35 protein-coding genes (1 of these 35 running past the window's edge) are annotated in these 57671 nt (G+C 47.2%); 8 read left to right on the top strand and 27 right to left on the bottom strand.

From position 1 onward, the window contains the following. A partial coding sequence (locus DWX33_RS02950; protein ID WP_233570108.1) for an Rpn family recombination-promoting nuclease/putative transposase occupies positions 1-610 on the top strand: 610 nt, incomplete at its 5' end. A gap of 93 nt (positions 611-703) precedes the next feature. Here the strand turns inward: DWX33_RS02950 and DWX33_RS02955 are convergent. Both DWX33_RS02955 and gpmI read right to left on the bottom strand, forming a co-directional pair. Further along, complete coding sequence (locus DWX33_RS02955) at positions 704-1285, bottom strand: DUF3109 family protein (RefSeq protein WP_122379809.1); 582 nt, start codon at positions 1283-1285, stop codon at positions 704-706. 16 nt (positions 1286-1301) lie between these two features. Further along, on the bottom strand, positions 1302-2825 hold the full coding sequence (gene gpmI / locus DWX33_RS02960) for a 2,3-bisphosphoglycerate-independent phosphoglycerate mutase (RefSeq protein ID WP_122379810.1): 1524 nt from the start codon (positions 2823-2825) through the stop codon (positions 1302-1304). 106 nt (positions 2826-2931) lie between these two features. On the opposite strand from gpmI, the gene DWX33_RS02965 reads away from it, so the two are divergent. Then, on the top strand, positions 2932-3630 hold the full coding sequence (locus DWX33_RS02965; protein WP_122379811.1) for a M48 family metallopeptidase: 699 nt from the start codon (positions 2932-2934) through the stop codon (positions 3628-3630). Positions 3631-3668: 38 nt separating this feature from the next. On the opposite strand, the gene DWX33_RS02970 is transcribed toward DWX33_RS02965, so the two are convergent. The 10 genes from DWX33_RS02970 to DWX33_RS03015 form a co-directional block, all read right to left on the bottom strand. Next, entirely contained in the window at positions 3669-6383 is a 2715-nt protein-coding gene (locus DWX33_RS02970; RefSeq protein WP_122379812.1) for a TonB-dependent receptor, read from the bottom strand. 100 nt (positions 6384-6483) lie between these two features. After that, entirely contained in the window at positions 6484-13902 is a 7419-nt protein-coding gene (sprA, locus tag DWX33_RS02975) for a cell surface protein SprA (RefSeq protein ID WP_122379813.1), read from the bottom strand. 50 nt (positions 13903-13952) lie between these two features. Beyond that, complete coding sequence (gene ruvA / locus DWX33_RS02980) at positions 13953-14543, bottom strand: Holliday junction branch migration protein RuvA (protein WP_005866654.1); 591 nt, start codon at positions 14541-14543, stop codon at positions 13953-13955. Between the two features lie 64 nt (positions 14544-14607). After that, positions 14608-15495 (bottom strand): SMP-30/gluconolactonase/LRE family protein, encoded by an 888-nt coding sequence (locus DWX33_RS02985; RefSeq protein WP_122379814.1) that lies wholly within the window; start codon positions 15493-15495, stop codon positions 14608-14610. 11 nt (positions 15496-15506) lie between these two features. Continuing rightward, positions 15507-16961: a TrkH family potassium uptake protein gene (locus DWX33_RS02990; RefSeq protein WP_122379815.1), complete on the bottom strand. Its 1455-nt coding sequence runs from the start codon at positions 16959-16961 to the stop codon at positions 15507-15509. A 9-nt stretch (positions 16962-16970) separates the two neighbouring features. Further along, positions 16971-18308 carry a Trk system potassium transporter TrkA gene (gene trkA, locus DWX33_RS02995; RefSeq protein WP_005861043.1) on the bottom strand — a complete coding sequence of 446 codons (1338 nt, stop codon included), beginning with the start codon at positions 18306-18308 and terminating at the stop codon, positions 16971-16973. 20 nt (positions 18309-18328) lie between these two features. Beyond that, on the bottom strand, positions 18329-20227 hold the full coding sequence (gene dxs / locus DWX33_RS03000; RefSeq protein WP_008773943.1) for a 1-deoxy-D-xylulose-5-phosphate synthase: 1899 nt from the start codon (positions 20225-20227) through the stop codon (positions 18329-18331). A 618-nt stretch (positions 20228-20845) separates the two neighbouring features. Then, positions 20846-21214 (bottom strand): DUF3244 domain-containing protein, encoded by a 369-nt coding sequence (locus DWX33_RS03005; RefSeq protein WP_122379816.1) that lies wholly within the window; start codon positions 21212-21214, stop codon positions 20846-20848. A 91-nt stretch (positions 21215-21305) separates the two neighbouring features. Then, on the bottom strand, positions 21306-23036 hold the full coding sequence (locus DWX33_RS03010; RefSeq protein WP_122379837.1) for a tetratricopeptide repeat protein: 1731 nt from the start codon (positions 23034-23036) through the stop codon (positions 21306-21308). Positions 23037-23262: 226 nt separating this feature from the next. Then, positions 23263-24048, bottom strand: coding sequence for an inositol monophosphatase family protein (locus DWX33_RS03015; RefSeq protein ID WP_122379838.1), 786 nt, complete (start codon positions 24046-24048; stop codon positions 23263-23265). Between the two features lie 177 nt (positions 24049-24225). Here DWX33_RS03015 and DWX33_RS03020 point away from each other — a divergent pair, with 177 nt between their 5' ends. From DWX33_RS03020 to DWX33_RS03035, 4 genes are all read left to right on the top strand, one after another. Further along, the gene (locus DWX33_RS03020; protein WP_122379817.1) at positions 24226-24900 is read left to right on the top strand and encodes a TonB-dependent receptor; all 675 of its coding nucleotides are present in this window, start codon (positions 24226-24228) and stop codon (positions 24898-24900) included. 29 nt (positions 24901-24929) lie between these two features. After that, positions 24930-29540: a translocation/assembly module TamB domain-containing protein gene (locus DWX33_RS03025; RefSeq protein ID WP_122379818.1), complete on the top strand. Its 4611-nt coding sequence runs from the start codon at positions 24930-24932 to the stop codon at positions 29538-29540. Next, positions 29537-31990: a BamA/TamA family outer membrane protein gene (locus DWX33_RS03030; protein WP_005866633.1), complete on the top strand. Its 2454-nt coding sequence runs from the start codon at positions 29537-29539 to the stop codon at positions 31988-31990. The genes DWX33_RS03025 and DWX33_RS03030 overlap by 4 nt, the downstream gene beginning before the upstream one ends. A 129-nt stretch (positions 31991-32119) precedes the next feature. Next, on the top strand, positions 32120-33391 hold the full coding sequence (locus DWX33_RS03035) for a hypothetical protein (protein ID WP_005866630.1): 1272 nt from the start codon (positions 32120-32122) through the stop codon (positions 33389-33391). Positions 33392-33496: 105 nt separating this feature from the next. Here DWX33_RS03035 and rocF read toward each other — a convergent pair whose 3' ends face one another. From rocF to DWX33_RS03060, 5 genes are all read right to left on the bottom strand, one after another. After that, on the bottom strand, positions 33497-34393 hold the full coding sequence (gene rocF, locus DWX33_RS03040; protein ID WP_036615376.1) for an arginase: 897 nt from the start codon (positions 34391-34393) through the stop codon (positions 33497-33499). A 3-nt stretch (positions 34394-34396) separates the two neighbouring features. Continuing rightward, a complete protein-coding gene (gene rocD / locus DWX33_RS03045) occupies positions 34397-35605 on the bottom strand; it encodes an ornithine--oxo-acid transaminase (RefSeq protein ID WP_122379819.1) in 1209 nt (402 codons plus the stop codon). 189 nt (positions 35606-35794) lie between these two features. Beyond that, positions 35795-37915 carry a cadherin-like beta sandwich domain-containing protein gene (locus DWX33_RS03050; protein ID WP_122379820.1) on the bottom strand — a complete coding sequence of 707 codons (2121 nt, stop codon included), beginning with the start codon at positions 37913-37915 and terminating at the stop codon, positions 35795-35797. A gap of 1 nt (position 37916) precedes the next feature. Then, a complete protein-coding gene (locus DWX33_RS03055) occupies positions 37917-42083 on the bottom strand; it encodes a hypothetical protein (protein ID WP_122379821.1) in 4167 nt (1388 codons plus the stop codon). Between the two features lie 37 nt (positions 42084-42120). Beyond that, complete coding sequence (locus DWX33_RS03060) at positions 42121-42933, bottom strand: DUF6261 family protein (protein ID WP_122379822.1); 813 nt, start codon at positions 42931-42933, stop codon at positions 42121-42123. Positions 42934-43086: 153 nt separating this feature from the next. Between DWX33_RS03060 and DWX33_RS22335 the strand changes: the two genes are divergently transcribed. Next, the gene (locus DWX33_RS22335) at positions 43087-43248 is read left to right on the top strand and encodes a hypothetical protein (protein ID WP_158595279.1); all 162 of its coding nucleotides are present in this window, start codon (positions 43087-43089) and stop codon (positions 43246-43248) included. On the opposite strand, the gene DWX33_RS03065 is transcribed toward DWX33_RS22335, so the two are convergent. Together DWX33_RS03065 and DWX33_RS03070 are read right to left on the bottom strand one after the other, a co-directional pair. Further along, complete coding sequence (locus DWX33_RS03065; RefSeq protein ID WP_122379823.1) at positions 43245-45395, bottom strand: MAC/perforin domain-containing protein; 2151 nt, start codon at positions 45393-45395, stop codon at positions 43245-43247. The genes DWX33_RS22335 and DWX33_RS03065 overlap by 4 nt on opposite strands. A gap of 67 nt (positions 45396-45462) precedes the next feature. Continuing rightward, a complete protein-coding gene (locus tag DWX33_RS03070) occupies positions 45463-45936 on the bottom strand; it encodes a helix-turn-helix transcriptional regulator (RefSeq protein WP_005866615.1) in 474 nt (157 codons plus the stop codon). Between the two features lie 461 nt (positions 45937-46397). Here DWX33_RS03070 and DWX33_RS03075 point away from each other — a divergent pair, with 461 nt between their 5' ends. Further along, entirely contained in the window at positions 46398-47912 is a 1515-nt protein-coding gene (locus DWX33_RS03075; protein WP_233570109.1) for a hypothetical protein, read from the top strand. Positions 47913-48018: 106 nt separating this feature from the next. Here the strand turns inward: DWX33_RS03075 and DWX33_RS03080 are convergent, their stop codons facing one another. The 8 genes from DWX33_RS03080 to DWX33_RS03115 form a co-directional block, all read right to left on the bottom strand. Beyond that, positions 48019-49182 (bottom strand): 1-acyl-sn-glycerol-3-phosphate acyltransferase, encoded by a 1164-nt coding sequence (locus DWX33_RS03080; RefSeq protein WP_009018407.1) that lies wholly within the window; start codon positions 49180-49182, stop codon positions 48019-48021. 6 nt (positions 49183-49188) lie between these two features. After that, complete coding sequence (locus tag DWX33_RS03085) at positions 49189-50181, bottom strand: D-alanine--D-alanine ligase (RefSeq protein ID WP_005866609.1); 993 nt, start codon at positions 50179-50181, stop codon at positions 49189-49191. 2 nt (positions 50182-50183) lie between these two features. Beyond that, positions 50184-51263, bottom strand: coding sequence for an RluA family pseudouridine synthase (locus DWX33_RS03090; protein ID WP_005861030.1), 1080 nt, complete (start codon positions 51261-51263; stop codon positions 50184-50186). Between the two features lie 4 nt (positions 51264-51267). After that, positions 51268-51894 (bottom strand): PASTA domain-containing protein, encoded by a 627-nt coding sequence (locus DWX33_RS03095; protein ID WP_005861027.1) that lies wholly within the window; start codon positions 51892-51894, stop codon positions 51268-51270. Between the two features lie 150 nt (positions 51895-52044). After that, positions 52045-52197 carry a 50S ribosomal protein L34 gene (gene rpmH, locus DWX33_RS03100; RefSeq protein ID WP_005633099.1) on the bottom strand — a complete coding sequence of 51 codons (153 nt, stop codon included), beginning with the start codon at positions 52195-52197 and terminating at the stop codon, positions 52045-52047. A 336-nt stretch (positions 52198-52533) separates the two neighbouring features. Next, positions 52534-54600: a hypothetical protein gene (locus DWX33_RS03105; RefSeq protein ID WP_158595280.1), complete on the bottom strand. Its 2067-nt coding sequence runs from the start codon at positions 54598-54600 to the stop codon at positions 52534-52536. A 28-nt stretch (positions 54601-54628) separates the two neighbouring features. Next, positions 54629-56527, bottom strand: coding sequence for a fimbrial protein (locus DWX33_RS03110; RefSeq protein WP_122379826.1), 1899 nt, complete (start codon positions 56525-56527; stop codon positions 54629-54631). A gap of 20 nt (positions 56528-56547) precedes the next feature. Further along, positions 56548-57671 carry the 3' portion of a hypothetical protein gene (locus DWX33_RS03115; RefSeq protein ID WP_147342806.1) on the bottom strand. Its footprint extends 97 nt past the window's final position, so the window shows 1124 of its 1221 coding nt (coding positions 98-1221); its start codon lies beyond the right edge, outside the window; it ends in the stop codon at positions 56548-56550.

Consider the following 57671-nt stretch of genomic DNA (forward strand, 5'->3'; position numbering starts at 1 on the left):
ATACTACCTCTCGCACTCGGTGGTGGAACAGGGTATAAAGGGAACATGGGACTATGAGCTGGCGGCCGTTTACGGAGTATTCTTCTTGAACTTCACGCTCGACGAAGAGAACGGGTCAGACCAAAACGGGAAGGAGGGAAAATTCCGAAGGGACATCATATTGGCGGACCGGGAGAACGGACAGGTATTCAACCCCAAGTTCCGCCAAATCTATATTGAGCTTCCTCGATTCAATAAAGAGGAGGAAGAATGCGAGACAGATTTTGAACGTTGGATTTATGTACTAAAGCATATGGACACATTAGACAGAATGCCATTCAAGGCACGCAAGGCCATATTCGAGCGGTTGGAACGCATCGGATCCATGGCGAACCTCACCCCCAAACAACGAGCGCAGTACGAGGCGGAGTGGAAGATGTATAATGATTATTATAACACCTTGGACTTCGCCGTCGAGAAAGGCATGAAAAAAGGGATGGAAGAAGGCATGGAAAAAGGACTGCAAAAAGGAAAAGAATCTACGGCACGTAATATGAAAGCCGAGGGAATAACCCCTCTTATCATCCAAAAATGCACCGGCCTTTCCCTTGAGGAAATAGAGCGACTATAAAACAAAATTCCTTCAGCCTCCATCCGTTTTTAACGTATAGTTATCAATGGGAGAGACTGAAGGGATTTTTTATATTTATAAACGATCTAAAAGCTACTCCTCACGCTGCTTCTTCCATTCCTCCGCACACTCTTCCAAGGCCTTATACCAAGCCTGGCCGAACTTACGGATCAAGGGTTCCTTGAGGAACTTATAAACCGGCAATCGCTCTTTCTTTCCTAAGATCTCCGCTGCCTTACAAACGCTCCAGCGATGATAGTTCACGGCCTTGAAATCCCGATACTGAGTGACACGTATCGGGTAAAGATGGCAAGAAACAGGCTTATAGAAATCCGTCTTACCTTCCCGGTATGCTTTCTCAATAGCGCATTTACAAGTACCATCGGCGTCGTAACAGGTAAAGACACAATCTTTGCCGTTCACGATAGAGGTAACCGTATCGCCTTCCTCATCGATATAAGCTACGCCTTGCTTATTAATGACCTCTTGAGCTTTCGGGGATAAATCATCCCAGATAATGGGCAATACTTTCTGGAGCTTCGCCAACTCCGAATCCTCTAATGGAGCGCCGGAATCTCCTTCCACGCAGCACTCCCCCTTACATTTGGAAAGATCACATAAAAAATAACGCTCGATAACGTCAAGACTTACTAAAGTGTCATCTATCTGGATCATAAGATGCGCCTAGCTCTTATTTAATCAATGACTTGCCAGTCATCTCCTTCGGCTGTTTCAAGCCCAAGATGTGAAGGATTGAAGGAGCCACATCAGCCAAGATACCATCCTCTACTTTAGCGTCCTTGTTGGCTGTCACATAAACGAATGGAACAGGGTTCAAGGAGTGAGCCGTATTCGGAGTGCCATCCTCGTTCAAGGCGTGATCTGCGTTACCATGGTCAGCGATGATGATTACCTCATAGTCGTTGGCTTTAGCGGCCTCAACCGTATCGTGCAAGCAAGCGTCGATCGTTACGACCGCTTTCTCGATCGCTTTGTAGACACCCGTATGGCCTACCATATCACCGTTGGCGTAGTTCACTACGATGAAATCGAATTTCTTCGTATTGATAGCGTCCACCAATTTATCTTTCACCTCGAAAGCGCTCATTTCCGGTTTTAAGTCGTAAGTAGCCACTTTAGGAGAAGGGACCAAGATACGCTCCTCGCTATCGAACGGAGTCTCGCGGCCACCGTTGAAGAAGAAAGTCACGTGAGCGTATTTCTCTGTCTCGGCGATATGCAACTGAGTCTTACCTACGTTTGCCAAGAATTCACCCAGCGTATTATTTACGTTCTCTTTGTCGAACAAGATATGAACACCCTTGAAGCTAGCGTCATACGGAGTCATACAGAAATATTGCAAGCCCGGGATCGTATGCATACCGGCCTCCGGCATATCTTGCTGAGTCAATACAACCGTAAGCTCTTTCGCACGGTCGTTACGATAGTTGAAGAAGATCACGACATCGCCTTCCTCGATAACAGCAATCGGCTTTCCGTTCTCAACGTGAACGATCGGCTTGATGAACTCGTCCGTTACACCCTCGGCGTACGACTCTTCCATCGCTTTTACCATGCACTCGGCTTGCTTACCCTTACCTTCGACCAATAAATCGTAAGCCTCTTTCACACGTTCCCAACGTTTGTCGCGGTCCATAGCGTAATAACGTCCGATGATAGAAGCGATCTTACCGCCGGTAGTCTTCAGATGATTCTCCAACGTCTCGATAAAACCTTTACCACTCTTCGGGTCCGTATCACGGCCATCCATGAAGCAATGTACATAAGCCTTGCTGATTCCGTATTCCTTGGCGATATCCGTCAGTTTCATTAAATGCTCCAAAGAGCTATGTACACCACCATCGGAAACCAAGCCCATGAAGTGGATCTGCTTATTATTCTCTTTCGCATAGCCATAAGCACGTTTGATCTCCGGGTTCTCCATGATCGTATTCTCGCGGCAAGCGATGTTGATCTTCACCAAATCTTGGTAAACGATACGGCCAGCACCGATGTTCAAGTGGCCCACCTCAGAGTTACCCATTTGTCCGTCAGGCAAACCAACGTTCTCGCCAGAAGCCTGTAACTGTGAGGCTGGATAAGTTTTCAATAACTCGTCCCAATATGGAGTCGGCGTGTTAAAGATCACGTCGTCTTTACCTTTGTCACCAATTCCCCAACCATCACAGATAATTAAAAGTGCTTTTTTGCTCATGATTGCTAATTTATTATATTGATTATGTTTTTAACCTTTACGATCGCGAAGATAATCAATTCCATCGTATTATTGTTTCTCTCAATGTATTACTTTTGTGGCAGGAATGGAAAAGAATATACAAGACAAGGATTTGGGAGTCATAACGCTCCGTACCACTCCCCGGGCCACTCGATACACGCTCAAGATATCAAAAGGAAAGATAACCGCCACGATGCCACCCGGGGGAGACGAGAAACGTATGATCGCTTTTATCATGGAGAACAAGGCCCGGCTGGTAAAAGCGCTCCAGAAGCATCCGGCCCGGCCCCTGCTCGACGAAAGATCGGAGTTACAGGCTACGACATTCCGCTTGCATATCTTCCGCACCGAGCGAAGTAATTTCTACATGAGATTGGAGGATGGGGTACTGTATATCGCTTGTCCGAATGAGACTCGTTTCGAGGAGGAAGAGGTGCAATCCTTACTGAAATCCATGCTGGAGAAGGCGCTCCGCCACGAGGCGAAACGGTTGTTGCCGGAACGTATCACGCTATTGGCAAGGCAACATGGATTTATGTTGACCGGGGTGAAAATCAATAATAGCAAAACGCATTGGGGAAGTTGTACAGTAAAGAAGAGCATTAACCTCTCGCAATCATTAATGCTTCTTCCTTGGCATTTGGTGGATTATGTATTATTGCATGAGCTTTGCCATACGATAGAGATGAACCATAGCGAAAGGTTCTGGAAACTGATGGATAAGGTGACGGACAATCAAGCGATTCGTTTACGAAATGAGTTGAAAAGTTATCATATGTTGTAGAGACGGAGCACGCTCCGTCTCTACAACCGGGTGAATTGTCAGAAATTGGCTCCTACTTGCAGAATGAAAGTCCGAGGTGCGCCGACATCCATCGGACGGGCGCTATAGCGCTTGTTTAAGAGGTTGTTCACCAGTCCTTGTACATGGATATTCTTCGTCACTTTCATCCCGACACGCATATCCATGACGAAATATCCTTTATTGTTCTCTGCCCAATAATCATGTAAGTTTCCGAATAGCATCGAACGCATATAATCCATCAGGTTAGGCTCCGCTTTCGTACGCTCATCGACCATAAAATAATCGACCGCCAATGTCTTGCTTTTCCATGACATATTCGTTCCGATATTAAACCGTTTCCATTCCAGATCGAATACCCCCTTTACGGAATGTTTCTGGCGATATTTTAAATACTTGCTGTCATTGGATTTCGAACGCATCGCCATTAAGTCATCATTCGCTTCCTCCTCCGCGTTCCGTGAATCCACGTCCATATCGATCGGATTCGTATAAACATACCCCAAAGTATATGCCAGACGAGTATCACGGTTAAACTCATACACACCCGAGGTAGACAAATCTACCCCATAAATCTCCGCCCGGCCTACGTTCGTGAACTGAGCGCCGATTCCTAAGCCGTCGCCGCTAGAGAACGCATTAAACAACTTGGAAAGCCCATCGATATAATCGAAGGTCTTATTATTAAACAGGCCGAAACGGAACTCGATCATATCCTTGTAACGGGTATAAAAGCCGGCCACATCGACAAAGCCCTTCAAATTGCCGAACTTATAACCTTGCTTGAAACCAAGTTCGGCATTATAACCTTGCTCCGCTTTCAATTCAGCGTTCGGGAAAGCTCCCACACCTCCGATATCCTTCAGGATAAACTTCTCCGTAACGGATGGATAACGGTATCCCTGTCCGAAAGATGCCCGGATAAAACTATACTCACCCAACTCATAATTCAAGCCTCCACGGAAAACAGGTTTTACCGGAACCTTCGCCCCGAAAATCTTCGTCTCCGCTTCCCTGTAGAAATCATCGACCCGGTAATACTCCAGACGAACACCGACCGAGACGTTCAAACGATCGATAAATTTATGATCATATTGCAGGAAGGTAGCCACATTATCGCTACTATGTTGCCCGGTCACTTTCGAATCCGCATGAATACGCTCATAAGTACCTCCAACCGTGAGTTGTGAATGATCGAACTTCTTGCTGAATTGGTAATCCAGATTATAGGAATAAGTATGATCCGTAGCCTCCGGCGCCTTTTTCTCCACCGGCTTCATGGCATCTACCAACCAAGCCCCTACGTTATTCTTATCGGGTAGCGGAGTACGTCCCATCACCCAAGAAATCAAGTCCATATAATCCGCCGAGGTAGCTGTCGGGAAAAAATGATTTCCTAGCTTGCCCAATTCACCCATCAATCCGCTCACCTTCCCGTTCATCACCTCCGGCAAATACGGTAAGAAGGTCGGCAATAACTCGGTTTGCCAGTTTTGCGCCATATTGATAATCTCCGGAACAGATGAGATATCAAAACCCATATTATTCGTTATGTCAAAAAGAGACTTATCCGTGGTATGCGTGATGATACGGCTTCCCCGATGGAAGAAACGCCCCTTGAAACGATGAGTCGTCCCTTTTTCCGAATTCGTATAATTCAAGAAGGGATCTATATAAAATGTATTCTCACGGCGTCCCATATTCGCCAGCGGAGATTGAATATAGGGTTCCTCCGGAGAACGCCAGATAAAGAAACCTGTATAATCGTTATACAAGTAATTCACGTTCACACCATAGTTCAACCCTTGTACCCGGGGATCGTGATACGTAAGATTCCCACCGACCCGGACACGGCGGTTGTAATTATCCTGCCGATACCCGTCGTCCAAGAATGTATTAGCCCCCACTGTCAAATCAAAATTCTTGATCCTACGGGAATGAGAGAGATCCAAGCCTCCATATAAAGGCGTCCCGTCTTGGCGTGGCTTCCCATACAATCCTCCTTGTACGTTCACCTGTGTTACCGGATCTAATCCGGGGCGTTTCGTTTTCACATGGATCAGACCATTCAACGCAGAAGAGCCATATAATACGGAAGAGGCCCCTTTCAGTACCTCTACTTGATCGACGTTCTCCATCGGGATCATATTCCAGTTTATTTCGCCGGAACCCGGAGTTAGCACCGACATTCCGTCCACCAGAATCAAGCAACGGCTACCCACGCCATAGGTCCATCCCGTACCACCGCGTACGGAAGGTTGCCGGTCCGTTACGTCCACACCGGAGATATTCTTCAGTACATCCGTTAAATCTTTCGGAGACTGACGAGTGATATCTTTCGCTTTCAATAATTCCATAGAGACGGTGATATCGCTTAGCTTTTGCTCATAACGCCCGACGCTCACGACGACCTCGTCCATCATGTTTGAGTTTGTTCGTAAGGATACGTCACGTGTCAAGAACTCTCCCGGATCTACTTTCACGGGAACGCTCAACGTTTCATATCCCAGATAGCTAAAAGTCAATACAGCGTCCCCATCCGTCACTTTCAGCTCATAATAACCGTTTATATCAGACACAGTTCCTCTCGTACCCCCTTTGTCCTTATAAAAAACGTTTACCCCGGCTAAAGCTTCCTTGCTCTCCGCATCCTTAATATACCCTTTCACGTCTTGGCCGAAAGAGGCTTGAGTTATCAAGAGAAGAAATAATATCAATTTGTAAGTATTCTTCATATCCAAATTATATTTCGCACAAATATAAAGGTTTATTCCATACCGCTAGACAGGTATTTAAAAACAGACCAAGAAGTCCTGTAAATAGACTATACTCTTTTTATTGCGCTAAGGAGAACCGTAAACTAATACCATAGTTTGAGTTCGAAGTCGGGTAAGATGAGGTGGACACGATCGGCTCATTGATCTGTAAATCATAGAAAGCTCTCAATGTCAAGGCACGACTTAATCCGTAATCCGCAGAGAACTGGATGGTCTTGGCGATATTCCCGCTGGTAGCCTGCGTAAACTGATCCTCTATCTTACGGATCAACGATTGCATTTTACGGTAAGAGAAATCTAAGCGGATCGTAAGATCATTACTGAAGTCCCGTGTCTTTTTCATTTTCAACACCTTGTTAAACTCAGTCAACTTATATCCTACTCCTATCACGAATTCGTTGGAAAGCGCTTCCACCAATTGGTAAGAGGAAATATTCAGGCTTAAGTTACGAGTCTTGCGCAACTCAAACTTACCGGTTATATTATTCAATAAAGTAGCGTCTACACCAAACAACGGGCTGAATCCTTCCGTGATACTCACGGCCGCTATATCATAAGGAGACGATGGCGTAGGATTACCGGTTTGGATATCACGGATATATCCCAAACCATCCTGCCCGGCATCTACCCAATCCAAGAAGGAGGAAAACGCACCTACGCTATAGGAACAACGATATTGATGACTTAACATCATACTCTTAAAGTATTTGCGGATAACCGGTATACGGATCAAGCCATCATACGTAACACGCCAGTTCGGTAGCAGGCTCTTAACAGACGGGAAGGCTGACAAGCCTACCTTATTCGGGTCCTTACCCGTATAAGCCGCCAAGAAAGCAGGTACCAATACCTCCATGGAATTCAGGCTTACGCCTCCCCCTACGGCTGGATCATAAGGTTTTCCCGCTAAAGCATGCCCCGCCATAAAACCGGAACTCGGATAAACCGTACCGGAATATGTATCCGCCAAGCGCTGGGCGATCACGCTACGGTGAGCGATAAATTTATCGAACGCTTTCGAGGAATAACCGTTATTAGCGTTTCCGCTACCGCCGAAAGCGCTACCCAAGGCAATCGTCGTCATCGTGAAGCTACCTCCCATCTGCTCGGGCATACCGTCTTGCATATAATAGATATCGGTACTACGGGTATCTACCCGGTTTGCGTTCAAATCAATCTTCAAGCCGGCTATAGGTTCTAGATTCGCACGGATCGTAAGATTCTTCGCACTATTGATCATGGCGGGCGTCGTCATATTCTCATTCTTTACCAACCAGCCCCGCTCGTCCGCCTCGTCGATAAAGCTCCTTCTTACCGCTCCAAAGGCAAAACCGAGTCCCGGAGCCAAAGTTCCTGTACGCCGTTGCCCGAACATATCGCCCACCTCCGGGGCGTAACCGCTCAACATCATACCGTCTATCAACGAGTACTGCACGTTTACCCGGCGCAGCATCATCAAGAAACGACTGCCATATTCCGCTACTTTCGTCAAGGTTCCTTCCAAAGGTTGCGGGCCGGGCACGATCGTCAACTTCAAATGAGCCGTATCTTTATTCAAGATCATGACTTGAGCGTAATTGATCGGCTTATATTTAATTGAATAGACCTTCCCATCCGCTCCACGTGCCGTGATACGAACCTTCTTCGTAAACATTCCATGCTGCACGATCGTTCCACTATCCGGGCTCAATTGGATCTCTTTCTCTAGTTTCACCTCTTTCTTCTTTTTCTCCGGTTGACGAGCGCTTACCCGGGAAGAGGCCATAAATTTCTGGTTGATCTTCTTCAGATATTTATTCTTATTGTACAATGACTGCAAATTGAAACTACCCTGCCAGTCAAATTGACGTTGGTTCTTTATTATATTACCCTGTTCCAACTCAATACTAGCGACATTGGCTCCACGATCCCAGTTGTACGTGGCATTATAAGTCAATGAGCTATTTACCCAGTCTAATGCCGGTATGAATTGCAATGGCATATTCCAAGTGACATTAAACGTTTGGTCATATTTCAAAGGAGTACCCAAATCACGGATACTTTGCTTCACGGAATCCTTCCATACCTGATAATCATCCGGATTCAATTTCTTATTCACTTGAACATTCGGTTCCTCGATGCGGGCATTCGTACCGGAAGTAAACGTCATGCTCAGATTATTCGTAAAGTCCCAACGCAAACTGAAGGCACGGTCCCACAAGAAATTGTGACTGAATGAGAGCAACTGGTTACCTCCATCCGTAGAACTTGTCAAATCCCTTAGCTTAATCTCATAGTAATTCCGCATCATCGCCGTCTGGAAACTAATATTCGACGGAACGTAATTCAGTCCGAATTGCTTGATATATTTCGTATACCCATTATTCTTCTTCAACTTCTCGAAGGGTCGGAACGGTTTCACGTAAGGCGTATAATTATAAGCGAAATTACCCCGGTAATCCTTGGTTGTCTCATATTCGGTCTCCGGATTCTTCTTACTGTTCTGGCTATAAGAGTAACCTAACGAGAAGTTGGCCGGATCATACGGCATCGGGTTCTTGCTACGGATATCTACCTTTACGTTATTGAAAGAGACACTCTTAATAGTGGTCTGATCCAAAGAATAACTCTTGATGGAGTCTTTCTCGGCTTGGGTCTCTACCGCATCCAAAGCGTCCGAAAGCTTAATATCCTCATTCAACGGATCATACTCAGGAGTTGTAGTCTCTTTCGAATAAGCATAGTAAAAAGGTATGCTAACCTTTGCTTTCTCAGGGAACAACTTACCCAACTCAATCGAGGTCGCCACACTATATTGCGAATAATCATCCATCCGACGTTCGGCCAGCGACTGATCCAACGCACCGAAACCAGCGGTTTCCATTCGTCCACTTACATTGACCGTACCCAAATCGGATAAAGCGACGTTCAGATTCGCATTAGCGGCCCAACCTCCTTTCTCGTCGAAATCGGTCATACGAAGTTCGTTTACCCAGACCTCACCGCTCTTGATATCACCCGTATTATTACGTACGCCGATCATGATCACTTTCACCTCCGCTAAGCTAGGGTTACCGATGATACTGATTTTATTACGCGTATTATCCGGATCATTTTTCGAATAAACCTTTTGGTAGCTTATATTTCCCTGTCCTTGACGTTTCAATTTATTTCGCTCCAACTTCAAGTCGGTTAGAGTCTCCAGTTTAAAATTCAAGGTATTATTTAAAGGCCATACTTTTTCTTGATCCGCACTATTGTTCGTATTATAAAGAATAGTACTATGGGGAGTCAGATCCAAAGGCACCTCATACTCATAATAATTATTCTTATAGTCAGAACCTAAACGAATAAATACAGAGAAATCACCATTCGACAAAGTCTTGCTCTCATCAATCGGCGCTTCCGCATGAGCGAACATTTGTAATCGTTTATACCGGCGAAGGTCATAAGCGGTAGATTTATAAACCGCACGTGCATCCGCAGGAGATAAATCCGTTATTTTCATAGACAATGCCTGCTCGTTCTGTTGAAGCAACTGAGGCTGGCTGGAATCGAACATACGGCTGATACCCGGAGGCAACACATAGTTGACCGGCTGACGCTGCCCGTTCTCCTCTATATTTACAGAAGATACGACGATCTGTCCATCAGACTTTGGCGGAATAAGAGGATTTGACAAATCCTGCGTATAAGTACGCCAATCACCACGAACCAATTCCAAGGTACCGAAACGCAGAACCGTAGACTTACGGAATCCTGTCATATACATACGCATGAAACGGACTGTCTTGAAATCCCGGATCGCTCCAACCCTCTTCTCATAATCTTTAATAGGAATCTTAAATAGATACCATTTTACTTTCTCCTTATCACCATTCATTAAGGTTACTTCCGGAGTACGCTCATCGACGATGTTGTTTACACCGACCTGCAAATCTTTTGGACGGAGAGAGATCTTGTACTCAAAATATTTCTCTGTCTCATTCAACGTATTATCGCCATTGATATCTTCCACATCTGGTGTACTCTTTCCGGCTGTAGCATATCTTTGATCGGATTCTTGTGAGTTTCCCTCTGTACCGTTATATCGTTTATAGCGAGATAAGATATCCAACTCCTTAGCATCGTAATCATCCCCACGGAAATAGTGATAATTATCCCCGGCAGGATCGTTAAAAGGAGAAAACGGATCATCCATCATCTTAGAGATTGTCTCGCCGGATAGTTTCGCCCTCAATTTATTCAAATAATCCGCATACGTAGGGAAAATTTGCTCTTCCTCCGTAGAAAGACCGTTCAAACCGACATCTTGCAGCTCACGATTTTGGGCATCAAACGCATATCCCGTACTTTGCGTGCGAGGCACCTTACCCCAAACAGTCGTATCAACTTTCGACATATCACCGTCCACGGGCATACCATTCTCAAAGAATTTCCGCTCATCTTTCAAGATATCCTCGGAAATCTCACCCAAGTTAAAGTATAGGTCACCACCCTCGGCTGTCTCGTCCTCAAGATACGGGTCTAAAAGCCAGAATTCGATATATTCATAATTGGCAGATTCCAAATCGCTAGGCTCGATCTTGCGCATTACACCACCCCAACGTTTTTCCGGATTACCCAACGTACCGTCCGAGTTTACATTTTCCGCATCCAGGTTATACGGACCACGCTCATTCGGGTAAAAAGCGAGGTTTAATACAGGCAAAGTTGTATTATCATTGGTTCCCAACTCTTTATTCGGGAAGATCTCTTTATAACTGACTCCACGGGTGTAATGATTCGATAAATCATCATTCGTAAGATGTCGAGGGCGGGAAGAGGAACTCTTCCGTGTGAAGATTCCGTCTACCGTATACCAAGCCAACAAAGCTCTGTTTTTACCATAAGCGATATCGTTCACCTTCTCCGCTTCCGGAAATTTAGGATTCGAATCTTCATAGGGGGTACTCGCCAAGTTCCAAGCATACGGGTTCAAAAGATCCATACCACTTTGTGTAGACTCGAAGTCATCCAAATAAGAGTAACCACCCGTATATTGATTCTCATAATGTCCCGCTATTAAATGAGCGAATTCCGCATTGAATGAGATTTGGCTAGGTTTGGTCAATGTCAACAAGGGTAACTTATCAAATACATTTGTCAACCACTGGCTCTCGGCTTTATAAGAGGTATTCAAGCCCCATAAAGTATTCTTTATAGACTCATCTCCCAAAGTGGTTTTTACCGTAAGAGGCATTTCCGACATATGCATAACCGTGGCACCGACCATGAAGTCCTTATTGAACTGGTAATTCAAGTCTAACCCGATCATCGTCTTTCGCTGCATATTAAAAGTAGACTGGTTCTCCAGAGATACGCTAACGGGTGTCCCACTCGATATGATGCTCTCATTCAAGATCGTCACACGTCCTAAACTGTAATCTACCGTATAATCCACATTCTCGGTCAGTGTAGCTCCTCCTGCCGTGACACGTACGGATCCACGGGCCACGTTAGTAGCTCCCAAGTCGATCTCCGAACCCGACGAGGCTTTATACTCACCACTTAAAAGAAATTTATTTTTCTCGGCGATCTGGCGGGCAACGGTTAATGTCGAGTCATACAACTCTTGGAATACATATTTACTGGCATAGGCATTACCTACCTTTTCCCGTAATTTCGAGCCGAAAGGTTGTACACAAGGGAATATAATCTTACCGGTCTCCGCCTGTATCGTATAACCGTCAATAAAATCAAAGAAACCATCCGGATTCGGATTGTCATAGGTATCCAAGCGATCCAGCCCTAATACCCGAATCAAGATTTGATTCGCACAATTACCTTCCGGAAGATAGTTTACATACGTACCGGTAGAATCGCTCTGGTAGGTAACGTTTAACTTAAACTTCTCTTTCTGCACCGAATAAGCACCCAATGAGTATACGTTCTTCATCATCAAGTCCCAGAACATCATATCCGGCGACATCGTGATGCCCTTTAGCAACTTCACATAAATACAGTCGCTCGTATTCTCTTTATTATCCGTAGAGAACTCACCGACTTGATAGGTCTTGCCATTATAGATAAAACTAAAAGCGACACCCAATACCTCATCAGCCTGTAACTGAGTCCTCAAAGAAATATAACCCAATTTCTTGTTTAATGTATACTCAGATGACTCTAGCAAACGGGCACTCTCGATTTTTTCAAAATCCCGTCCTCCCTCCATGGAGCCTTTCAACGCATCATTAACCATACTTATCTTACGGGCATCCGTAAATTGAGTGGTTAAAGTCGTATATAAATTGTTTGCGGAATTATTCGGACGTCTGTCCGTTCCGGAAGGCATCACCAACGCAGTATTACCGATATTACGAGATTCATTTTCTCCCAAATCGGTGAAAGCTACGATATTGCGGGACTGGTCATAATTACCGCGTTTATTGGTTACCCATACTTCTATCTTGGAGATCTCGATACCGGAGGTGACGGTAGGCAAAGACTCCATAAACTTATCGTAGTTATCATAGAAATAATGGCCCAAGAAGAAGTGACGGTTCTCGTCGTATTCATCCACCTTGATCTCGAAGGGCTTCGTCTGCACGCCCCCTTTTGAGCTAACCGTCTTGGATTCAGATTCCTGCTGGGCAAACAAGGCGTTCACTCGCAACTTACCAAATTGTAAATCCGCTTTCATACCAAATAAAGCCGCACCTCCATTAATCAAGGAATTGCTGGTATTCATGCTCACGTTACCGGCTTCTAACGACTTGATAATCTCATCCTCCTCGCCTGTATACGCCAACTTCAATTTTTTGGAATCGAAATCAAAAGAGGTCTCGGTATTGTAATTCATTCCGAAATTCACCTTGCTACCCACCGAGGCTTGTACATTCAACTGCACACTCTCGTCAAAATTGAAGAAAGTACGTTTACGGGAACGCTCCGGAAGAGAAGGATCATTATTCTTATTCGTCTTCAATCCCATCGTGATCTCGGCCGAACCTTGTGTTCTTACACGTACTCCACCGGGGCCGAAAATACGTTCCGCCGCACCGATATTAAACTGCATATCGGTTAAGTTGAACTGTTTATTCGTAGCTTTTTGGAATTCTTCCTCGTTCTTTTGGCGGAAATAGGAACGAAGTGATTGTTGCATAGAATAATCTTGGTATTCCGCTGGGGTTAAACTCATCGGCGTACCAATCTCCATATCGCCTAATTTCGTACGGACAATATACGTATTCGTCTTTAAATCATACTCAATCGTAGTCTTGACATTCTCCGGATCACGCAAATCGGCAGGTGATTGTTTCACGATATCTTGATATTCCTCCGGTGTAGTTTTAGCTACCGGATAACGGGGAGGAATCGTATCCTCCGGAGCTTCCAGCAACTCCAATTCCGGCAAAGATGATGTATACGCAAGGTAATCAGCATTCAGCGAATACAAGCCGACACCAAACAATAATACAACGATCCATATGGAATATTTCAGTATTCGTTTTCTCATTTTCTCATTTAATTGTCAATTGTTAATCGTTAATCCTCAATTGTCAATTATCAAAGCATTCTAAGCGCAGTTTTAATTACTTGTTCCACAGCTAAAGTGGGCGAACCTTTCAAAATAGCGGATACCGCTTTTTGCGAAGCCGCTTTCTGGAAACCCAACATAACCAATGCGGCTACGGCCTCCTCGGTTACCGCTCCATTAGAGACTGATGCCTCCGGCAAGTTTCCGGCCATACTCTCCATAGGTTTCACCTTATTTTTCAAATCTACCAAGATACGCTGGGCCGTCTTCAAACCAATCCCTTTCACGGCAGTCAATGCGGCCTCATTCTTCGAACCGATCACTTGAACCAATTCGGATGGCGGTAGAGAAGAAAGGATCATGCGTGCGGTATTCGGTCCCACTCCAGAAACGGAAGTAAGCAAAAGGAACAACTCCCTTTCGATTTTCTCGGCAAAGCCAAATAGTAAATGAGCATCTTCCCGGATTACCTCATATATATATATTTTTCCGGTAGTCTTGTTCCCAAACGCACTATATGTATTCAAGGATATATTCAGCTCGTAGCCTATACCACCACACTCCAAAATCATACGTGTAGGTGTAAGTTCCACGATTTCACCCTTTATATATTCTATCATCTATATATCTTTTTAATATTCCGTACCTATTATAACGCAAAATTAATCAAAAACGTATATCGGGTTACCATTCTTTTCCCGGATAAGGAGCCTTAAAGGTTTCAAAACAACCCCGATCCTGCAATGTCACATAACATTGACGATGATCAGGTCCTCCAAATGTTAAGTTAGACGGCTGTTTTCCTGTCAATTGAATCTCTTCAACTAAATCTCCTTGCGGATTTAACAAAGCTATAGTGCCCTTATCATAACGGCAAATATAAAGATTTCCTTTCTCGTCACACTTCATACCATCCATACCGTACCCCTCAAAAGTATGAAATAGACGTTTATTCCTTAAAGTACCATCCGGGCATATATCATATACCCAGACTTTTAATTGGGCAGATTCATTAACGTACAAGCGTTTACCATCCTCACTCACAGCGATGCCATTAGTCGTTCCCATATTCGTCTCCAATAAGGAGACTTTCGCATCCGGGGTAATCAACCAAAGTTGGCCTTTTTGATTCGGCCAATCCGGGTCACTCGCATACATATTTCCATTGGGGGCAAATACAATATCGTTTGGTTGATTCATCTTTGGCTCATGAGCGAATACGCTGATCTTCTTAGATTTCATATCCACTTTTAAGATATTATGCCCTGTATAATCCGCCACGTACATATTTCCGTCTTTCCCGAAGCGGATACTATTCCCGGTAGATCCTTCCGGCAAAACGAGAAAACAGCCATGGCTACCATCTGGGCGTACAATACCGATCGTCCCTTCTTTCTTATAATTTACGGCATATAAATTTCCTTCGCTATCTACAGCCGGACCTTCTATTCCGGAAGTAAATGTGTGCTCTGGCATCCAACCCGTTGCTTTCAATACATTCTGGGCATTTAAAGAAATCCCACAATACAGAATACCACACAGCAGACTAGCAATGACCTGTATACTTTTCATTTTCAATAATTTTACTGTTTCCAAAAACCGGGGACTAATATCGTTAATACCGTAAATATCTCCAGACGCCCTGTTAACATCAAAAAAGACAGAAACCATTTCGACACCGTGGGGACATCCGCAAAATTACTTACCGGACCAAGCGTTCCCAAGCCGGGCCCTACGTTACTTATAGCAGAAACAGCGGCACCAATCGCCTCCGAAAATCCCATCCCATCCAAAGATAAAGCCAAACAACTCACCACGATTAACGTAATATAAGCGAACACAAAAGCTAACACACGGTGTACGATATCACCAGATACGACATGTCCGTTCATTCGTACTGGAATCACCGCATGGGGATGTGTCTGTTTCTTAAATTCATTGGAGAGATTCTTCGTTAAAATAACGAAGCGTCCCATCTTCAAGCCACCGCAAGTAGATCCGGCGCATCCACAAATAAACATCAAGATCAATGCGATAAACCAGAAAAACGGTCCCCAAGGAATATAGTCATCCGTAGCGAATCCACAGGTAGAAACCAAGGTCACCACTTGGAAAGCCGCCTTACGGAACGCATTCTCTACATCCGAGGCGAATCCAAGGTACAAGATCCACAGCATGACAACGATAATAGCGCTTAAAACAAAAAAGAAAAACCAGCGGAACTCCTCATCTTTAATCAATTTCTTCACATTTCCATTAAAACAGAAATAAACCAATGTCATATTGGTAGCTCCGATAAACATGAAAATAGTTATTACATACTCTATATAAGAGGAATTCCAATAAGCGATACTTGCGTTTTTGGTTGAATATCCACCAGTAGATATAGCCGTGAACGCATGATTTACCGCATCATACAAATTCATCGGACCAGCCCATAAAAGGCCGACTAAAAAAAGTGTCAGAAAAACATACACCCCCCACAGGCGTTTAGCGACTTGCGTAATACGAGGACGAAAACGTTCATGGGTTATACCGGGTGTTTCGGCATCAAACATCTGCGAGGCACCACCTCCGAAAATAGGCATCAAAGCCACGGTGAATACGACCATACCGATACCTCCCTGCCACTGTGTAAGACTCCGCCAGAATAAGATACCTTTAGGCAACGCCTCTATATTCGTTAAAATAGTAGAGCCGGTAGTCGTAAATCCGGACATGGTCTCGAAAAAGGCATCGGTCACATTATCTATATATCCTCCAATATAGAATGGTAACATTCCAAATAAAGAGAATAAAATCCAAGTCAATGTCACGATCAACATTCCTTCCCGCCGGCCGGCCGAGTGTTCATTCGCCTTAAAGCCCATAGAGTAGAACAAAAAACCGGTCCCGAATAAGATTCCGCTTGAAATAAGAAGCGGATATACATCACTCCCCCGATAAAGGAAGGCTACGACGGTAGCGGCCAGCATAAAAAAAGTCTCAAGGATGAACATCACCCCTAGCATCTTCATTATAAAACGTACGTTCAACATAACTATCAACTAGTTAAAGTAGTCCTCCAGCTTACGCATAGCCGTATCCAAGCAGAATACGACAACATGATCGTATGCTTGTATCTGAGTATCACCCTTGATCATCATAGGTTCACCGTCACGAATCAACCCACCGAGAGTCATATCTTTCGGCAGACGGAGATCCTTGACTTGTTTCTTGGTAATCTTTGAATCCGGGCGAGCCACCAACTCCGCCACATCCGCATTCGCAAAGGTCAAACATTTCACGTTAGAGACATCCGCATCCAGAAGAAATTGATAGATATGGCTGGCCGCTATCAGCTTTTTGTTGATAACCGAACCGATGTCCATACTTTCCGCCAATTGGATATAATCGATATTCTCAATCTTAGCGATTGTCTTAAACACACCTAAACGCTTAGCGGCCAGACATGCCAATATATTCGTGCTGGAATTTTCCGTCAAAGCTATAAAAGTCTGCGCATCCTTGATGCCTTCTTGCATCAACAAATCAGTATCACGGCCGTCTCCGTTTATAATCAAGACATTACTAGGCACTACCTCAGCGATTCGATGACTTTTCTCTTTATTAGCCTCAATTACTTTTACTCGGATGTTATTAGGTAAATATTGGCAAGCACGGATAGCGATACGGCTTCCTCCCATAATAATAACCTTCTTTACTTCCGGATCTTTCTTTCCGGCCAGTAAGCGCACATCCTCTATATGAGATCGGGTCGTCGTAAAGAATACGATGTCACCAGACTCTATCCGGTCCGTACCACGGGGGATTATCGTCTCGTTCTTTCGCTTAATAGCGACAATATGATATAGCTTCTGCTCATTTAGCAATTCGGCCAATACCCGGTTCACCAAACGGGAATTATCCCGAACTTTAACACCTATCAGAATTAAAGCTCCACCAAACAGCTCCCAATATTGGCGTGTCCACGGACGGCGTACAGCTGTCACGATCTCCTTAGCCGCCAACATCTCAGGGTAAATCATCGAGTTGATTCCCAGTTTCTCGAACAGCTCTTTATTTTTGGGTAATAAATATTCGTAATTATTGATTCGGGCCAACGTACGATGCGCTCCTAGATTATGAGCCAACATACAAGCCGTCACATTGGTAGTCTCCTCGGGAGTAACACTTACGAACAAGTCCGCTTTCTTGATCCCCGCTTCCTCCAAATCTCTAAGCGAGGTCGGATTCCCGACCATAGGGAGAATCTCCATGCTAGATTTTGAGAAATTCAGCCGTTCCTCATTCGGATCCATCAAAATGATGTCCTGATTCTCTTGAGATAACATTTTCGCTAAATGTGTACCTACTTCTCCCGCACCGGCTATGACAATTTTCATATTTTATTAATTGACAATAATCAATTCTCCTTTTTCAACTGTTTCGCAATGCTCTCGGCATCCATACCACATAATTGATACAGTTCCGGTATAGAACCATGCTCGATAAACGCATCCGGCACTCCGATACGCTTTACATGAGGCGTATAACCATTGTCTGCCATAAACTCAAGGACAGCGCTACCAAAACCACCTTTTATCACTCCATTCTCTACCGTAATAATACGGTTATATTTCCGCCCGATCTCATGCAACAGCTCCTCATCCAACGGTTTCAAGTAGATCATATCGTAATGGGCTATCGATACCCCCTCTTCTTTCACCATCTCGATGGCTTTGATCACCTCGTTTCCGATCGGTCCGATAGAAAGTACGGCGATATCATCCCCGTCACGCAACTTTTTCCCTTTTCCTATAGGCAATACTTGCATCTCGTTACGCCAATCTTTCATCTCCCCCTTACCTCTAGGGTAACGGATTACGAACGGGCCATTAAAAGCAGCATAGCCTGTATACATCAAATTCCGTAAATCCAACTCATTCAATGGGGAAGCGATTACCAAATTCGGTATCGGACGAAGATATGCTAAATCAAACACGCCATGATGTGTAGCTCCATCCTCTCCCACTAATCCCGCACGATCCAGACAGATCACCATATGTAGTTTTTGCAAAGCTACATCATGGATAACCATATCATACGCACGCTGCATAAACGAGGAATACACGTTGCAGAAAGGTATCATTCCCTCCTTAGCTAATCCGGCAGAGAAAGTTACGGAATGTCCTTCCGCAATTCCCACATCAAACGCACGATCCGGGAAGGCTTTCATCATATAAGTCATCGAGCAACCGGAAGGCATAGCCGGAGTTACGCCTACAATACGCTCATCTTTCTCCGCAAGCTCTACCAATGTATGACCGAACACGTCTTGATATAATTGAGGTTCATCTAATTTACGGACGATTATACGCTGCCCGGTTTCCTTATTGAACTTTCCGGGAGCATGCCATTCCGTAGCGGACTCTTCCGCAGGTTTAAAGCCTTTTCCTTTTTTCGTTTTGATATGCAACAGCTTAGGGCCTTGCATATCTTTTATATCATTCAATACCTTCACCAGATAATTTACATCATGCCCATCCACCGGACCAAAGTAACGGATGCTGAAGCCTTCAAATAAATTATGTTGCTGGGTAAGCAATGCTTTAAGGCTATTGTTAAAACGTAAGATGTTTTCCCGGCGATCGTTATTGATGAGCTTGATCTTCTTTAAGCCTCGATACACATCGTATCTCATTTTATTATAGGCTTGACTCGTCGTTATATCCACTAAATACTGGCTAAGACCACCTACGCTATGATCTATCGCCATATCGTTATCATTCAGGATAATCAACAAATTATTAGGGTTGGCAGACGCATTATTCAACCCCTCGAAGGCGAGTCCTCCGGTCATAGCGCCATCCCCGATCACGGCGATCACATGGCGATCCAGTTCCTTCTTCAAGGCCGAGGCTACCGACATACCCATCGCCGCAGAGATTGAATTTGAGGCGTGTCCGGCGATAAAAGCGTCATACTCACTTTCCGCAGGATTAGGGAAGCCGCTAATTCCTTTAAACTTACGGAGCGTATGGAAAATATCTTTCCTTCCTGTAAGTATTTTATGTCCGTAAGCTTGATGCCCGACATCCCAGACAATACGGTCATAGGGGGTATTGAATACATAATGAAGGGCGACTGTCAGCTCTACCGTACCAAGGCTTGCACCTAGGTGACCGGGATTCTCAGACAAAACATCGATAATATATTGACGCAAATCGGCACATACCTGCTCCAACTTATCCTGTGACAAATGTCTCAGGTCTTCCGGAAAATGAATGCTATCCAATAGGTGTTCAACTTTGCTTTCAGCCATGTCTGCTAATTTTTCTGGCAAAAATACAGAATAAACGGCATATATAATAGTATTGTCCTGTCATTTCTTAGACAAGGGGAAAATCCATATTGATTTTAACAGCTAAATCCTATAAAATTTCATAGTTATGTTTTTTTTAAAACATAGTTATGAGTTGTGAATTTCATAACTATGAATTTTTCAAGTTATAATATAGTCATGAAATAACACCATTTGGAAATAAAAATAGCCCAACCACACCAAATTTGATCTCTTAAAAAGTACAATAAGTCTAATATTTCCAAACCATTACCTATACACCTAATAATCAACATACAATAAAATCGTATCTATCCAAGCTCCGATTAGTATCCATAGTATTTTGAATTTCTATTAATACTAATCGCTATTTCTATGAATAGTAAATCAGGCAACAATGGAGCCTATTTTCAAGAAATATACAATAAACAGAATGACTCTCGGCTGATTAATGATACGTTTAGCGGTAAAACATATACATAGATACGTTTTCAAGTAAAGATTCGTATTTGGTACAGTTGTCCAAATAAAAAAGAGCTGTGCTTCCCATTTTACCGAGAAGCTTAACAGCTCTTTCTTCTTACAAAACCTCTTAATTTTTTATTCCAAGGTAAAGCTACCGGTCAAGTGTCCCAACCGATGTAACAACACAACCTGATACTGGCCATTTGCTTCTCCCGCTAAAGAGAAAGAATAAGTTCCACCTGCCTCTGAAGAAACAACATCTTCATAGACTTTCACTCCTTCATCATTCATGACACATACGGTCAAGTTTGATAAAGCATCTTCAAAGCTCAAGGAAAGGATGTCTCCTTCGATTGATGCTACTGGAGGACGGTTTGTGTTAACGGAACGATAATATTCATCATCCCAAATACCTTCGGTTGGAATATTATCTCCAAACAAAGGTTGTACTAATAACATTGCAAATAAAATTGCACAAAAGGTAAATCGGTTTACATTTCTCATAATAACATTGTGTATTAATTGTGCAACAAACATACAGCGATCCTTTCAAAAATACAGGCATATCTATTGCACAAAATATGCACAAATACAATTAAAACTCACGAATGAACCTATCAAACTTCTCAGACGACCCTGTATCTGAATGTATTTTCTCATAAAGACGTTTTCGAATCATAGAAACATTTGTCGGGGTTGTTACTATCAACATCGCAATAGTAACTGGAGGTACATTTGCTTTAACCAAACAACTTACTCTTAATTCTGTTGTAGTCAACTTTGGCGCTACTCCCATTAAACGATGGGTAAAATTATCGTATGCTTCGTCTATCGCTTTAAATAATTGACACCAATCCTCTTCTTTAGGCCTCCATTCATCTTTAATGTGGAAACGATAATAAATATCAGAAACACAAAACTTGTCTATCAAAAGCTGGCTCTCTGTTTTGACACATTCTAAGCGTTGAATTTCAGCTTCTAACTTCATCTTTTGAAGAGCCATAAGTTCCTTCTCTTTTTCACTATATGCAACAGAAGATTGTTGTAATAGCCTTTCTAAATCAGCTATTTTTTCCTCATTTTCATTTATACGGGCTTGGTCTTCTTTCCGCTTCTTTTTTAAAGCGACTAATCTATCTTGGTGCTCTTGCAAACGTATTTTCTTCTTTTTTAACTGTATATATGATACAACAATGACAACACACACTCCGATTAAACAACCTACAACAATCATACACATATATAAATTATTAACCTTTATACGTTCCAGTAAGATTGTTGCATGCAATAATTTAGCTTCTGACTGATGATAGTCATAGATATTTTCGACTCTTCGGATTGATTCTGTTTGCTTCACTAGGCTTATTGAATCTCTTAACATCTCATACCTCATTTGATTCTCGGCATATTTTTCCCACCGCTTTTGTTCTTTCTCTAACTGCGCTAAAAAATAATAAGCACCAGCTCGAGTCTGTAACCTAGAACTATGTATACAAATGTTCAAAAAGTGATATGCAGAATCTATCTGACTTGTTTTTTGATACAACTTGCCTAGCGCTAAACAAACTGATTCCAACATATTCTCTTTCAATGGATACTTTAATGTCTCATTAAGAAAATAATAACCTTTCGGATATTCTCCCTTTTCGATATACAAATTACCTAATTCTTTATATATCGAAAGCTTACTAGATCGACTTCCAAGAGTAAGCGCTTTTTCATAGCACATAATAGCACTATCTTTTTTTGACAAAATAGTAAAAGCTCTTCCTATATCTCTCAAAGCAAAAGACTGACCAATAGAATCCCCTAAAGTCTCAAAGCAATTCAAAGCTTTTTTTTGATATGGAATAGCTTTTTCATATACTTCTTGATAAGTATACAACATTCCTATACTATTATATATACGCCCAAGTAGCGCATAATCTTCTACTTCACTCTCTTCTTGCAATGCTTTTAAATAGAAGTCCTGCGCATGAAGAGCATCACCTAGGTCTTGGTTTATTCTCCCTCTATAATACCAAGCCTTCGCTTTTCTTCCCCAATCTTCGGTTTTATCAAAATATTGAGTAGAAATAGCGATCAACGAATCTGAAGTAGGTTTGACATAAGTTTTATTTTGAGCTTCTGTCAAAAGTAGGTAGTACATAGCACGGTCCTTTTCTGAAAGATCATTTACATCTTGTATTGTTGATAGCAATGTTAAAACGCTATCGGGATGTTGGGACATTATCTTTTCCGCATGTTCATATAAACCTGAGTGATGGCTACATGACATTAGTCCAGTAATAAAGAACAGAAAAAAGACGTATAGATTGTTTTTCATACTCTGTAACATTTTTATTTTCCACAAATGTAAGTAAAATCTCTAATCCTAAAAGTCTTGATTTTTACTGAATTAGACACATACAAGGATTTACGGGTATTTGTATTCCTCCATCTGTTTTGAAAATCAAAACGGATCAAACACCCCGCAAATAAGAAGTAAGTTTAAACTCTTTTACCTTTTAAATACACACAGAAGCACTAGAATACGCAGGATTACCCTAGTATTAGGGCAACAAAGACAACGCAAGAGAATGAATCTTGCCATTGCTGGCAACTACCTGTTCACCCGAAGCCCAGTTCTCTCCTCCATTGAAATCTGATATTTTTCCTCCGGCCTGCAATAGAATCAAGGCACCAGCGGCTACGTCCCAAGGGCCTAAATAGGCTTCTATACGGGCATCAAAACGTCCTGCTGCCACATAACACAGTTCAGCGGCGGCAGATCCCATCAAACGGGTACCTCCCGCAAAACCATACAACCTATCAACCAAATGAGCGGCTACCGGACGATAAGCATCAGAGTTATAAGGGAAACCCAATGCGATAAATGCCTTATCCAATACTGATACATCCGATACATATATCTCATTCCCATCCAAGTAAGCCTTACCGCCTTTCACGGCATAGAAACACTCGTCCCTACACACCTCATGGACTACTCCTAGCAATAATTCCTCCCTGTTTCTTAAAGCTATACTCACGCAATAAGGCGCGATATCATGAATATAGTTTGAAGTACCGTCCAATGGATCGATCACCCAACAATATTCCTCATCAGTCAAACTTCCAGAGCCTTCCTCCGCGATAAAACCAGCCTCGGGTAGCAAAGTAGACAAAGCCTCTATGATCTGTCGTTCCGATTCTTTATCCACATAAGATACATAGTTATGAGCACTTTTTTCCTCCACTAAGTTCCGGTCAAACTTTCGGCGTTCTTCTTTTAAGAATGTCGCAGAAGCACGAGCTATTTCTCGAACCTCCTTACACAAATAGGCTAAATCTAATTCCATACCGTTCATTTTATTTTGGCAAATGTAATGATTTCCATTTATAGTAATCTCATTTTAGCGACAAATGAGACCACATAGAAACGTAAAAATAATACCTATTACGAATTTGCCCTAAAACTCTGCCTTTAAGAAATATTATATTATCTTTGTGTTATGTTCAGCTAAAAAGATTGAGCTATGAAAACAATACATTATCTTTCAATCATCATCTTATCATTCAGCAGTCAAATACTTTTGGCACAGAATGATACTTTAGTCGGTGTATTGCGTGACATCAGCGATAAAATAATCAAACGTTATCCGGTCACGCTAGGCAGTCAGAATCCGATCACCGTGAAAACGAACAAACATGGCGTATTCACCATCCCGGGGGCTAACCTGAATGATACCTTGTTCGTCACTATTAAGAAAACAAGAAATATAGTCAAAGTCCCAGTCAACGGATACAATTATATAACCATTACTTTAGAGAATAGCACATTCAACGCAAAGCGTAGTTTTGAACCGGATGAGGCCCTGAAAGAAATTATGGAAAGGGAACGAAACAAAATAGTAAGCTCAAGCGTTATGAATAAAGAAGAGATACAGAAAACCGGATGCCGTGATCTCTATTGCCTGCTACGAAGGATGAGTGGCATAACATTCGCCGATGGTTCCGTACGTATCCGTGCGAGCGTTTCCCTAAACAGTCCTAGTGACCCGCTAGTAGTGGTAGACGGTATACCGATGGACCTATCTGTTCTAAACACGATGCCCGTGGAAGATGTCTCGGAATTAAGAGTATTGAAAGACGCCGGTGAATACGGGGTAAGAGGCGCAAACGGAGCGATCGTCATAAAAACAAGCAAATAAACAAATAAGAAAAAGAGAAACGTATCAACATGAGAGTATGGATTAAACGGATAGGAGTGATATGCCTAATACCGATCGCATTGGTATTGTTACTCTCTATATTACTATATATACCTCCTTTCCAAAACTTCGCGGTACGGAAAGCGACCGAATACGCAGGAAAAGCGACTGGTATGCAAATCGGGATCGAGCAGATTAGGCTATCTTTCCCGTTAGACCTTACGGTTAAGGGTGTCGAGGTCGTAAATCCTCCCGCCGATACCTTGTTGAGTTTACAGAGCTTGACGGTACGGGTTCGTGCCCTTCCTCTTTTGCGGAAGCAAGTATTGGTAGAGGCGATCGACCTCCGGAACGTAAAGGTTAACACCGGGACTATGATTGAAGGTATAGAAATCAAAGGATTCTTGGGAAAGCTTTACCTGCACGCCGATCGTATAGACCTGTCCGAGGAGAAAGCTACATTTAATACCGTAGATTTATCCGATACCGCCATTACCCTTCTATTAAATGATTCAACCTCGAAAGAAGACACGACTTCCACACCTCTGAACTGGGTACTCAAGCTGGATAAAATCAGTTTGGACCGGGTAGCCTTCGCCCTACAAATGCCCTCGGATTCCTTACGCCTTACGGCTTTCGTTAATAAAGCCGGGCTAAATAACGGCCTCGTAGATCTTGGAGCGGAACAATATAAGGCGAGAAACTTTGACATAACGAATTCTACATTCGCTTATGACGGGAATTACGCGGCACCCGAGCAAGGACTCGATTTCTCCCATATTAGTTTAACGAACCTGAACACTTCTATCGATTCCATCTTATATCAAGGAAAAGAAATAAACGCCCACATCAAAGAATTCTTCGTGGAAGAACGTTCCGGCCTCAAGGTTTCGGCATTGGCAGGAAATGTCCGGAGTGACCATGAACAGATAGACGTACCGGACCTACTTCTCCAGACACCAAATTCCGAAGTGAGATTGACAGCGACTATCCCTTGGAGCTCCCTCGAGGACCATCCGCAAGGTAGCATGAAAGCCCTGTTAAACGCCTCGTTGGGGAAAGAGGATTTATTGATAGCGGCAGGTTCTCTTCCGGAGGATTTCAAGAAAGCCTACCCGGACAAGCCTCTCGCTATTACGGCTGGCGTAGAAGGCAACCTCTCCAGTATACGTATCACACAAGGCGATATCATGCTGCCGGGAGCGTTTCAGATGAACGTCACGGGTAGCATGGAGTCCGTGACGGATAGCATCCGGCGAACCGGTGAGATTCAGTTAAAGGCTCGATCCGGTAATCTGGACTTTTTGCTGGCGATGCTTCCCGCCTCCCAACGGGATCAATTTGCCATTCCTGCCGGAATTCAGTTGAAGGGGGAAGCTACAGTCGCAAATCAAGAATACCGCACCGAGCTTGTTCTTACCCAAGATAAAGGTAAAGTAGGTCTGACCGCCCGCTATAATCCGGTAAAACTGGCTTATGAGGCTAATTTACGGATAGACAGTCTGGAACCTACTCATTTCATGCCCAAAGACTCTCTATTTTGGCTGACCGCCTCTGTTAAAGCAGAAGGCCGGGGCACAGACCCTTTCTCTGAACGTACATGGGCCAAACTGGACGGTAAGATATCGGATATACGCTATGGCGCCTCATCGGTATCAGACGTATCCATCGATGGCTCTCTGGAAAAGAACTTACTGAAAGTGGACTTGCTTAGCAAATACCCGTTGGCGAAAATGGATGTCTCCTTAAACGCGACCCTCCACAAGCACGAGGTGAAAGCGATGTTGATAGCGGATGTAGAGAACATGGATTTACAGGGTATGCACTTAATGGCAAATCCCTTCGCCACCTCTTTCCAGCTCTTCGCCGAGGCAGAAAGTAATCTGGATGAAGATAACACGATCGACGTTACGTTAGGAAACTGGGAGGTCGTCACCCCGAAACAAAGTTTCAAGCCGAAAACGCTGACCTTGCATGCCCGGACGGATATCGATACCACCCGTGTGTCTTTCCACGCCGGGGATTTAGGGATCATCCTCACGGGTAATGATTGCATACACCACATCACGGATAAGTTGACTAAGGTATCGAACGATATCACCCTCCAATTGGAACGGGACTCGACAGTCAATCTGGAGATCCTTCGCCCGCTCCTCCCCGATATGTACCTCGAGGTACGGGCAGGACAGGACAATCCGATCTACAACTATCTCCAAACCTATTACGTAGATTTCAAGAGCATCGCCATGAACGCCTATACCTCACCGGAAACGGGTATACGCATGGATGCCTCCATTTACGATCTGGCACGGGATACGATGCAGATCGATACCATCCGGGCGGAGATGCACCAAGATTCGCTCGGACTACTCTATAGCGCCCAAGTGATCAAGAATAAATACAGGCAGCAACAACCTTTCAGCGCCGGGCTGGACGGGCAAATACGTTATGGCTTCGGCGACGCCCGCCTTTATTTCAAGGACGGGAAAGGCGAGACCGGCTTGTTGCTCGGAATCCGGGCCGATAAGATACAGAACGGGGTCAAGTTCCATCTCTTCCCCGATGACCCGATCATAGCGTTCCGCCCTTTCAAGCTGAATCCGGATAATTACGTCGTGGTACGCAGCATGAAGGATATCGAGGCGAACCTACGACTCAGCGGAGATAATAACGCCGCCCTCTGGATACACTCCCAAGCGGAAAGTGACGAGATGGAGGAAGTCCACGCCGAGTTGAACCAGATCGACCTTGGGGTTATCTCCAACGCATTCAGTTATATCCCGCCGATGAAAGGTATATTGAACGCCGATTTCCAGTACGCTCCTTCCGACTCGGCCTTCATGGTCGTGGCGGATATGAACATTGATGATCTGTATTATGAGAACGAGCGGGTCGGCGAACTCATGTTCAACGCAGTCTATCTACCTTTAGAGCAGGGGAACCATCAAGTGGATATGCACCTTTTCCGGGACCGGAAAGAGGTGAGTGCCATTACCGCCTTATACCAGATGGGCGAGACCGACCATATCAGCGGTAATATCGAGTTCATGCACTTCCCCTTGGATATCGCCAACCCGTTCATCCCGGATGATATGGCGAAAATGGGCGGAGACCTCGATGGTACGCTCGCTATCAGCGGACAAAGCGATAAACCCATGGCCGAGGGATATCTGATTCTCGATACCGCCTCCGTTTATGTAGGCGCCGCAGGTTCTACCTTCCGTTTCGACGATAAGAAGATAGAGATAAAGAACAACCGAATCTTGTTCAACCAATATGGTATTTACGCATACAACAAGAATCCGTTTATCATCAACGGAGAAGTGGATTTCAACGATTTATCCCGCATGACCGCCAATCTTAAACTAACGGCGAATAACTTGCAACTGCTGAACGTTAAGAAAAACGAGGAAAGCCTTGTCTACGGAAAGCTGTTCGTCAACCTGAATTCTACCGTACGCGGGCCGTTGGATGCCTTGACCATGCGAGGGGACTTGCAATTATTGGGCGGCACGAATATCACCTACGTGCTGAAAGACTCCCCGCTGACCGTGCAAGACCGTATGTCGGATATGGTAACCTTCACCTCTTTCACGGATACCTTACGTCGGCGCATGCCTCGTAAGCCCCCGTTGCCGATGGGAGGCATGGACATGTTGATGACGATCCACATCGATCCCGCCGTACAAGCGAACGTGGATTTAAGTCCCGACCAGTCCAACCATATCAATTTGGAGGGTGGCGGCGACCTTTCCTTCCAGTATACCCCGCAAGGCGATATGTTCTTGAACGGACGCTACACGCTGACGGGCGGAACCATCAAGTACTCCATCCCGGTCATCCCGCTGAAGGAGTTCAACGTACAGGAGGGTAGCTACGTGCAATGGACGGGCAACCCCATGGACCCGACCTTGAACCTTACGGCTACCGAGCGAGTCCGTACGTCCGTCACCCTAACCGGGCAATCATCGCCCCGCTTGGTAAATTTCGACGTAGGCATCGAACTGACCCAACAACTGGAGAACCTAGGGTTGCAATTTACCCTCACCGCCCCGGAAGACATGGCGATGCAAGAGGAACTAACCTCGAAAGGTCCGGAGGAACGGGCGAAGCTGGCTGTCAGCATGCTCGTGACCGGTATGTACCTCGGCGGCGGTGGCGGCAGCGGCAAGGTGAACATGAATATGGGAGACGCCTTGACCAGCTTCTTGCAAAGCGAGATCAACAACATCGCCGGAAGCGCCTTGAAGTCCGTGGATATCAGTTTCGGCATGGAGACATACGACGATAATGGCGACGCCGGAGGCGGTACCCGTACCGACTACTCCTTCCGCTTCGCCAAGCGATTCTATAATGACCGTATCCGTGTGGTTCTAGGCGGCCGTATCTCTACCGGCGAGAACATTAACAACGGGCAGGCGCAGCCGTTCATCGACAACGTATCCGTCGAATACCGGCTGGACAGCAGCGGCTCCCGCTACGTCAAGCTCTTCCACGACAAGAACTACGAGAGCCTGCTGGAAGGCGAGATCACGGAGACCGGGGCCGGTATCGTGCTCCGCAAGAAAATGATGCACCTCAGGGAGTTATTCAACTTCAAGAAAACGAAAGTGAAACCCATAAATGATGAAAAGGAATGAAAAGCATTTTAATATATTTTAGGCGGGACGACTCCCTCGGGCGGGGGAGGATGTCTCCCTCGGGCAGGGGAGAGTGTCTCCCTCGGGCAGGGGAGGATGTCTCCCTCGGGCGAGGGAGAGCGTCTAACCCGAGCGGGGGATGGCACGTCGCCACCGGGAGCATCCTCCTATCCGTACTTCTTCTCTCCTCTTGCTCCACCACGAAGAACCTTCCCGAGGGAGCGGTCCTATATACCGGTATCAAGAAAATAGAGGTGAAGAACGAGGATAAGACCAAACCCGGCGAAGCCGCTTTGGAAGAAGTCGAGGCCGCCCTAGCCTATCCTCCCAACAACGCCTTGCTGGGAAGCTCCTCGATCCGGGTACCTTTTCCCTTCGGCCTGTGGGTCTACAACGCTTTCGTGAACAAGAAAGGGAAGGTCGGCAAGTGGATCTTCAACAAACTGGCGTCGAAACCGGTGCTGATCACCACCGTGAACCCGGATGTCCGCGTCAAGGTAGCCCGGAACCTATTGAACGAGTACGGTTATTTCAACGGAGAGACTTCTTTCGAGGTCATACCCGATCCCAAGAATCCCCGGAAGGCGAAGCTGGAATACAGTGTCACCATGAACGATCCGTATACGCTGGACAGCATCCAATACGTCCATATCCGTCACCGTGCCGACTCATTGATCGATGCCACGATCGGCGATCGTATCCTCCACAAAGGAGAGAATTTCAATGTCGTCCAATTGCAAGCCGAGCGGGAACGCATCTCGTCCTTGCTCCGTAACAACGGATATTACTATTTCCGTCCCGATTTCATCACCTATCAAGCGGATACCTTGTTGAACCCCGGGAAAGTGGCCTTACGGGTGGCCCCGAAGGAAAGCCTGCCTCCCTCGGCCCTCCGCCCTTGGAAACTCGGGGATATATCCGTCTGGCTAAACGGCTACCAGAATGAGACTCCCACGGACTCGATCCGCTATAAGGACCTTACGATCCATTATGAGGGCAAGCTAAGGGTTCGCCCCTCGGTCATTTACAACCGTTTATATTTCAAGCCGGGGGAACTTTATAACCAGCGGGCGCAGGAACGGACGCAAACGGCCCTGTCCCGCTTGGGTATCTTCCGTTATGCCGAGTTGCAATATTCCCCCCGTGATACCATGCGCCGCCAAGATACGCTGGATCTGCGGATCAATACGGTCTACGATCTTCCATTGGACGGCGAGCTCGAGTTGAACGTTACCGCCAAGAGCAACGACCAAGTGGGTCCGGGCGCCATTTTCAGCGTGACCAAACGGAATGTCTTCGGAGGGGGCGAGACCTTCGGCGTGAAACTCCGCGGCTCTTACGAATGGCAGACCGGCAACAAGCTGGATGGTAGCAACTCCAAGATCAACAGTTATGAGTTAGGCTTGACTACCACGCTGACTTTCCCACGGGTATTGTTCCCTACATTCAGCAAACGGGACATGAATTTCCCGGCCAGCACCACCTTCCGCCTCTATGCGGACCAGATGAACCGGGCCCGTTTCTTCAAGTTGCTGGCATTCGGTGGTGACGCCTCGTATGAGTTCCAGCCTACCGCCACGTCTCATCATTCCATCACCCCTTTCAAGCTGACGTTCAACTTGCTCCAGCATACCACGCATGAGTTCGACAGCATTACCAACGTGAACAAGGCCCTAAAGAAGAGTTTGCAAAATCAATTCATCCCGGCCATGAACTATACCTATACCTATGATGATTCCCCGATTACCAGTCGCCGGAACCATCTTTGGTGGCAGGCATCCGTTACCCAAGCGGGTCTTGTCTTGGATGGGATTTATGCGTTAGCCGGGAAGAAATTCAATAAAGAGGATAAGGAATTACTCGGCAACCCCTTCGCCCAATTCATCAAGGGAACCGCCGAGATACGTTATAATTACGCCCTCGGGCATAAGCAATATCTCGTAGGCCGATTAATGGCCGGCGCTATTTATAGCTACGGCAACGCCCGTACCTCCCCTTATAACGAGCAATTCTACATCGGCGGAGCGAATAGCATCCGTGCTTTTACGATCCGCAGCATCGGTCCCGGACGTTACTACCAGAACAGCGACAACAATAAATACGCTTACATCGACCGTACGGGTGATCTTAAATTCGAGGCCAACCTCGAATACCGCTTCCCGATCCTTGGCGACCTGCATGGGGCTACCTTCCTCGACAGCGGCAACATCTGGTTGATCCGAAACGATCCGGATCGTCCCGGCGGACAACTGAAATGGGGTAGCTTCCTCAAGGATCTAGCCTTGGGAACCGGCTTCGGCCTGCGTTACGACCTCACCTTTATCGTCATCCGTTTCGACGTGGGTATCGGTCTGCACCTCCCTTACGATACCGGAAAGAAAGGCTATTACAATATCCCGAAATTCAAGGACGGCATGGGTTACCACTTCGCTATCGGATACCCCTTCTAGCTGTTCCATTCCTAGGATTCTGTGGTCTTATCCAAGGTATTTCATTTTCAATAGGTCAACCCTAATTGGAAATGAGATACTTTTGCGCTCTCATTTTAATAACAAACAGATTAATTAACGAACAGAATCATGAAGAAGATTTTTTACTTAATGTTGGTAGCCCTTACTATGGGTATGTTCACCGCTTGCGACGACGATGATGAGAATACCCCTCAAATCAACAACCCGGAACCCAAGGAACAATGGGGCAAGACGCTCCGGGGCGACAATCAAACCCTACTGGCCTTTCCTGATATCTATGCCGATTATTGGGAATACACCTATTCTTACAAAGATAATCCAAACATCGGCCTTCGTCTGACTGGAAAGTTCCCGAAGTCACGCTTCTTCAATTTCACGGTTTATAACGACGAGACCCAAATAGACGTATCCAGCATTGAAGACGTAAATATCCAACCCGACGACAGCTCCATCAACCCTTATGTAAAGGAAACAGATGACTACGGAGCAAATGGCTATACGATTTACATCATTCCCGCTAACACCCCCGCCAGCGCACGTGCCTCGATGAAGAACATATGCGAGTTTCCGGAAGATGTCAATATGGTCTCCATTTTCATGCGTCTTTACTTGGCGAAACAATATAGCGGCGATGAGTATGGCGGCGTGGACATGCCTGCTATCCAAGCTTTCGATGTGACTACAGGTGAGGAAGTAGATTTCCCGAAGCGTGAGGTCTGCAACATCCACGAATCGTTGAACTTGCCGCCGATGGATTTCTCCGCCGACCTGCCGCAACTCCCGTTCATGCGTGCCCCGCTGAGCCTAATGTACCCGAACAGCCCGGCAGAATACCTATTCGCCCGCATCAAACTGAACGAAGGGGAGGTAGCTACTTTCCGTTTCATCCCTCCTACGGCTCCTAAAAGCGTAAGCGAATACGCCACCGCCGATGTACGATACTGGTCCATATGCCTTGGGTCAGCCGAGACCTACTCGTATGCCTCTATTTATGACGAGGAAATGCCTAAAGTGGACAAGGAAGGTTTCGTAACCTTTATCATAGCGGACGCCAACTCCGCCAAACTGCCCGATCTCCAAGCCAAGGCGGAAGCCAACGACGGTACATATATACTGACTTGGAACCGTAAGGAGCAAGGAGACGGAATCCTTGCCTTGTACCGCAACATGGTGATCAACGAAAACTATCAACACTCAATGCGTAAGTTAATGGAATCAGTTTCCCTTGCGGCTGCTAGCGGCGACATGAGCGAATTCAATCCAATGACGATGTTGGCTATGCTGGCCATGGGCAACTGGGGCCCTCAAGGCTATAAATTCAGCGAGGACGATTTCTTGAGCGATAGCTTCAATTACGCCAATATCCGAAGAATGAAATAAACCAATAGACATATCGTATTTTCAAGTCCCCTCGTATCCGGTCTGAACCGGGACAAGGGGACTTCATTTTCACACTCTTATCATAAACCATAGAATTTAGATTCCTTATAGACGGGCGGTAATATAATCAATGATCTGCAGACAAAGGCTTGTAGTCTGCTCGTTCACATCCAATTCCGGATTCAGCTCTACCAGATCCATCGATTTAATCAAGTTTGTCGATAGCATATGATCCACGAAGTTATTAAACTCATCCGGCATCAGTCCCTCACACACACGGGTTCCCGTGCCCGGGGCGAAACGGGGGTCTATGCTATCCACGTCTATGCTGAAATGCACGTTGCGGATCTTCCGTTCCTTCAATTTCCGCTTGATGTCCTCCGCAACGAAGCCGATACCTTTCAGATGGATCGTCTCCATCGTATAGACACTCAGCTTCTCCCGCTCGATCAAATCCCACTCGCCCTCATCCAGACTGCGGGTCCCGACCAAGAATACGTTCTGCGGGTTCACCTTGTTCCCGGGTGCGTAGACATTCACCAGCTCCTCGCTTCCCATCCCCATCAATGCGCTAAGAGGCATCCCGTGGATATTACCACTGGGAGAAGTCTCGCTGGTATTGATATCCCCATGAGCGTCCAGCCAGATAATGCCGAAATCATCATAACATTTACCCACGCCCGAGGCGCTACCTAAACCCAGCGAATGATCCCCGCCAATCACCAAGGGGAACGCTCCTCCACGCAATGTATCATAAACCAACTCCGCCAGATTCGTATTCACCTCCACGATCGCATCCAGATATTTCATGCTGTTACCCCGTACGAACTTATCCGCCTCGCTAACAGGGGGTACATACAAATTACCCAAATCAAAGGCTTTATGCCCGTTCTTCCGGATCACTCCCATCAATCCCCGTTCCCGGAGGTGATTCGGGGCACGCTCTACGCCCTCCCGATCACATCCCAAGTTCAAGGGAACGCCTATTACATTTATTTTCATACCTTAGAATTTAGCGAATGTATCTCGTATGATACCAATAGCTTCCATCATTTGCTCCTCAGTAATCACCAAAGGAGGTGTGAAGCGGATGATATGATCGTGGGTAGGCTTGGCTATCAAGCCGTTTTCCTTCAACGCCAAACAGATGTCCCATGCCGTCTTCCCATCTTTAGGTTCCGTCACGACAGCGTTCAGCAAGCCTTTACCCCGTACTTTCTTAATCATCGGATTATCGATCTTCTCGATCTCGCTACGGAACAATTCACCCATCTTGAAAGCGTTCTCCGACAAATGCTCGTCACGTACCACCTCCAAGGCGGCGATAGCTACCTTTGCCGCCAACGGATTTCCACCATACGTAGAACCGTGCTCTCCCGGAGCGATCGTAAGCATGATCTCATCGTCCGCCAATACCGCCGAGACCGGACTGACCCCACCGGACAACGCCTTTCCCAAGATCAAGATGTCCGGACGAATCCCCTCGTAATCGCAAGCCAATAGCTTACCGGTACGACCGATACCTGTCTGTATCTCATCCGCGATAAACAACACATTATGCTGATGGCAAAGATCATAGCAAGCCCGCAGATAACCATCGTCGGGCACCACGACCCCGGCCTCACCTTGGATCGGTTCCACCAAGAAGCCTACTACATCGGGATCTTTCAAGGCCTCGGCCAAGGCATCCACCTTATTATAGGGTATCTTTATAAATCCGGGCGTATAAGGGCCGAAATCGGCGTAGGAACTAGGATCGGTGCTCATGGAGATAATCGTGATCGTACGTCCGTGGAAATTCTCGCTACAAACCACGATCTTCGCACGCTCCGGAGCGACCCCTTTCTTACGGTATCCCCAACGGCGGCAAAGCTTCAAGGCCGTCTCTACCGCCTCGGCCCCCGTATTCATCGGCAAGAGCTTATCATATCCGAAAAACTTACAGGTAAATTCCATGTACTCACCCAGTATATCCGCATGAAAAGCACGGGATACGAGCGTAAGCTTCTCCGCCTGCTCCATCAGGGCCTTCACGATCTTAGGATGGCAATGTCCTTGGCTCAAGGCAGAATAGCCGGACAAGAAATCAAAATAACGTTTTCCTTCCACGTCCCACACGAACACGCCTTCGCCTCTTCTGAGAACGACCGGCAGAGGATGGTAGTTGTGGGCACCATACTTCTCCTCTCTGGTAATGTAATCTTCCGGTTTCATACTATAATTGAGTTTAAATGACTAGCATATTGTAAGCGTTTGCATCGGGATAGCTCAAAGATAAGCATTTGCGGCTAACCAATTGATTACGGGTATGTATGTTAAGAAACATATTCACAAAAAAGAAGGGATGCCCCGCTCTCCCCAAGGAGAAACAAGGACATCCCTCTCACGTCAAACAAACAACGCTTAGTTCCGTATCCGTACCTTATAGGTCTGGTCAGCTATTCGGACAAGATAGACTCCCGCAGGAAGAGCGCGTCTTGTCTCGCCGGGAACGACCGCGAACCGGGCACGACTAGCACCCGACAGGCCGACAACCCATGCCTCAGCCGGACGATCCGCACGGATATGGAGGGCGTTGGCAGAGGTCCAAACCGCTATGCCTCCCTCTACCGAGGCATTCGATGTCGGGGTATCCGGGGTGTCGGGTGTGTCAGGATAATCGGGATCCACCGGCCCAGATTTGGGCGTATAGCTTACCACGAACGGGCTGAAGCTGGCAACGGAGATCTCCATATAATCATCCTCTAATGTCAAATTGTTATTACCCTCGGAATACACGTCTACCACGCCGTCCGAGCGGAGGTGGATAATCACGATATCATGTTGGGTTTTATTTACGCCTTCCGGATACGGGATACGTACCGTCACGATATCGGAGGGCTGCACGGGAGTTACGGCGGTAGTGGTGGATGCGTCGGTAGCGGAAATCGTGGTCGTCACCTTAACCAAGGTCACTTCCATCACGATCTTCGGGGCATCAGGAGCGATACCCGCATCTTGGGCGGCAGCTTTCGCTTTCTCTTCAATCTCAGCCTTTTTCGCTGGGTCTTCTATATCTTCCTTCACCAAGCGGAGGCTGGAGAGTTCCGTATCCGATGGCAGGGATACGGCATCGGGGATGATCACGATCGGGTTATCATCCGTTGGAACATTCGTTCCCTCCTGCCCTTCCTTTTCCTTGGGAACGGCCGGCGTACCGATCGTAGCGATCTCTTCCGGAGTCACGGAAGATTCCTGCGTAAAGGCAGCGGTTATCGTCAAGTCGTCGGTACCGGAGACGGTAATATTCCCAGATGCTAGCGGGTCATCATTCACTTTGTAACTCACGAATTCGTACTTTGGCAAGGCCGTATGTGCCAAGCTCAACTCAGTACCAACGGGTACGGCATCGCCGGATTTCACGCTCACTTCCTTACCCTCTTTTGTATAAGAAACGGAGATCGTACCGCCTTCCGGCTGCAGGATCTTGACGTAATATTCCGACTCGGGAAGTACCGTGAAGTTTACCTCATACGTACGCTTGGTCTGTCCATCCTCGGCGGTAACGACCAAGGTAGCCTTGGCCGATCCACTCTCGAGCGATACGGTAGCCGTGAACGATCCTGTCGGTTCTACGGAAACAGGCGATCCATTCACGAGCAGCTCAGCCTTCGCATCGACCAGCTGGCCGGATAAGGTGAGGGTAGCCGATTTCTGGGTGGAATTTGGGAGCAGCACCTCATATTTCATCGTAGAGGCAAGAAAACCGGGAAGCGGGGTAACCTCCCCACTTCCTTCCTTATACGATAGGGAACTCAAACGGGCTTCCGAGGACAGAGCCACGAGGATAGGCTCAAATTTCACCTCAGCCTCCACCGTATAGGCCGGCATCAAGAAGTAGGTCGTACCATCTTTCTCTTTCTGCAACGGAACAGTATTGGTTTTATCCCCGACCTTCCCGGATACCTTCAAGGAGCCGAACACCATTTGGTAGCCTTTGTTGGGGGTGGCGGCAATCGTCACCTTCGTACCGGAGGCGACCTCGCCGCCGGAAACAATCGAACTACCCGGAGCATCGGCGGTACTCAAGGTAAGCGTACCGTTCGCCGGGTTGGCGAAGGTGACGGTGGACTGGATCTTCTCGTACTCCACCTCTACCGTGACCGGGAAGTCCGGCATGGTGAAGGTGTAGAGGTAGGCGATACCGCTACTGGCATCGGGCTTAAACGTAGCCGGTACCGTTTCGGAGGGCGTACCCGTGCGGTAAACCTTCGGGTAACCGGAAGCCATTCGGTAGCCGTCGGCGGGGGTGACGGTAATCGTCACCTCGGTGCCGGAATGCAAGGTCGTAGGGGATGTGAGGGTCTCACCGTCCGCCGAGATCGATAAGGAGGCAGATCCTTCCGCGGGAGCCTCGAAAGTCAACATGAAAGGAAGAGCGGGGTAGTCGGGACGGGCCTTCGTCTCGATCCCTTCCTGCGCCCGGGCGGTCATCGAGAAGACCGCCAGCAGGCATACGAGCCATAAACTAGTATATTGTTTCATATCAAAGCGCTATTTTATAAGTGATGTTATTGATTCGAACCATGTAAATACCGGAAGGCAAAGCCAAGCGGGTATCGCCGGGGGCGATAGAGGCGGCGTAGACGGTACGTCCGTCGGAGCGTACCACGGTAAGCGCGGCGGCCTCCCCGGAATAGACATGCAGCGCACCGTCGGCGGCCCAGATACGGACAGCGGCGGTAGCGGTAGCGATCTCGTTGGCGGTCACCACGGAGCCATCGCACACACCCACGCTACGAACCAGCGAGCGGGTGACGGCATTGGCGGTGATGTATGCCTCGAAAGGCTTCAGCACATAATCCGCCTCCTGAAGGTCGAAGCGGGTACCCTCGGCATTGAGCACGTAGATACCACGGAGCGTAAGGTTGGCGAGATTCGGGTTCGTCCGGAAGAGGAACACGCCGTTCTCGAGGGCATCGCCAGAAGCGACCGTAGCCGTAGCCGGTATCTCGATCGGTGCGTCGGAGGCTGTTTGGCTAAAGGTTACCCGAGTCAAGGCTGCGTCGGCGGCCAACAGATAGGGGCTACCGGCGGTGAGATCGACCCTTTTCCCGTTAAGGACAGAGACCTCTTCCCAACCTTGGGCAACGGCCTCCTTAGCGGTGTAGCCGGTGGCGGCATAAAGGATTAGCCCACTACCATATTCCGCAGAGGCTGTCAATTCGATAGGGCTACCGAAGGTCGTCCATTTGTTATTCAGCGAACGGTTGGTTTTGAAAGTCTTGGACACCTTCAGCGCATTCGTTGTCACGACCTGCGCACCCTCCTCCAATGTCAACTCAAAGACGGACGCATTCTCGATATCGACGGTAAGCACGCCATCGGATTTAACGATGACACTCTGTGACAGGCCGGCCTCGGAGAGATTCTGATTGCCGGAGATCTCGACCTCTTTCCAATCACTCACCTCCGTAAAGGTCGTTACCCTACCATCCGCCTCGGGAGCAGGGAAGCGATCGATTGCCGTGCCTTCGCTATCGAGGCCTTTCTGCGGGATAAACGTACTAGCTTTCATCTCCCAGAGCTTATACTCCTCGCCCGCCGTAACGGTAGTGGCTAAGGTCTTGTTGTAGCGTTTTACTTCGATGGGCTGGGATGAGCGAGGCAGAAACCTTATCGTAGCGCCAGCATCTCCCGCCTCATCCGTGAACAGACATTCCATCCAAGCATTGGTAAGGGTACCGGTGTTATGGATAGCGGTGTGGGCACAATGGAAAGTGGTATAGCCATTTACCGGATCAAGCACGCTGAAGGTGCCGGAGTTATCGAGGCAGTAATGCATATCGGACGAGCTGCTGTTTTCAATGCGGAAGCTGCTGCCCGACAGCCTCAAGGTGCCTTTATTAATCAAGGTAGAGGCACCGGACGAGCCGAGGATCGAACCGGTCTGAGCAATTGTCAGATCGCAACCTTCGTTGACGGTCAAGGCAGCACCGTCGGTCGGGCGTATCGTTACGTAATTCAACGTCAGCGTCGGGTTGCCAGTAGCGGTGGCGACGATGAGCTTGTTGGCGGAAGGGCCTGGGGGTGACGATATTTTGCCGTTGAAACGGGTCTCCGTTCCGGCTCCCTTTTTATAACTCCATTTGTTGTTGGAGTAGAAGAGCATGAAGGTCATCGTATCGCTAGAAGACAAGGGCAGTGACAACAAGGACCTCAGATAGGAGGCAGACGACAAGCCGGACTGGCCGGGGATAATAGTACTCGCGTAAGCTGTAGGCAGACCGTCAGCGCCATAGCCGGCAATAGCTTTCAGTTGCGGGAGCAGGCCGTTCTCGGCGGTACCGATGGCGGTGAAGGCTTGTGTATTTTCGGGGCCTGCCCAAGCGGCGATCTCGGCGGCGACATCATCGAGGTAAGTGTCGGCACCGTTTGCCTTATCGCTACCTATGTTATCGGTAGGGACGGCTGGCGTATTATCTCCTATCGTCAGTTGGATCATGGTGCTGGCGTAGTTGTCGAGAAGGGTAACTTTATTAGTAGGTGAATCAGATCCGAGAATCCGACCGGCCTGTTTATCCGACGTATTTCCTAAGGCTTTCACGCCGGCGGTAGTTAAGGCGAGGCAATTCTTTATCGTTATATTAATGTTTCCAGCAAAAGCTTGCCCCACAATACCACCTGCGGCAGCTATCCGGCTGTCGCTGTTTGATCCTGCAGAAACAGCGCCTGTGGCAAAACAAGATTCAATCGTCGTTTTCTCAGATAGTCCGGCAATGCCGCCGGAATAAGCATTAGCAGCGGAAGATTTAGCGATTATCCACCCTGTCGAATAGCAGTGCGATATGCTACAATTACCGCTACTATAGGCTCCGATACCGCCCGCATATGCGGCATCGCTAGAACCAGAACCGGTAGCAGTAACACGGATATCCTCCGTATTGAAACAGGAAACGATAGAAGAGCCATTATTAGTCGCTACGATTCCACCACCACGACCCATCTTTCCGGTCATAGTGACAGCTCCCCTGTTTGAACAAGCGCTAATCACCGAACCTTCAGAGTAACCGGCAATTCCACCGAGAGACCCAGAATTGCCGGTCACAGAAAAACTAACCTTGCATTGATTATGGCAATTGATGATTTTTCCATTCTTTACATAACCTGCCACGCAGCCAAGATAGTAAGCGGTGTCTTGAGCATTAGCAATAGTTGTCAAATTAATATTGTCAGATCCTGCCATCGTCAGATTCCGCACGGTCGCTCCATACAGATAACCGAAAAGGCCGATATAGTAAAACGAGGCCGAGGAGATCGTCATTCCGGTAATCGTATGGCCGCCACCATCGAAGGTGCCTTGAAAGTAGTAACGTGCATCGAAGCCTTTATAAGTCCCTATCGGTATCCAATTAGCCTCGAAGCCGCTCGCCACGCCTTGGGCAGGTTTCGCCAGCGAGATATCGTCCGCAAGCGTAACCGTACAGTCCTTGAAGCCCTCGGAGGCGGGATAGGAATCGGTATAGGTTTTATCGGCATCGGCGATTGTCTTCCCGTTATTCGTCACCCAAGCGATCCACGCGAGGCCGCAGGCGGTCTTGACGGTGTAGGTAGTGCCGGAGACGGCGACATCGGTGCCAGTCGGGCCGACATTGGCTAATTTGGCGTACCCGGGCCAGTCGGCGGGGAGAGTCGTCATGCCTGAGAAGGAGACTAATTTATCTTCCGTTGCCGTAAAGACGGTTGTTCCTTTCGAATCCATCAGTTGTTCGTTGCCCAGCCAAAGGGTGTAGCCGGTGTTCTTTGTGACGTTGATGGCGAAACCCTTCTTTTTACCGTCGGTGGTGAATTGGATAACGGGATCGAACGATTGGCCGCTGGCGTTTTTCACCTCGAGCGTCTGGCCACTCGTTGGGGCGGTGGCGAACTGCCATTGGAGGAAGGGGGATTTCACTCTAGAGCTTCCATAAATTGCGTCTCCATCTTTATCTTCCGAAGAAACCGTTACTTTCGCGTCTTCGGTAGCCGAGAAAGCACCCCAATTGTCTAGAAACACAGCAACAGCTTCCGCCGTGACAGTTATCTTGCCTTTGATGGTGGTATTTATAGCAGAACTAGTAGAGTACAGATATATTCCATATGATCCAGTTCCTTCCGCGGCGATATTCAATCCGGCGGTGCCACCATCCAGAAGCAGGATGCATCCTTGGTAGTTATTAATCACATCCTTTTTCGCTTTCAGGTTACTGGCAGAGTTGCCTGTCGCTTGGATACAGAACGGTTTACTGCCCTCCAGATAAAATAATGAGCCGTCGGCAGTAGTGGAGGTCAGGTTTAGCCCATCCAATTTTAGGATCGGGTAGCTGTCAAGATTATTCGCGTCGGCTATCGCTTTCTCGCTTTTGATATCGATCGCGCCCTGCTGCCAGTTTGCGTTCGTGCCCGTCAGCGTACCGGAGAACTCGGTCTCGGTGCCATTAGTCCCGACCTTGTAAAACCAAGCGTAATCGGTCGAGCTGTTGGGTTTCAGTTTATAGGTGAGAGTTAGTTTATCAGTAATACTAGTACTAGCCACGTCAAGCGGCTGTGTCTGCGCTTGCGCTCCTGCCATTGCCGGCCCCCATAGGGCCAGCGTCAGGATACAGAACATCCGCACGGCGGCCCGGAGGGAGAGCCGCGCGGATATCTTTCTAGAAAGATAAAATTCGTTCATATGGATTCGATTTTAAGTGTTTGACAATTTGCTAGGCTCAGATCTCGTCCGGGCTCTCGCTATCGCCGCCGGGGTTCTCGGGGTCGGGCGCAGGGTCGGGTGTGGGATAAGGCTTGTCGTCGGACTTGGAGGGGCTGGTGGGACCTCCCTTGGCGGCGATGAGGTTCTTATACTTGCGGAAGATCTGGTTCACGGTGTCGATGAAGGCGTTGATGGCCTCGGTAGGCTCGAGCACGGCATAGGCGTTGACACGCTGGATGATGAGGTCGAGGGTCTCGTCGGTCGCCTTGCGGGCCTTGGTGGTATCGGTCTTCACACGGGCGGAGTACTCGTCGGTGCGGGTGATGTCGAGAGCCTTGTAGGCATCGTTCAAGGTTTTCAACTGGGCCACGTAGGTGTCGAGGCGGAGGGTCTTGAGGGCTTCCGATACGTCGGCCTTGGCGAAGTCGAGTAGCAGGCCGTCGATCAGGGCGGTCTCCTCGGCGTAGGCCTTGGCGTAGATCTTGTCGTAGGCCCGCAGCACGCTGTCTACCAGCAGGGCGGAGGTACGCAGGGTCTCGTCGGGGCATACCTTATAGGAGCCGTTCATGGAGTAGATGAACTGGAGGGTCTTGTCGCGCTCCTTGTCTTTCGCCTCCAGCTGGGCGGTAGAGGCGCTCTTGGTGACGCGGTTCACGCACTCCGCCTCCCGGTCGATGCATTCCTTGTAACCCGGGGCGAAGGCCTCCAGATGGAGGGCGGCCGCGGTCGCGTCCGAGATACGGGCGTAGATCTCGTTGTTCATACTCATGTGGCCGGCGTTGGTCAATGCGGTCTTCGCTACCGATCCGATTTGTTTCGCTAAACTCATACTGTTTGTTGTTTTTTCGTTAATACTTTCCTCTTGTCTTCCGATTTAAGGCTCCTACAAATATAAGATAATTCCTTTGATAATCATCGATTTCCCTCCCAAATAACGCCTACGGGCATCGAAATCGCTCCCGAGACATCGGAAAGGACCGCTATGGTCGTAAGGATCGCTCCGGACGCCTCGGGAGAGGCCACTACGACCATAGGGATCACTCCCGAGGCTTCGGGAGGGGCCGTTACGGTCGTGGGGATCGTTCCGGAGGCCTCGGGAGGGATGGCTACGGTCGTAGGGATCGTTTCCGAGGCATTTCGCTAGTCCGTCGCTTTCGTAAACCGGATCGGCCAGTCCAACGGCTTGGTGGTGTAGACCGGGAAGATCCATTGCTCATGGTTGGTGGCTTTGTTGCGGCCGAACCAACTGTCTCCCTCGTTCAAGTCGTTCTCTTGGTCCACCCCGAAGCGGTACGGCGGGTTCTCGCTCTTCAATTTATACTCCTTGCTTCCCCAATAGGCCGGGAATTGCTCGTCGATGGAGTAAGGAAGCGTCATGTCGGTACCGGGCGAGGTGGCGATCACGTAGTATAGGTCATCGCTCTTCCCCTTGCGGGCGATGCCCACACCGGTGACCGGTTCCTTATGGCTGTCGTCGGGCGAGAACTTCAAGCAAACGTAATGGTTATCGATCGCGTCCCACATCATTCCCGATTCGGCATCCTGCCCCCGCGGTTCGAAGCCGTGCTTGCGGGCGTCGTCCTCCTTCATGAAGCGCATGTGGTAGATGGGGCGGCACTCGTCCTTGAAGTCGAGGGCTACCCACCAGAGCTGGTCGGCGTTATCCCCCACGTCGAGGTACTCGTGGGCCGAGGTATCGAGCATCTTGCCGATCCGCGAGTCGTTCGGTCCCTTGGTATTCAGCACCAACGGACTGTAGATGCGTTCCTTGCCGTCCGGCCCGGTGAAGACACGTTGTCCGGCGGGATCCCCGTGATTGTCCTTCCCGGTACGCATCATGAAGTCGGCCAGGATCAGCTGCGGTTTCTTGGCCAGCTTCGAACGCGCCTCCACGTAGGAGTCCAGATATTTCTTCAGCGCATCTTGCCGCGCGTAGTTCTTCGTCAGGTAATACAGGGGGACCAGGAAGCAACGGGTGGTATCGCCCCTCGGGCCGTAGCTTACGAGGTGGAGGTTGCTGTTCTCGTCGGCGATGGACTTGTCCCAGCTCTCGAAGTCCACGGAGGCGTTGCCGCCGGTGATGATCATGATGCTCTCCTCGGACATATGCTCGTTCAGCTCCGACTTCGTATAGCCGCCCCCGGCGCCGATCTTGCCGCCGTGGGTACCCATCACGCGGTAGTAGGTCTGGAGCCAGTTCTCGTTCTCTCCCGCCGGCGACGACGACTTGGCGGAAAGCTCCGCCTCGGCGGCGAACACCGTCTCGTCGTAATAGAGGTTCTCCTTCCGGCTGTAGATATAGGTATAGCTCCCGCCGAAGACACCGCCCACCAGCACGTGGGTGCCGTAGGTGTCGTATAGATCGTAGATGCCCTTCTGCGTGTTGCCGTATCGCTTGTAGAGGTCGCTATTGGTTTCGTTCAGCAAGCGCGAGGCGGTCGTGGTGAGGAACGGCAGGAAGACGTCGGGATTGCTGGCGGAGGTATAGATGGCGGTGGCCATATGCAGCTCCACCATCGGCTTGACATGCACGTCCACGTGATACTCGAAGCGGTTGGACGAGGTCTGGTTATGCTGGAACCGCTGGTCGAAGGAGCCAGAGAAGAGTTTCGACCTCGTAGGCGTAGGAGCGCCTTGGTTCGTGAAGCCGAGGCTGCTCACCGAGATGCCGAGCTCCTGCCACATGTTGTCCACCATCTCCTCGTAGTCCACGCCGGAGCGTTCCCGTCCCCACGACTCGGCGTGGGGGGTCTTCACGAAAGCCTCCGTGCCGTACATCAGGTCGAAATCTAGGAAAGGCTCGCTAGGGGCGGCGAAGATATCGCCCGCCGTGTTCACCGTCTTGCCCACGTTGTGCATATAGCTCGGGGCGTTATCCGACGCTGAGCTTTCCAGCTTGGGTTGCGACACGAGGAAGAGCGTGTCCGTCGCCGCCTCCCCCGACTTGCTGGCGATCCCCCGCAGGGCGATCTTCTCGAGGAAAGGCTTACGCTCCACCTCCTTCTTGAGGTTGAGCACGAGGAAGCGGCTCTCGGCCCCCTGCCTCATCTCCCAATCGAAATACTTGCCGCTGAACTCGAAGTCGCGGATACGATCATCGTGCACCGGGATGGCGATCTCGCCCTCCCACGGATGGATGATGAACAGCCGATTGCCGTCCGACTCGTCGGAGAGGTTGAACTCCGCCACACGCTGGGGGACGTACACTTCCGTGTCGTCGTCGGAACATCCCGTGAGGAAGGCCGACACCACCAGCGTCAAAATACCGAAAAATAAAGATTCTCTTCTCATACTGATTCTTCTTAGATAAAGGTGTATACTCTATATTATAATGTAGGGAGTTCGCCTCCCCATGACCCTATTCGATCGCCCGTACCCATTCGTCCATGCCCTTGGCGGCCTCCGGCGGCATCTTCTGTTTCAGCCGGTAGCGGGTGGTGTGCAAGCTTCCGATGGAGATAGACATCTTGTCGGCGATCTCCCGGTTGCTCAGGTTCATCTTGATCAGCATGCAAAGCGTTTCCTCCGCCGGCGTGATCCCCGGCACCCGCTCCCTAAGCGTCGGCAGGAAACCCGGATACGATGCCCGGAACGATCGGTGGAACGATCCGTTCCCTTTTCGCTCCGGATCGGCGGGAAGGCACGAGGCCAGCAGGTGCTCCTTCCGTATCGGGCACTCGGCGGCGTGACGCTCCAAGTGTTCCGACAGTACGTCGAACCGCTCGTCGATCCGCCGGCGCAGATGCTTCCATGCGAACACCCAGCAGCCCCCGCAGAGGAGGAGCGCCAGCATCCCGCACATCATCAAAATCCGTAAGTATGACCCTTCCATTACTACTTCGTTTTTGTTTCTCAAAGGAAACCATTCCTATCCTTATACGACGAATTCTTTTTTGAGCAATCCGCTCAACAAGTCCTCAACAACGGCCTTATCCGCACGAAATGCGATCATCAATTTAATTGACACGCCGCTCGGGGCACCGGTGGTACGGACAAGTCAAAGGTACGCCGCCGGGCCTTCGGACGGATAAAAAACCAATAGATGATTCAATCGATTTATACCCCGGGACACGCTATTTTCCATGAAAAACGGCGTATATTCGCGATAAACCATAAAATCCTACGCAGATGAGAGACATCACGCATTTCCTGCTAGCCACCCTCCTCTCGCTAGCCACCCTCGCTTGCCGGCACGACACGCCTCCCGCGGACGGCTCCCTCTCCCGGCAGCTTCCGCCCGATACCAAGGAGATACTCCGGCAGCTCAACGACCGCGACAACCGGGAGGAGGCCTTGCGCCTCGCCGACAGCCTCGCCGCTCTTCCCCCTTCCGACGACCCGTGGCTAGAGATCCGTATCGCCCAAGCGGTAGCCAACACGCTCTATAAATTCCGCCGCGACCCTTTGGATGCGATCCGTGTGCAAGAAAGGGCCCTCGCCGTCTATCGCCTCCACCCCGATGCCGCCGACGATCCGGCCGACCTGCTCTCTACCCTCGGCCATTATTACCGCCGCAAGGGAATGCGGGAAAAAGAGGTGGAAGTCATACAGGAAGCCATGGACTGGTGCGTAGCCCACCCCGAGAAGCTCAACCGGGGTTTCGTCTACACCTTCGCCGACCTCTCCTCCACCTATAGCGACCTCGGATTGTACGACAAGGCTATGGAGGCCATCTCACGCTCCATCGACTACTCCCTCCAGTTGGATAGTTTTACCATCAGCGACCTCTACCGGATGAAAGCCGGGATATTCTGGGAGCTGGAACAGCACGACTCTACCTTATATTACGCACGGCAGGCCTTAAAGAGAGGGGAGGAGCTGAAAGAGAACGCCTATGTCCTCGCCGCCAAAAACATACTTTACAATTATTACTACGAATATGTGCCCGACTCTATCCCTGCCGCCCTCGAAGGGTACAAGGAATTGATAGAAGAGGAAGAAGCGATCTCCGCGGGGTATCAAGATCTTTTCAAATTCATGCTGGGGGCCTGCCTCGTACGCGACGGAAAGCCGGAAAAAGGCTTCCCCCTGATGGAAGAGGCCTACGCTCTCTACAAGAAATACGAGGCGAACGATATGATGGATTGGACCGGACGGCATTTGCTCAACCTTTACGCCCAACAAAAGAAGGGAGACAAGATGGCTGAGATCTACCCGGAATACAAGGAGATACACGACTCGTTGCAACTGGCGGAGAAACAGCGGTACGCCATTGGTGCCAACGTACGCTACGAGACCGGACGGAAGGAGCAGGAGAATCGGGCCTTATCCGCCGAAGTGGCCTTGAAGGAACGTTCGCTCGTTTATACGCGCGTCATCCTGATCCTAGCCATTTGCCTGCTGACCGGGATCATTGTCTACGCACTCCAACGTCGCCGGCTTCACCAACGTGAGCGGGAGATCCAGCGTCAACGGCTGGATAATCTCCTCGCTACCCAACAAGAACTGAACCGCCGCAATGAGCGACTGAGCGCCGAGCTGGAGCAAGCCGCCCATAACGAGGTGATCGACAGCGTACGCCAGAAGCTCAACCCCTCCTTGCTGAGCGGCGAGGACGAGTTGCGGTTCCGCCAATCCTTCGCTGCCCTGTACCCTCGCTTCCTGCCCGGCTTGCGTAAGGACTTCCCGGAACTGACCAAATCCGACGAACTGCTCTGCATGCTGATCTACCTGAAGCAGAGCACGGACGAGATCTCGTTGGCCTTGGGCATCTCCCGTCCCAGCGTCAACTCCGGACGCAGCCGTATCCGCAAGAAACTTGGATTGCAGAAAGAGGAATCCTTGGACGAATTCCTGCAAAAAAGATAATCCCTCCTTTCCGGCGGCTGCCACCCGAAGGTGGCATGCTCGCCGGAAAGGAGGGGATCAAGGGCGGATCAAGTACGAACCGCTACGCATAGCCGATAAAGGCCGCTTATAAAGTTGTCAGATAATTTTTCAGCGGATTGGAGTACATCTCTAAGATCTTCTTACGTAAGAACGCCTCATCCTTGTTCGGAAGGACGATCTTATCCAATTGTCCTTGCAAGTATTCCTCGAATTGCTTCTTATCCTTCGGACCATAATGTTCTTGGAAACGACGAGTGCCGTTCAGTAAGTCATACGCCACGTAATTGCACGGATAGAAACGATAGTTCTTATAGATCTCCCGGTCAATAACGGACGCAATAGCGCTTACCAGCTCATTCTTCTCCATATCCTTGTCCAGTTTAGCCAAGGAATCATTGATCGGGGAAGTGATCGTGAAGTGGACACGACCCTTATTATTCAGGATACCCGTTTCCATGCTCAACAAATCATCCCGCTGACATTTCACGTAATCCGGATCATCCCGCTTCATCTGGAATTCTTTCGCCTTCAAGAAATCGCAAGGATCAAACTCGTAGGAGATAGCGACCGGTACGATATTCAAGTCCATCAAATTCAACAACAGATTATCCTTATCGCCGCCGATACTCAACATCTTCAATACGCTACCCTGCGTACGATCGTCCGAGTCCTTGGCACGTCCCTCACGCTGGGCGATCCATACAGACTCGTTCACATTCTTGATCGCATGATGGATATAGGCGGAAAGCGTCTTGCTGACCTCCAACATCTGACGAACAGAAACACCACGCTTCACAATAAAGCTATTGTTCAAGCGTACCAATGTCTCGATCCACGGACGGATTAAAAGATTGTCGCCGATAGCGACCTGCGTCATACCATACCCCACATCATATAACATGACATTCAAGAAGGAGGCATCCAATACGATATCCCTATGGTTCGAGATAAACGTACAGGCCGCCTTATCTTTCGGCAGACGGCTACGCCCTGAGATAGTAAGCGAGAAAGTAGTATTTTTCGCCACCGTCATTACAGCGTCATAGGCCAGAGTAGATTTAAACTCCTCCTTCGTCTTGCAAGCACGCATGGCAACTGAGAATTCCTCCCAATTCAAATTCGGCTTTATGTAACGTAAAGCCCGCTCGAAATCCTCATTGGCGACCAATTTTTCAATCGCGTCCTTCACCTCACTGTTGTTCAGCGGACGGATGTCGTCGAAATTAGGGGAAACTGTTTCTGTATCCATATCTATTCATTTTGTTTTTCTGTTTTTGAGTTCGTCTTCAATAATGTCTGTCATGACATCCTTTATATCCAATCCCGCCGCACGTACTTGCTGTGGGATAAAGCTGGTAGCCGTCATTCCCGGTGTCGTGTTTATTTCCAGTAAGACAGGCTCCCCGTCTGCCGGAATAATATAATCCACACGAATCAGTCCTTTGGCGCCCAATATATCGTAGATCCTTGATGTCTTGCGCTGTATCAACTCCGTCAACTCGGCGGAGATACGGGCCGGAGTGATCTCGTCCACCTGCCCGTTATACTTTGCGTCGAAATCGAAGAATTCGTTATCCGTAACCACTTCGGTCAAAGGAAATACAACCTCTTTACCCTCCACCTTATAGCAACCGCATGTCACTTCCGTTCCATCGATAAAGCTCTCGAGAATCACCTCACGTCCTTCCCCAAACGCCTTAGCGATAGCGGGCTGGATAGCGGAGAGCTCTTTCACCTTCGTCACGCCGAAACTACTACCCCCATCGTTTGGTTTCACGAAAATAGGCAAACCCAAACGAGTCACGACTTCTTCGTCCGTAATAGTCTCTCCCTTGAATAAATGAATGGATGCGGCAATTTTTACACCAAAGTCTTTCAAGTAATGATTGCATACGTATTTATTGAATGTCAAAGCGCTCACCAGCATCCCGCAAGACGAGTAAGGCATACCGATCATATCGAAATATCCTTGTAAACGTCCGTCCTCGCCCGGAGTACCGTGTATCGTTATATAAGCGAAGTCAAAATGCCTCGTCACGCCATTCTCCTTGAAGCTAAAATCATTCTTATCAATTGGTGTATGTTCCCCGCTAGGAAGTATAACCGCCCACTCATCCCTCTTAACGATGGCAATATATAAATTATATTTGTCTTTATCAATAAAAGAGTAGATTCCGTCCGCACTTTTTAATGAAATAACGATCTCGGAGGAATCTCCCCCTGCTACGATAGCGATGTTCTTTTTCATTTTTACAATTCTTTAGTGTTCGCGTATACACGCCATCTGTCGATCAGCTGCTGCATATCGGAAGGAATCTCAGAATCGAAAAACATCTCCTCTCCCGTAGTAGGATGAACGAACCCCAACGTCTTAGCATGCAAGGCCTGACGTGGACAAATAGCGAAACAGTTTTGCACGAACTGTTTATATTTAGTAAAAGTTGTTCCTTTCAAGATATCATGTCCGCCATACCGCTCATCGTTGAAAAGCGTATGACCGATATATTTCATATGTACACGGATCTGGTGCGTGCGCCCCGTCTCCAGACGGCACTCCACCAAGCTCACGTAGCCCAAGCGTTCCAACACGGTGTAATGGGTGACGGCGGTCTTGCCTTGATCGCCTTCCGGGAAGACGGTCATTTGCATACGGTCACGAGGGTCACGACCGATATTTCCCTCGATACGCCCCTCATCCTCTTGAACGATGCCCCATACCAAGGCACGGTATTTACGTTTGGTTGTCTTGTTGAAGAACTGCAGGCTTAGGTTACTCTTGGCCTCCGGGCGTTTAGCCACCACCAATAAGCCCGACGTATCCTTATCGATACGGTGTACCAAGCCTAAACGAGGATCGGAAGGATCATAATAGGGATCATCCTTCAAATAATAAGCCAAGGCATTCACCAACGTACCGGTATAATTACCATGACCGGGATGTACGACCAAGCCTGCCGGCTTATTCACCACCAGCAAATCATCGTCCTCATATACTATATTCAAAGGGATATCTTCGGGGATAATCTCCAGTTCCCGGCGTGGGCGATCCATCACGATAGAAACCACATCCAAAGGTTTCACCCGGTAATTACTTTTCACCGGCTTATCGTTCACCAAGATACAACCCGCCTCAGCCGCCAATTGGATGCGGTTACGGGTAGCGCCCATCATACGGTCTACCAAGAACTTATCCACCCGGAGCAGGGATTGCCCCTTGTCCGCTACGAAGCGGAAATGCTCATACATCTGGCTCGACGATGTTTCGTCTTCTTCCGGCATCAACAGGTCGTCTACCTGTTCATCATCCATATCGTCCAAAAACTCGTCCATTCCCTTAAAACCAGTTTTCTATATCACTATCCAATGGTTCTACCGGAATACTATCCAATGCCAATGAGTCGGGAAGCATATTCGGATCGCCACTGCTTACTTTCAATACCAGATGAGCGGTCAACGGTACATGTTCCCCTTTGAGCAAGGTACGCCCGTTTAACTCCACCCCCATCGCCAAATCTTTATAATCGCCCGGCACATACTCTATCTCGACCGACGAGAAGCCACGGGCCCGCAGCAAGGCATACGCCTGACGGAAAGATAAGTCTTCCACCTCCGGTATCACGGCCATCTGGGAGGTCAACGCGTTAATCGTAACAAAGACGATCCGCCCCTCTTTCACCTTCGATCCGACACCGGGAACCAACTCCACGATGGAGCCCGGAGCCACATCTTTCGAGAATACGGAATCGATCACGTTATAGCGTAGCTTATTATTCCCGAAAAACTCGGCGGCGTCCTCTAGCTTCATTCCTTTCACGTCCGGAACGACCACCGCTTGATTATGGCGGGTATAAGAATCCAGCCACGCCAGTACGCCATAAACAACGCCGCACGACACGACTATCACCAACAAGAGATTGATGACAAACGGATTCTTTATCAGTTTTACAAAAAAGTTACTCATTTCACGTATGTATTTGTAGGCGGTTCAAAAGTAGAAAAAAAACGGCATATAGACCAATATCCACCAGAGCAATACTACAAAAACAAAGAAAGTAAAGGCTTTTTAGGAAAAAACCTCTACTTTCTTTATAAATCTTTAGAACGTGACTAATTATCCGTTGTATTCGTCAGATACCGTTAATTTAGCTCTGCCTTTAGCACGACGAGAAGCTAATACTCTACGGCCATTAGCGGTAGCCATTCTTGAACGGAAGCCATGCTTGTTCTTTCTTTTTCTGTTGGAAGGTTGGAATGTTCTTTTCATCTTTCTATATTATTTATTATTATTCGCATACTTATTCGGGCTGCAAAGATAGAGCCTTTTTTTTAATAAACAAAGGGTTGCGCAATTTTTTACGCAAGAACCTTTGATATCAGACCAAAGCAAGTTAACTGCATGGGGCAAGTAAGTTAACGTCATCGGCAAATGAAGAAAGCGATGCCGCCCATCTTCTTACGGAATGAATGGCATCGATAAAGCACGAATGCTATATGAGGTAAAGGGCCGGGGAGGAGGTGCAGCCTACGTGTAAAACAAATTCAATCCATTGTGTGCTGCACGCTCCCCGCATCCGTCATTCACATGATGGATGGGAACCCATTATCTTGCCAATCGAATATCAGAACCTTCGGCTAAATCTTCTATGGAAGGATTAGCTCTATAGGTATTTCCGTTTTTATTATATGTAATATTAACTGTCATACCCTTGCTGGGATTACCGTAATACGTATAAGTATACTTTCCATTGCTACAAGACATGCTACCATTCAAACAACTTACAGTAGGAGGATATCCCTCACTCTCCCAGCTCCACCCCCAATAATATCCATATTCTATAGAACCAGTCATTGCCGGTAATAAATTGATATTCGGATTCTTCTTGTAATCACTTACAGACATCGAGACCGTATAATCTTTACTATTTTTATAAGAGAACGTTATTGTCGCATTATCGTCAACTTTCTCCAAAATAGAGCTTGCCATAGAATAACTACCCTCATCATCCGTGGCTGATATATTTCCAGATATTCCTCCATCGATAGCGTATGAAATCCGCGAATTCTTACCTACAGAGCCCCAGTTCCACCCCCAATTATTACGATAATATGATGCAGATCCATTTATCGGGAAATCCTTCGTGCTCTTTACATTTATATTAGCTGTCTGAAAATTCTCATTTTCTATAGTCACAATTCCATTGCTGTTATCGACACTCGTTTTAAACGACACGGTTTGAGGACCAGAAGACACGGCTTCATAGATATAATAATACGTATTATCCTCATATACGATCAACATATTCTGATCATCACCCACGGGATAAAGTTTCGTAGCATGAATCTTACACTCTACCGGGAAACTCGGATAGTCTGAAGGAATAGTGAATGACAAGTCGATTTTCTGATCTTTGCCCGCATAATAGATTAGGGGCGTATATGGATTAAATGTATACATCTCAGAAGCAATGACAGTTATCTCCCGGGACAAGACACCTTTGCTCACTCGAATCTTCGCCGTTTGACTTCCCTTTTCCACGTGAGCGACCTTTGCGGTTATTAACCCGTTCGTTATATTCAAGTTCGATAAGATATTTCCCTGATCTTCCAATATGGAAACGCTCATGTCCGTATTATTTGCCGTAGACAATCCATTGGGATAGTAATTGGCTTGTACACTTAAATTTGAAGATGATGTAAATAGATGAATCAGTTTATCCACCACCAAACGATTTCCATTCGCGTCTGAAATAATTGGGGATTCTTTCAATATCTCCGCATACAAGTCATTAGAAGGAGCGCTCTTCTTCGCATCCTCCAATGATTCGGCACCACTATTGCTCTCACCTGTAAATCCTTTGATTATAATGCTATAATTAAAATTTCGTTCAATCTTATAAGCTTTCTTCTCTGAATTTAATAGATGTATTTTGTAATATCTGCCATTAGAGCCATTTTGAATGATCACATAGGTAGTATTATCACTTGTGTTAGAGGATTCGAACAGATATTTTTCATTCGTATCAAAGTCTGAACCTTCCGAATAGTTCATAGAAACCGGCAAAGTCAAAACCTCATTATCATTACGGTCAAAAGTGTTATCACCGTTCTCATTATAGGGTGCCACCGTTCCTTTTGATGCGTAGTGATACACCCCATATCCTCCTATGGTGAAGCCCTGCACGCCGGCATTGACACTTACTGTTACCTTTGCGTAATTACGTAACAAACTTACACTGACCGTTTGGCTAAAATCAGAAACTTCTGTCCTTCCCCAAAAAGTAAGCTCACTTGTTTCCAAAGGGGCTATAACCTCTCCTTCGTTTTTTCCTTTATTTGCTTCTTCGTTAAATCCACTCCAATTATAATTACAAATAAAGTGAATATACTTAGTCGCTTTTGGAACCCTAGCAGTTCCACTTGTCAAATTCGCAGAGACATCTACCTTTCCAAGGAAAACGTTCTCCTCATCAAAAGTCATTAAAGATAAACTACTCACGCCATCTGCCGCTGTTTTTGTTTTCACAGAATAATCCGGTACAGTCAATGAGAAATTGACTACAGCAAAATCACCGCTATCTTTATTCTCTATTGATTGCTCCAATATATCCTCTTGACAAGAGAATAATGCCAGAAATATTACTGAGAATATGTATATTAAATTTTTCATCATTCTTATAGTTTATAATGTTTCACATTTAATTCATTTCTCCATCTTTCACATCACGTACACAACGAACCGCAGCTTTTTTTTCATTATAACCAGAATTATTTACAGGATAGTCCATCGTTTTAATAGCAGAATAACGTTGCGCACTCCAATACCAATGCCCTCCTAAAATGCTTGTCACAGAGCTCTCTTTCAAGTTTTGAAGAACATCAATCATATATAATTCAGCTTTAGTCGGCATCCGCCAATCTGAATATTCCACTTTTGTTTTATCGTCCAACTCTGTATAATCTTTACAATATTTTTGTCTGCTATCATAACCGTCTGGACCATTTGTTCCATGTTGCGAAGCCAGCATAAAACGAGGAGAGACCCGTCTATTATTCTCATCGGAGTCAATCGTACACCCATTCTCATCAACCATTGGATATCCAGTAATCGCACTCCGAACATAGTCCGTAAACTCTATCCTTTTCGTTGCATAACCTTCACGATTATACTTACTTTTCACTGGAGGATAAGGCAAGTCTGAATAATTAGCGACCAATGTATTAAATATAAACATAGATGTATTACTCCAACCACTTCCGGGTCTATTTCCTGACTGATGTTGCGTTATATACAATGGAGGATATTGATAAACTGTTATTTCGGGAGAAGACAAACCATTGTCATTACGAACCGTAAACTTAATTATCCGAGGAACAAAGTTTGTCGGTATAGGACTTATAATCGTTATAGATCCACTCATACCAGAGCAGGAAATCGCAAGGCCACTAGGCGTGGAGACTAACTGATCTTTCACATAAACTTTAATATCTGCAACATCCACTCTCGCATGAGAGGAGGACTGGAATGTTATATCTGTATTCACTCTTTCATTTGGCATCGTAATCTTCAACGGCGTAACTAACAAATAATTTCCTGTCTCCACATTCACATCCGTCGTTCTTGGTACCCAATCCACTATACTATAAGCCCATTTCATATTGCGCTCTTTCAAATCAAATGTTCCTTCTAACTTATATAAGTTTCCATGAACCAGACCGGTAGTTTCACACACTCCAGCCTTTCGCACCGGATTCAACTCATACTTAAAAGTCCGAGCCATCCCCTCATCCATAGCGCTTTCCTTTAACACGCCTGTTATCTCGATTACAATAGGAGAACCTTCAGTAGCTTTCTCATAAGTATAAAAAGAGAAGCTGCTGATACAGCCTTCCTCCGTTTTATCCCATGAGCTAGTCATTGATTTATTCTTTTTACTATTCGTACAAACGGTGCCTCCCGCAGGTAAAACCACGTCTGACTCCGGGTTGATCCCTGTTATTTTAAATGAGGAAACATCGAAAGAAGCTTCTTCTCCAGCAGAAAATTTCCACGAAACATCAATGCGTGCAACCAACTGATCCACTTTGATATCAAATTTATTGATTTGACCTTTATTTAGAGTTTCAGACTGTTCCGCGATTTTTATCAATTCAGAGGATTTGAAACTTCCTGCTTGCTCTACCGCCAAATCCTTGAATTGCTGATATGTCGTATAAGCCTTACAAGCTTCCCATTGAACACTCGGTAAATTAACGAGTGTCAATATCGGCTGTTTTTCCCCGTAACATTTAGCCACGACTTCTACCTCAAACGATTCCTTCGCATCCGGCTCACCATAGCTTAAACCAACCACTTTCGCTTTTTCCGGATCAAAAACCGCTATCACATAGTTATTGATTTTCTTTTCGGCATCATCCTGTGGAAATTCATAGTTCGCAGCAGCCTTTGTCTCCACACTATTTATGGACAAAGTAGCCGATATCGTAGCCTCCTCTCCTCCACTTATAACAGGCCCGTCAACCAATGTCTCCTCTGAGCAAGAAGAGAATAGCCATGTCGTGGCAGCTATCGTAAATAGTATATTCTTTAGTCTCATAACTTATTAATTTTACCCGTTTATTTTATTACTTCTTCCCAAGTTCCTGTTACCGTATTCGATATAAAGTCGTTTACCGTGCAGGTTCCTTCTGCCGTGCCATTCGTAATGGTCACATACAGTTTATATATATTCCCCGGCTGTACGCAGGCTGCGCCGTCCGTCTTTATCTTAAATGTACTTGTAGATTCCACTCCATTCACCGTATATACGACTTTCAATGCCGTTTGTTTATTCACGTCATTGCTTTCATTCGCATATGTATAAAAACGAATATCGCTAATATTCTCATACGTTGGTTTTGGGGATACACTCGAATCATTATAATCCGGATGAAAAGGATTATCATCACCTACAGAAAGCGGACCTACAGGAGAAGATCTCAGAATCACATTAGGATCAGCCTTTTTAACATATGTGCTAGTAACGGCGTTTAATAATGAAACGCTTACAACGTTAGCATCGGATACCGTCTCTTCCTTGAAAACAGGTTCCCCATTCGAATCTGTTCCAGTTTGTACCTTCTTATTTACCTTAAACTCCTCCAACTGAATAGCCGACGTAAGTTGATATACCGGTATTTCAACCTTGGTACAATTCTCTCCCTCAACACATTCATCCAATACCTTCTCCCGCACTTTATAATCAGATATAGTTACTGAACCGAACTTCACGAAGATATTAGGATCTGTCATAGTAATTCTTCGTCCCAATATATCACCGTAAGTCTTGCAGTTTGCCACAAATCCATCCAGATCTTTTTTTGCATCGGCCGATAATATATTAGCGACCGCCACAAACGTCACTTTAGGTTTATCTGTCGCATCCGCGTTTCTTACAGGAATCTTAATAATCATATGGTTTCCCAACGCATAAATATTAGGATTATCTTTCGTAGGTGCAGAGCCTATCGCATCACCTCCTTGATAGGTATTATAGAAAGCAGAGGCTATTATTTCACTTCCGTTTGTTAACGCATCTTCACCCCCTAAGAATGCCGCTATATAACAGCTATTGATAACTCCTTCTGTTGTTTTATTATTATCCGGAGCTTCTGTACCTACTGATTTAGTTTGTAGAGTGCCACCTGTTAAAGCCAAGTCGAATTCCGCATATATATCCGTCCTCGATTCTTCCTCTGTAA

This window comes from Parabacteroides sp. AF19-14 (assembly GCF_003635485.1).
Taxonomy (GTDB): Bacteria; Bacteroidota; Bacteroidia; order Bacteroidales; family Tannerellaceae; genus Parabacteroides; species Parabacteroides distasonis.

Bases quoted from the DNA above. Each gene is read 5' to 3' on its own strand.
- DWX33_RS03055 (WP_122379821.1), bottom strand. From the start codon at position 42,083: ATGAACGAATTTTATCTTTCTAGAAAGATATCCGCGCGGCTCTCCCTC.
- trkA (WP_005861043.1), bottom strand. From the start codon at position 18,308: ATGAAAATTGTCATAGCCGGTGCGGGAGAAGTAGGTACACATTTAGCG.
- DWX33_RS02990 (WP_122379815.1), bottom strand. From the start codon at position 16,961: ATGTTGAACGTACGTTTTATAATGAAGATGCTAGGGGTGATGTTCATC.
- DWX33_RS02985 (WP_122379814.1), bottom strand. From the start codon at position 15,495: ATGAAAAGTATACAGGTCATTGCTAGTCTGCTGTGTGGTATTCTGTAT.
- DWX33_RS02970 (WP_122379812.1), bottom strand. From the start codon at position 6,383: ATGAAGAATACTTACAAATTGATATTATTTCTTCTCTTGATAACTCAA.
- rocD (WP_122379819.1), bottom strand. From the start codon at position 35,605: ATGAAACCGGAAGATTACATTACCAGAGAGGAGAAGTATGGTGCCCAC.
- DWX33_RS03090 (WP_005861030.1), bottom strand. From the start codon at position 51,263: ATGGACGAGTTTTTGGACGATATGGATGATGAACAGGTAGACGACCTG.
- ruvA (WP_005866654.1), bottom strand. From the start codon at position 14,543: ATGATAGAATATATAAAGGGTGAAATCGTGGAACTTACACCTACACGT.
- DWX33_RS03065 (WP_122379823.1), bottom strand. From the start codon at position 45,395: ATGAGAAGAGAATCTTTATTTTTCGGTATTTTGACGCTGGTGGTGTCG.
- DWX33_RS02965 (WP_122379811.1), top strand. From the start codon at position 2,932: ATGGAAAAGAATATACAAGACAAGGATTTGGGAGTCATAACGCTCCGT.
- sprA (WP_122379813.1), bottom strand. From the start codon at position 13,902: ATGAGAAAACGAATACTGAAATATTCCATATGGATCGTTGTATTATTG.
- DWX33_RS03060 (WP_122379822.1), bottom strand. From the start codon at position 42,933: ATGAGTTTAGCGAAACAAATCGGATCGGTAGCGAAGACCGCATTGACC.
- DWX33_RS03110 (WP_122379826.1), bottom strand. From the start codon at position 56,527: ATGAGACTAAAGAATATACTATTTACGATAGCTGCCACGACATGGCTA.
- DWX33_RS03015 (WP_122379838.1), bottom strand. From the start codon at position 24,048: ATGGAATTAGATTTAGCCTATTTGTGTAAGGAGGTTCGAGAAATAGCT.
- rpmH (WP_005633099.1), bottom strand. From the start codon at position 52,197: ATGAAAAGAACATTCCAACCTTCCAACAGAAAAAGAAAGAACAAGCAT.
- DWX33_RS03010 (WP_122379837.1), bottom strand. From the start codon at position 23,036: ATGAAAAACAATCTATACGTCTTTTTTCTGTTCTTTATTACTGGACTA.
- DWX33_RS03035 (WP_005866630.1), top strand. From the start codon at position 32,120: ATGAAGAAGATTTTTTACTTAATGTTGGTAGCCCTTACTATGGGTATG.
- DWX33_RS03070 (WP_005866615.1), bottom strand. From the start codon at position 45,936: ATGGAAGGGTCATACTTACGGATTTTGATGATGTGCGGGATGCTGGCG.
- DWX33_RS03080 (WP_009018407.1), bottom strand. From the start codon at position 49,182: ATGGATACAGAAACAGTTTCCCCTAATTTCGACGACATCCGTCCGCTG.
- DWX33_RS03105 (WP_158595280.1), bottom strand. From the start codon at position 54,600: ATGAAAAATTTAATATACATATTCTCAGTAATATTTCTGGCATTATTC.
- DWX33_RS03030 (WP_005866633.1), top strand. From the start codon at position 29,537: ATGAAAAGCATTTTAATATATTTTAGGCGGGACGACTCCCTCGGGCGG.
- DWX33_RS03085 (WP_005866609.1), bottom strand. From the start codon at position 50,181: ATGAAAAAGAACATCGCTATCGTAGCAGGGGGAGATTCCTCCGAGATC.
- DWX33_RS03050 (WP_122379820.1), bottom strand. From the start codon at position 37,915: ATGAAACAATATACTAGTTTATGGCTCGTATGCCTGCTGGCGGTCTTC.
- DWX33_RS03025 (WP_122379818.1), top strand. From the start codon at position 24,930: ATGAGAGTATGGATTAAACGGATAGGAGTGATATGCCTAATACCGATC.
- dxs (WP_008773943.1), bottom strand. From the start codon at position 20,227: ATGGCTGAAAGCAAAGTTGAACACCTATTGGATAGCATTCATTTTCCG.
- DWX33_RS03095 (WP_005861027.1), bottom strand. From the start codon at position 51,894: ATGAGTAACTTTTTTGTAAAACTGATAAAGAATCCGTTTGTCATCAAT.
- DWX33_RS03020 (WP_122379817.1), top strand. From the start codon at position 24,226: ATGAAAACAATACATTATCTTTCAATCATCATCTTATCATTCAGCAGT.
- rocF (WP_036615376.1), bottom strand. From the start codon at position 34,393: ATGAAAATAAATGTAATAGGCGTTCCCTTGAACTTGGGATGTGATCGG.
- DWX33_RS02955 (WP_122379809.1), bottom strand. From the start codon at position 1,285: ATGATCCAGATAGATGACACTTTAGTAAGTCTTGACGTTATCGAGCGT.
- DWX33_RS22335 (WP_158595279.1), top strand. From the start codon at position 43,087: ATGGTCGTAAGGATCGCTCCGGACGCCTCGGGAGAGGCCACTACGACC.
- DWX33_RS03005 (WP_122379816.1), bottom strand. From the start codon at position 21,214: ATGAGAAATGTAAACCGATTTACCTTTTGTGCAATTTTATTTGCAATG.
- gpmI (WP_122379810.1), bottom strand. From the start codon at position 2,825: ATGAGCAAAAAAGCACTTTTAATTATCTGTGATGGTTGGGGAATTGGT.